Genomic DNA, 57,671 nt, shown 5'->3' on the forward strand with positions numbered 1-57,671 from the left:
TCATACTATGAAAAAAACAGCACTATTTTTCCTTCTGATCTCAGCATTTACCTTTGCTCAGACCTCTTTATTAGAACAAAAAATAAATTCAATTCTTAAGAACAAGAAAGCGACAGTGAGCGTTTCGGTCTTAGGTTTTGAAAATGGCTTTAAATATGATAAAAATGCAGATAAAAAGCTTCCTATGCAAAGTGTATTCAAGTTTCACATTGCCGCAGCGGTTCTGAATTTTGTAGATCAGGGAAAACTTTCTCTGGATCAGAAAGTTGTACTGGACAAATCCAATTTATTAGAAAATACATGGTCGCCGCTTCGTGATCAATATCCTGGAGGAAATGTTGAAATTCCTTTAAGTGAAGTGATTGAATATACGGTTGCCAAAAGTGATAACAACGGCTGTGATATTCTTCTCAAATTATTGGGAGGAACCCAGACTGTTCAGAAGTTTATGGATTCAAAAGGGGTAAAAGGATTTCAGATCAAATATAACGAAGAAGACATGCATAAAGACTGGAATGTTCAATATGAAAATTACAGCACTACAAAATCAGCAATTGATGTCCTTAAAAAGTTCTATGATGGGAAATTACTATCAAAAAAGTCGACAGATTATCTGATGAAAGTACTATGGTCTACCTCAACGGGAATGAATAAAATAGTGGAACAGCTTCCCAAAAATACGCCTGTGGCAAGAAAAACGGGAGCTTCAGGGAAGAATAATGCGGGTCTAACGGGTGCAGAAAATGAAATAGGAATCATTACTTTACCTAATGGCAAGCACTATGCATTAGCTGTATTTGTCAGTAATTCAACGGAAACGGATGCTGTTAACTGCAGGATGATTTCAGATATTTCCAGAGAGGTTTGGGAATATTTTAATAAGTAAAATTTTAAGCTTATTTTTAAAGCGATTTAACATGAAAAAAATAATAATAACAACGGCTCTATTTGCTTTTACATTCTTTTATTCGCAGAAGAATCAGAATTATTTAGAGATCAGCTACAGAAGTGTATGCTGTGGTCCTGCCTCTGATAAACCTGTGATGAGCTTTCTGAAAGAATTTAAGAACAAAAGCCAGATAAAAAGTATGGAAGTCCTTATCCAGAAAGGGATGGGAAGAGAAGGTGAATTTACGTTATACGTTGGCACAGACTTTCTTACAAAAAATCAGAAAAAACGATTGATAAGAGGATTAACGGCTACTGTTTCCAACCAGAACAATAATAAGAAAAGTCAAAGTACCGGAAATGTTTCCTTTGACTCTACAGCTGTTGTCACACAATCAGATCTTACAGACGTAAAAAATTTAACTATCTATAAAAAATAAAGGAAAAATGATCAAAAACATTGTAGTTATCGGAGCGGGAACCATGGGGAATGGTATTGCACATACTTTCGCACAAAGCGGTTTTAAAGTAAATCTTGTAGATGTATCCCAGGAAGCTTTGGACAGAGGTTTAAAAACCATTACTACCAATCTTGACAGAATCATTGCAAAAGGAAACCTTACAGAGGAGCAAAAGGCTGAAACTTTAGGTAACATCACTACTTTTACAGGATTGAATGATGCAGCAGGTGCAGCAGACCTTATTGTAGAGGCAGCTACCGAAAACCTTGATCTTAAATTAAAGATCTTCGGTCAAATGGATGAACTCGCTCCAGCCAACTGTATCCTTGCAACCAACACTTCTTCTATTTCTATTACAAAAATTGCTGCGGCTACCAAAAGAGCCGACAAAGTAATCGGTATGCACTTCATGAACCCGGTTCCAATTATGAAACTGGTAGAAATCATCAAAGGATATTCTACTTCCAAAGAAACTTTTGATTCAATTTATGAAATGAGTAAAACTTTGGGTAAAGTTCCTGTAGAGGTAAATGATTATCCGGGTTTTGTGGCAAACAGAATTCTAATGCCAATGATTAATGAATCTATCGAAACACTTTATAACGGAGTGGCAGGTGTAGAAGAAATTGATACGGTAATGAAATTGGGAATGGCTCATCCGATGGGTCCACTTCAACTGGCAGACTTTATTGGTCTTGATGTATGCCTTGCCATTCTAAACGTAATGTATGACGGTTTCAAAAATCCTAAGTATGCTCCAAACCCATTGCTTGTAAATATGGTGACAGCCGGAAAACTGGGTGTAAAATCAGGAGAAGGGTTCTACGATTATTCTGAAAGCAAAAAAGCTGAAAAAGTTTCAAAAATGTTTTTGAAGTCATCTTAAATCAATAATTTTAATTATCTTTGAGAAAGTTAAAACATTAAAAAAATGAAATTACCAAAGTTTTTATTAGCAGATAATTCGGAGTTTCCAGAGGATCTATTCGTAGTTCATACAGAATATCCAAGATTTATCCTAAACGTTGAGGAAGAAGAAGTTGAGTGGTTAGATGATCTTGAAGGTGATGATGAAGAAACGATGGCAGACGAGGCTACTAAAGTAGTAGAAGCAGCGTTCAAATGGTGCGACGAAGAGTTGGCTAAGTACGACGAAGAAGAGGAAGATTAATAACACTCTAAACATAAAAAAGGAACTCAATTGAGTTCCTTTTGTTTTTTTATTCTGATTTTGTAAATTTCAATAGCAAAAGATTGTCTTTGTACAATTCTAAAGTATTTCCGGAAACCACATATTTGTTAGCCTTTCCCATCATATCCATAAAGTTCTGCTCTACTCCGATGTTGCTGCACATCATTTTCGTAGATCCCATCTGTCCAGCTGTAAAACTACCTGTAGACGGATCTATTGTAGCCGTTCCGAAATAGTTGTTGCATCCTGCATTTCCAGTGATCTTTTCTCCTTCAATATTCAATGTTGGAACTTTACCTTTTACCGTTTCAGCCAAAGTCCATTTTGTGCTGGCAAGAGCAGGCTGAGCTTTTCCTACTTTAGATGCAGACGGGCTTGTCATGGATCCACATGAAGCCAATACTGCAGCTGTACATATACTTAAAAAAAGATTTTTCATTTTTTTCTTTTTGAATTAACCCAAATTTACGGAAATTATATTATTTAAACGGGTTGCCGTGAATTTTATTATTCTTTAACAGTTGATATTTCGAATATTTTTCCGAATTATTTTTACGCTCTTGATAATCAAAAAAGGGTTGAAGCGTTAAGACATAAGAACTTTATCTGCACTAAAGTTATAGCATTGCCTTTGTCATTCTGAAAAAATCTATATTATACTTAGTATCTGAAAACTTACTGCGCCGAGACTCCTACGGAGTGACAAAGATTGTGGATAGACCACTACCGAATCATAAGAAAATATGCAATAAAACACAATTCAATAGGAACGGGCTTTAGCCCGTTTTTACTTAAAACCAATATTCAATTGGCTTTAGCCGAAACCTACGAACATGAATACACTATTCATATTTTAAAACAAAAAACGGACTTTTAAAAAGTCCGTTTCTATTATATTGAAATAAGTATTTTCAAGTATTAAGATCTCAACTCAGCGTTGAATTCTTTCTGGAAAGCTTTGATCAGAGAATCCATTACTTCGGTAATCTCTTTTTCTTCCAGTGTTTTCTCTTCGTTCAATAGCTCGAAGCTCATTGCATAAGACTTCTTACCTTCCGGAAGATTTTTACCCTCATATACATCGAATAGGTTAATATTCTTAATAAATGGAGATTTGTTCTTTTTAGCTGTCTGATATAAATCCTGATAGTTTACTGTTTTATCAATCAATAAAGCTAAGTCTCTTCTGATTTTGTTGAACTTCGGAATGTCTTTGAATTTCAATTCATTTTTAGAACGTAATTCCTGAGCATATTCCAATTCAATTTCAGCGTAGAAACATTCCTGATCAATATCAAAGTCTTTTAACAAAGCAGGTGCTACTTTTCCTATTCTTACCAAAGTTTTACCTTCTGCCTCGTATGCCAATGCATCAGAGAATCTTTCGTCAGAAAGAGCAACTTCTTTGTAATCTACAGCAAGTCTTTCCAATAAAACTTTTACGTAAGCTTTAAGGTTATAGAAACTTACCACAGATTTTGGCTGAAGCCAGTTTTCTGCAACATCTCTTCCAGAAACCAGTAATGCCAGTTGTTTTCTTTCTTCATATTTATCTTTTTTGTGATAAATTTTTCCTAATTCGAAGAATTTGATATCCTGATTCTTTCTGTTGATGTTATATACTGTATTCTGAAGAAGTCCTTCTAATAAAGACTTTCTCATGAATGCCAGATCACCGCTTAAAGGGTTCAATAGTTTTACAGCATCTGTTTCGTCTTTTACAGAAGTTAATGAGTTGTTCATTACTTCATTGAAACCAAGGCCTTGTAAAGTTCTTGCCCAGTTATTTTCCAGTTCATCCTGATCGTTAGTACTCAGCTTAACCGGCGTAAATGAAAACTTCTGTGGTGCATCAATTTTATTGTATCCGTAGATTCTTAAAATCTCTTCAATCACATCAATTTCTCTTGTCACATCTGCTCTGTAAGCAGGAACAGAGATTTCGAAACCGTTAGGAATTTCATTTAAAACCTGAATTTCCAACGCTTTTAAGATTTCTTTTACTTTTTCTCTGTGAATTTTTGTTCCTAAAATCTGTTCAATTTTAGAAAACCTGATAATCACATAGTTGTCTTCTATTTTCTTAGGATATTCTTCCAGTAACTCTCCTACTAATTTACCTTCAGCAATTTCCTGAATCATTTTAATAGCATGAGTGATGGCTGTTCTTGTAAGGTTCGGGTCTACTCCTCTTTCAAATCTGAAAGAAGCATCGGTATTCAAGCTGTGCGCTTTAGCCCCTTTTCTTACAGCAATCGGATTGAAGTAAGCACTTTCAAGGAATATTGTTTTTGTTGTTTCAGATACTCCTGAGTTCTCACCACCGAATACTCCGGCAATACACATTGGCTTATCTTTACCGTCTTTGATCATGATTTCAGAACCATTCAATGTTCTTTCAACACCATCTAAAGTCGTAAATTTTGTTCCCGGTTTTACTACTCCTACTTTTACTTTCTTATCTGCAATTTTATCTGCATCAAAAGCGTGAAGCGGCTGCCCGTACCCGTGAAGAATATAGTTGGTAATATCTACAACATTATTGATTGGGCTAAGTCCAATTGCTTTCAGTCTGTCTTTCAACCAAGATGGTGATTCTGCAACTTTTACGTTTTCAATAACAGCTCCGATATATCTTGGACACAATTCAGCATCTTCAATTTCCAGTTTGAAATCATGAGTTCCCTCATTATTCAAAACTTCAGAAGCTACTTTATTGAATTGAGATTTCAATTGATTGGTAGAAAGATAGGCATGTAAATCTCTGGCAACACCATAGTGAGACATAGCATCTGTTCTGTTTGGTGTTAATCCGATTTCAAAAACCTCATCATTGGTAAGCTCAAAATAGTCTGCAAAGTTTTTTCCTAATTCATATTTGGTTTCATCCAGCACCATGATTCCTCCATGATCTTCACTAAGACCTAGTTCATCTTCTGCACAGATCATTCCCTGAGAAACCTCTCCTCTGATTTTAGCTTCTTTAATTTCAAAAAAGTTTCCGGTTTTGTCATAGATTTTTGTTCCGACAACGGCTACAGGAACAGTTTGTCCAGCCTCAACATTAGGAGCTCCGCAAACAATGTTCAACACTTTTCCGTTTCCTACATCTACTGTTGTCTTCTTCAGTTTGTCAGCATTAGGATGTTTTTCGCAAGTCAGTACTTTACCTACAACGATTCCTTCCAGGCTGCCTCTTACACTTTCAAATTTATCTATCCCTTCAACCTCAAGACCAATATCTGTAAGGAATTCACCGATTCTTTCAGTTTTTGATTCCGTTTTTACAAAGTCCTTCAGCCAGTTGTTTGATATTTTCATTTGTTAATCTATCTACTTATTTAATTCGTCAGATGAGTTCTAAGATTTCACCTGCTCTATTTTGAAACTTTTATTTGAAATCCCACACCTTTTCCGGTGTGATTTTCGAGCTACAAATGTCGTGTTTTTTTGAGAAATAGAGAAATTTACAAGCGATTTTAAGATAATAAATTTTCGTTAATCCCTCTGTTACGGATTCGGGAATCTATTGATCCAACGGTCTCACCAGCTTCTTAAGGCTATCAGAAAATAATACCAATCCTCCGGCCATCATGATAATATCCTTCAATACAAGACGTCCTGCTCCTGACAAATAGGGAAAACCATACTGAGGCGTCGCATAATCTCCACCCAGATTGGGTACATATACTTCCGGCGTTGTGATCAGAAATGATAGTGTGACGAATGACATTAAAAATGTTAAAACACCTCCAACGGCTCCTATTTTAGGAGACCAGATTCCTAACAGCACCAAAAATCCGATAACAACAATCATTGATCCCAAACCATAGGAAAAGGTATACGTTCTGTTTTCCTTATGCCAGTCAATATTTTTCTGGATCGCTTTCCCTTCAGGATTTTTATACAGAGTATATTCTGCAACAAGCTTTTTATCTTCATTGAAGACTTTATGATCTGCATTTTTGTAAAAGAAACTCATCAAAGGGCTGTTGGCTACGAAAGGTACAATTCCATCCGCTTCATAATGAAAAGCTTTCAAGCTTCCAATCCAGGCCATAACGATGAAAATTGAAATTCTGAGAAAATTGAAAAAGTAATTATCCAATTGTAATAATTGGTGATAAAGTCTGTTGTTTTGCATGTGATTTATTTTTTACCAAAGGTATTCACATGCCTGCAGCACCAACATAGACATTTTAGGACATTACATGGACATTTTCGCCACTACGGATATTCCTACTTTTTCTCTGTAATTTTTAGGGGAGCATCCTACTGATTTTTTGAAATACCTGCTGAAATAAAATTCATCTGCAAATCCTAATTCTGCAGCAATTTCCTTCACAGATCTGTAGGTTAAATGCAGTAGTTTTTTAGATTCCAGAATAATTCTCTCATTGATAAGCTGAGTTGGTCTTTTAGAAAATTCTTTCTTTACTGCTTTACTTAATGTATTATTAGTAATATTGAGTTTATCACTGTAAAATGATAGTTCTTTTTCCGTTTTAAAATAGGATTCCAATAGTTTTTGAAATTCTACTGCGTTTTTATTGTGAAGCTTTTCATGAGAAACCACATTGTTTTCAATACTGCTTTTCTGTTTGCTTCCAATAGCAAGAATAAGCTGAATATAGGTTTTTATAATAGATTCCGAAAATGGATGTTTCTCAGATTCTTCTTTTTTAATATGGTTATAAAGCTCAAGAATATAATGATACCTCTCTTCTGACAGCTCAATGCCCGGATTCAGATAAATATTATTGAAGAGAAGTCCATTACAAGCCACTTCCTCTTTATGATATTCTATACAGTAATAATCGCCATGAAAGAAAAGCATATGAATCGTCTCATTAGATTCCGAAACCAGTTTAACCTTCTGGTAAGGGGAAAGAAATAGAATATTATATCCGCTGTAAGAGTAGTTGATATCATCTACAGAGAAAACACCAGCTCCTTTCCACAGAATGACACTGTAGTTTTCCGTAGTCAATTCTGAGGGAAAATCTGAGGTGTGGTAAGGCTGTACTTTTATTTTCATGATGAGTCCTTTTTAAACACTAATGACACTAATGACTCACAAATAACACAATTCGTATGGTTTTCATTTGTGATTTTTGTGAAAAAATTTGTGTAATTCGTGTTTTAAACAAAAAAACATATTTTCTATTCTTTCAGGAATTACCAATATTCCATAAAAACAAAAGCCGGAAAATTCCGGCTTACTATTATTTGTTATCTTACTATTACAATCCGATTACCGGCATTGATAACATTAAGATATTTTCATTTTCTTCAAGACCGTCAAGAGGTTCAATGATTCCTGGTCTGTTAGGCTGAGACATTTTCATTGTGATATCATCAGATCCTAAGATTGTCAGCATTTCCGTTAAGAATTTTGAGCTGAATCCGATATTGATATCTTCTCCGTTATAGTCGCAAGGAATCTGCATGTCTGCTTTGTTAGCATATTCAGTATCTTCTGCATGAAGGTGAAGAATATTTCCGGAAAGCTTGAATCTTACCTGGTTGGTAGATTTGTTAGACATGATAGATGCTCTTTTGATCGCTCCTAACAACAGGTTTCTGTTGATTGTCAATACATTTGGATTTTCCTTTGGAATTACCGCTGTATAGTTCGGATATTTTCCGTCAATCAGTCTACAGATCCAGATGTGCTTACCAAAAGTAAATTTAGCCATATTCTCATTGAAGTCGATGGTAACGTCTTCATTGGAACTTGCCAGGATATTTTTAAAAATGTTCAGAGGTTTCTTAGGCATGATAAACTCCATCGGCTCAGCATTCATCAGGTCTGCTCTTTTGTACACCACCAATCTGTGGGAGTCTGTAGAAACGAAATTGGTTTCATTTTCTCCAAACTGGAAAAGCACTCCTGTCATTACCGGACGAAGGGAATCGTTACTTGTAGCGAATAGTGTGTTTGTCAAAGCTTCAGACAAAACTCCTGCCGGCATCGTTACACTTTGGGAAGCGTCGAATTCCGGTAATTCAGGATAATCATCAGCATTGTCTAATGCTACTGCGAAATTATCTTTTTCATCTAAAATCTCAAGCTGGCTTCCAGTACCTTCGGCATTGTCTTTTACAACAAATGTCAGAGGCTGTTCACCATATGTCTTGATAAAATCCTGAAAAATTTTAGCAGGAACAGCAAATTTACCTGTATCATCAGACTTTACTTCCAGAGAAGTAACAAGAGTTGTCTCGCCGTCAGATGCTGTAATGGTAACATTATTTCCGTCTAATTCAAAAAGATAGTTTTCTAAAATCGGTCTCGATTGAGAGCTTGATATTACGCCACTTACAGTTTGCAACGCCTTCTGCAGTTCACCACTTGAAATAATAAATTTCATAGATTTATAAAATAAGTTTCTACAAATATAATAAATACATACAACAAAGAAAAGAATAATATGGAGGAGTTTTTAACAAAGATCCTTAATTTGTTTTGAGCCTTGATATTATGCTTAGATTTCAGCGGATATTCATTTTTTTATCAAATACAAAACCTATATTTGTGAAAAAAGTTTGAAAATCATGCAAAAACCTCCTATTTATAAAAGTTTTCTTCATGCTTTCAGAGGTATTTTTATGATGGTAAAAACGGAAAGAAATTTCCAGATTGAGTTCATCGCATTTTTTGTTAATCTCTTTCTTATTTTTTATTTCAAACTGAACAGCACAGACACCGCTTTGGTTATTATCGCCTCATTCGCTGTTTTAAGTGCTGAAATTTTCAATACTGCTATTGAAAAGATCTGTGATATCATTCAACCTGATTTTGACAAAAGAATCGGCTTTATTAAAGATATTGCTGCAGGAGCTGTAGTCCTTACAGCTATTGCAGCGGTGATTGTTGGCGTTTTGGTATACTGGAAATATGTTTTCAATTAAAATTGGGAGATTGTTAACACATGCTGCTAAACCACCCCGTCAAAAATTCTTTGAATTTTTGACACCCCTCCAGAGGAGGGGAATATCACTTCTTCAGTTCAAAAGTTTGTGAAAGCTAGAAATATTTTATTTTTTCATCTTTTATTTCACAGCGATGAAGATATCAACTTGTGCATCGGAAGGATTTTGAGCTTTTTCTCCGTACACTTCAAAATCTGCGGTAAATATCCTTCCTAACTCCATATTCCAGATTTTCATCCATTCATTGATGACTAAATCTTTTGAAAGGTCTCCATTGACTGTAAATTTTAAATATTCTCCACCATCAAATGAATATCCCACCATCCCTTCAGGAATATTATCAAGGTTTTCTACTTGACACCCGAGAACTGTTGTATAAGGCTTTGTGTGGTCTTTTTCGTAATCTGTGTAGATAGAATAGATGGTATTGTCTATTTTATTAGGAATTGAATTGAGAATATCTTCACTGATCATTTTTTCCCATAATACCGGAATATCTTTTCCTGCCTGTCCATTTTCATTAGTTGTTCTTACTGAAATACCAATTACCTTAAAAGGTTCTATTTTTACGTTATTCATTATTAATTCTTTGTTATAGAGCAAAGATAAGGACAGGTTGTGACAAGGGTATGTCAGTAGTTTTTTAAAGTTTTGGCTAAAGCCAATAGAAGTATGTTTTTTAGGATGAGTGGGCTAAAGCCCACCCCTATTGAATTATTTTAGTAGTGAATTTAATCATTGCTTCGCTTTGCCCGCAATGACTATTTCCCTACATAGATAAACCCTTTTTTTCCGGATTTAAAAACGGATTCGATTCTTTTGTAATCATCAACTTCATATTCGTCTGCCTGAAGAATTTCTTCTTCTGTCACCTCAAAAAACACTCCTTCTACCTGATCGTTGTCATTTCCTGAAAACTCCAGAACCGGATGGTATTTCTGACCGCTTTTTCGAAGTACTTCCGGATCTGTAATTTCAAGCATATTTAATCTGTAGCCGGATAAAATATCTTTTTCACCTTGTAAGAGTCTTCCGAAGGTTTCCATTTGAACTTGCTCTTTTTGCAGCGTTCCGTAAGAAAATAAATTGGGCATTATAAATATTTTTCAATGATTGGGATTGCGATTTCGGCCATCATTCCATAACCTTTTTCATTGGGATGTACACCGTCTGCAGAAAGCAGTATCTCTTTATCCGGCAGGAAAGCGGAATAGAAATCAATATAGGTCAGCGAGTCTTCAGTGGCGATATCTTTCAATATCTGATTATAAGCAACGACATCTTCATTGATTCTTTTTTTACCAGAACTCACCACAACTCCATCTATTTTTTGAGAGAAAGGAAGAATGCTTACAAGATAAATTGTATCGGAAAACTGTCTGGCATGTGCGACAGCTTCTTTAATATTATTTTCAAATTTTTCAGGATCTACGATCTGTACTCCATCTTTGACTGCAAGATCGTTGGCTCCGTAACTTAGAAAAACAATATTTCCATCAGCGGAATTTCTTGCGTTTAATTCGTGAGGTATTCTTTTCAGTAATCCTTCTGTGGTTTCTCCTCCTATTCCGAGATTGAAGAGAATCAGTTCATCTCCATTTCCTTCATGAAATTTCTGCAGGGCATATCTTTTCAGAATATCTACCCAACCACCAAAAACTCCGTCATATTCTCCATAGGTAATGCTGTCACCGAAGAACAGCCCGTAAATAATTTTCTTCATTCAACTTTATTGTTTCCTGTTTTGTTGAAGTAAAAGTATTAAGAAAAAACTGTTTAAGGGAAATAATTCTCTTCAATTTGTGTGATTTTTAACGCAAAAGGCGCTAAGTGTTTATATTAATTTTATGTTTTTGTCCACAAGGGCGTTTTACTTAGCTATAGACCGATTTGTACCCTGGTTGAATACACTTATTCGAACCATTAAGATTTTTGAAGAAGTGAAGAATTATTAAGGTAATAGCTGAAGTTATCATTAAAGAGAATACCTTATTCATCATTGATGAATTAACTTTCCTTACAATCTTTATTCTTCTTAACGGTTTAAAAATCCGCACTCATTACTCATTACTCATTACTCATTACTCATTACTCATTACTCATTACTCATTACTCATCATTCTAGGCTCAGCGTAATATTCGTATGTGATTCTATAATTTCAATCAGGATTTCAAAAAGGGTTTGCCCTTTTCCTTCAGTTAATTCGTCTAATTTCTGCTGAATTAATTCTATATTAAATGGTTTTCCCTGTCTGATTTTATTTTCATAGAATTCACAGGTAGCCTTAAAACCTAAGTCTTCTTTTGACTTCTGTGATTCTTTCCAGATGATTTCAATTTCTTCTTTGTTTTCGAATATTCCGAAACCTCCGTAAAGAATATCATCAAATCCGTCTAATGTTCCTACTTTCCAGTCTGTATCTTTCATCAGAACACTGGAAACTTCTTCGTAGAAACCTCCTAAAGACGAAAAATGACCGCCATGGATGACGATCATTTTTCTTGTATTGTTATTTGAAGTATTCAACACCGTTTTTGAATATATTATGATAATTCGCGGTTGGTATATTCTTCATGAGACCTTCAGCAAAACGCTCCGGGTGTCCCATTCTTCCGTAGATCTTTCCACATGGGCTGGTAACTCCTTCAATTCCGAATAATGAGTTATTAGGGTTGAATGGCATTCCGTGGGCAATATTTCCATCAAGATCAATGTATTGAGTAGCAATTTGTCCGTTTTCATACAATTTCTTGATTTCTTCTTCTGAAGCCATGAAACGTCCTTCCCCGTGAGAAATAGGAATAGTGAAAGTTTGTCCTTTCATTCCTTTTAACCAAGGGCTTTCGTCATTCACTACCTGTACTGTTACCATCTGAGAGATGTGTCTTCTGATCGCATTGTGAGCCAATGTCGGAGAGTTCTCATCCAAATCTTTGATTCTTCCGTAAGGCAGCAATCCTGATTTCACCAATGCCTGGAATCCGTTACAGATCCCGATGATCATCCCGTCTCTGTCTAATAATTCGTGTACTGCATTTTTCATTTTCTCGTTTTTCAGAACGTTTACAATGAATTTTGCAGAACCATCCGGCTCGTCACCTGCGGAGAAACCTCCTGAGAATGCCAGAATCTGAGAAGTTCTGATCTCTTCAACCCAAGCATCAATGCTTTCATCCAGTAACTGGTGGTTGATATTGATCAAAGGTAAGCTGCTTACTACGGCACCTTCTTTCTGGAATGCATTCAGCGTATCATACTCACAGTTGGTTCCCGGGAATACCGGAGCAAAAACTTTAGGCTGTGCAATTCCGTGTTTTTTAATGATAATATTTCTTGGGTGGATTGAGTTTGATTTTTCATCAATTTCAACCGTGATCTTTTCTTTTTCTACTGTCGGGAAAAGGTTCTCGAATGTATTGGTATTAGCAGATACAAGATCTACGATATTGGATTCAAGACCGTTTATTTTTACCATACCAGAATCTTTTACTTCTCCGATCAACTGAAGAGCAGTAAAGCTTAATTCTTCTTTTGCTTCAATGATTAAGCTACCGATATTTTTAGCTAATACTATATTTTCATCAGCATTAACCTCAGCACCTAATCTATTTCCGAAGCTCATTTTTGCTAAAGCTACCGCAAGACCTCCTTCTTTCACTGTTTTCACAGAAACGATTTTTCCTGCTTTGATGTTTTCGAAAATGAATTCAAAAACGTCTTTTAAAGCATTATAGTTTGGAAGTCCGTTTTCCTGAGCAATATGATTGAAGAAATACAGTTTGTTTCCTGCATTTTTCAATTCAGGAGAGATGATATTTTCTTTATCTCCGTTGGCACATGCAAAAGAAATCAGGGTTGGAGGAACATTCAGATCCTGATATGTTCCACTCATGGAATCTTTACCTCCAATGGCAGCCAGACCTAAGTTGATCTGAGCATCATAAGCTCCTAAAAGTGAAGCTAAAGGTTTACCCCATTTTTCAGGGTTCTGTCCTAATTTTTCAAAGTATTCCTGGAAGCTTAGTCTGATATTTTTATAATCACCTCCCATGGCAACAATCTTCGCCACACTTTCAACTACGGCATAAGATGATCCTAACAGTGAGTTTTGTTTTGAAATTTCAGCATCGAATCCCCAGCTTGCCAAAGAAACGGTTTTAATATCTTTTGCTCCTAAAATCGGTAGTGTCTGCACACTTCCTTCCATTAAGGTCTGCTGATATTTCCCTCCTAAAGGCATGGCTACTGTAGTCGCTCCAATGGAAGAGTCAAACATTTCCAACAGCCCTTTTTGGGAAGCTACGTTTTTATCTTTTAAGATGTTCAGGAAGTTTTCTGCAGTGAAAGCTTTCGTTTCTTCTTTTACGTCTTCAAGGTGAGTGATTTTCACTTCCTGAGATTTTGAACACCCGTTGGTGTCTAAGAAAGCTCTTGAAAGGTCTACAATTTTGTCTCCTTTCCAGAACATCTGCATTCTTCCGGAATCTGTCACTTTTGCCACTTCTACAGCAACAATGTTTTCAGCTTCACAGAATTTGATGAATTTTTCTTTATCCTGAGGATCTACTACCACAGCCATTCTTTCCTGAGATTCAGAAATAGCCAGTTCGGTACCGTTTAATCCTTCATATTTTAATGGTAATACATCAAGGTTTACCTCTAAAGAGTCTGCAATTTCACCAATTGCTACAGAAACACCTCCAGCTCCGAAGTCATTTGACTTTTTAATCAGCTTCGTTACTTCAGGATTTCTGAATAGTCTCTGAATTTTACGTTCTTCTACAGCATTCCCTTTCTGAACTTCAGAACTCATGGTGTGGATTGAAGTCTCGTCCTGCTCTTTTGAGCTTCCGCTTGCTCCTCCAACTCCGTCACGACCTGTTGCTCCTCCTAAAATAATGATTGAATCACCATTTTCAGGTTTTTCACGTCTTACCCAGTCTACAGGAACAGCTCCGGTAACAAAACCTACTTCCATTCTTTTCGCTTTATAACCTTCGTCATAGATTTCAGAAACCATTGTAGTAGCAAGACCAATCTGGTTACCATAAGATGAATATCCGTTGGCTGCCTGTTTTGTAATTGTTTTCTGAGGTAATTTCCCTGGTAATGTTTTGTCAACAGATTCTAAAACGTCTGCAGCACCCGTTAATCTCATCGCCTGGAAAACGAAAGATCTTCCGGATAATGGATCTCTGATGGCTCCTCCCAAACACGTTGATGCTCCACCAAACGGTTCAATTTCTGTAGGGTGATTGTGTGTTTCGTTTTTGAATAATAAATACCAAGGTTCTTTTTTACCATCGTATTCAGCTTCGATCTGGATGGTACATGCATTGATCTCGTCTGAAATAACAAGATTATCCAGGTTTCCAGTTTTATGGAAATATTTACCGCATACTGTTGCCAGATCCATTAGGGAAATTGGCTTCAGCTCACGGCCTAAGAATTTTCTTTTTTCGATATAGTCATTGAAGATCGTTTCCAATGTGTGTTTGAACTGACCTTCAAACTGAATGTCTGACAATTCTGTTTCAAATGTAGTGTGACGACAGTGGTCGCTCCAATAGGTGTCTAATACTTTTAATTCTGTTTCCGTAGGATTTCTCTCTTCGGTCTTGAAATATTCCTGAATGAATTTCAGGTCATCCAATCCTAATGCAAAACCATGATTGTTATAGAAACTTTCAAGTTCAGCGTCATTGAAATTGATGAAATTTTCGTGGATAATCACTTTTGATGGGGTTTCATCTGCAGGAATATCCAGAATAGATAAGTCTTTTTCCTGAGATTCCACTTTGTTGATCAAAAGGTCTTTGATTTTAACCAGATCAGCTTCAGAAACTCCTTCAAATTCAATTAATTTTCCACTTCTTACTTTTGATTTTTCATTTTCTGTCAGTAAAGCGATACACTGCTGCGCAGAGTCTGCTCTCTGATCATACTGGCCAGGCAAAAATTCCATTCCGAAATGAATTGTTTTTGCAGGGTTTTCTGTATGCAAAATATCAGTAACAGGGTCTACGAAAGTGTTGTTCACCACTTTTTCAAATTCTCCTTCATTCAGATTGAAAATATCATATACATTGTATACTTTCACGCTTTGAACTGCCGGAACAACCGCTTTTACTTCATCAAAAATTTTTGGACTTTCAACATCGAAAATTCCTCTTTTTTCTACGAAAATTCTTTTGTTATTAGACATTAGATGTCAGATTTTTAATATTAGATTTATTTTTCTTTTTACTTTTTCTGAATTTAAAGTTTCCGTCTTTAAATTCATCTGTATTGGAAATTTTGGGAAAGATTTCTCTCTAACCATTATTCCGTACAAATTTAAAGGAATAAGTCGTATTTTCTTTAAATTTGACCTATGGAATTTCCAAATTTATTTTATTTGTTTATAAATTTATTCGGATTGTCCTTATGTTCTTTCTGAAAGTCTTCTGCATTTTTTATTTCTTCTTTCAGCCAGTTTTCAAAAGGAACTTTCTTTTCATTAAAATCCTCAATGGCATAAAATGTTTTACCATCTTCTGAGACCAGGAATTTGAAACGGTAAAGCATATCCAAATCTTTCTTCTTGTGATTATAGGTATTCACCTGATAATAGGGAAAGTTTTCTTTTGGTCTTTCTACAATTTCAAAAAACAGATTCTTTTCCTTTTCAGACAGTTTATTGTAAAAGTTCACATAATAAAGATCTGAAAGCTTTTTCTTCTGTTTTTCAAAGAACTGAAGGATATTCTTCTCTTTTTCATTGTATTGAAACGGATTCGGGTAGTATTTCCCGTCTATTTCAACATCCTGTTCTGTTGGTTTTGCCAATGGCTGAATGGTTTGTCCTTTGACATTCATTACTCCCCATTTTCCACCTACAACAGATCTGTGCTCGTCATTTGTTTTTTCCCAGTCGCAGCCGTCACAAAAGGTGGCGTATCCGTAATTAAAAGAAAATGCAAAGTCATGCTCAGCTTCAATAATTGTCTTTCCGTTACGGTCTGCAAATCCTACTTTTCCATTTTTAACCAATCTTCTCAGTCCTTCAGAGAAGTAATCTGCTCCGTTGTCATAAAGGAATGGCTGATACAGGAATTTCCCTTTTCTGTCGTACACATATCCCCATGCATTTTTTTCTGACTTTTCACCTTCTTTACTACCATCAAAAAGAATAGTTTCTCCTTCGACAGGATCTCCATCTTTAAGAAATGAAAAGATTTTGAACTGTGCAGGAACAATTATTTTTCCAGCTTTATCTTTTACTCCCACTAAAGAATCTTTGGATTTGAAATAATGTAAATCTTCTTTAGTCTGAGAAAAAGAAATGATTGGTGTCAGTATGATGGTTAAAAGTATTTTTTTCATTGAATTGGAAGTGGTTTCAAGGCTTAATTTACTCGTCTTTGGTGAGATCTGTTTTCTTACGCGAATTTACAATAATATAATACTTATTAGCAACATTATAGTCTACAGAATTGTTTAGCTTCCACTTCTGATAACCTTCATAATCAAACTGATGATTTTCTGGTGGACTTAATAAATAGTTATACTGCTCCATTAAATATTCGTCTATAAAGCCATCATTTCGAAGTTTTGTGAAGAACGAAATCAACTTATCTACAGTGAAATTACCTTCCTTAATTGATGTGGAACTTTTTTTCGTCTTATAATCTATAAAACCATTAATTCCCGCAATGTGAAAATCTAAAAGGACTCCAGGGATTCCTGAAGCTCTTTCATATTTATCAATATTCTCATATATCCATTTCATCTTATTTGTAGCACTACTCATGGTGATTCTTAATAATACTGTGTCACGAGCAGCAACAGGTGCATAAATAATGTTCGAATATCTTGTTAAAGGATTATTTTGTACAATTTTTGCTGGTTGTAGATTCTTTAAAAATTCATCATGCATTTTATCCAGAACTAAAGTATCATTCCCTTTCTGGCTTATTTCTGAAATAAAAACCCAAAAACCTGCATCATAAAGCCTTACATTAATCAGTCTGTTAAGATGGTTAAAATAGCTACTGATTCCGTGAAGCTTGAACTTTCCTTCTTTAAAGGTTACCCCTTTATTTACTTTTCCACTTTCTTTAGGAGTATATTTTCTTTCAGTTAAATCTTTATAATAATGATTTAAAAGTCTTTCCTCATCAAGAAAAGCCGGAATAATTTTGAATTTAAATAATGCATCGTTACTCTTATTTTCATATTCTGCAGCAAAAATGCTGTCATTTTTAGAGTTTGTAAACAATGCCGTTCTGGAGAAGTCACCCAAGCTAACAGGAGCGGTCATCCCTGAAACTATATGGCTAAAATCGGCATCGGATCTGATTTTTTTATTCGGTTTTAAATCCTGAGAAAATATCATCACAGGAAATAAAAGCAAAATAAAAAACAGGTAAATCTTCATACGAATTAAATAAAATATGCAGCCCAAAAGACTGCATATTGTTTTATACTTTAAGATCTGCTTCCAATCCTATTAAGTCTTTGTTTTGGTCTATAATCGGCTGTACTTCATTTTTGATGAATTCCTCCGTCTGGATTGGCGCGAAACCAATAAAGTTTTTAGGATCTAAAACCTCTTTCAGTTTTGATTTGTCTAGTTTTAAAGAATCATCGTTTAAGATTCTCTCGATAAGGTCGTTTTCTTTTCCTTCTTCTTTCACTTTCTTGGAAGCTTCCATAGAGTGAACTCTGATTACCTCGTGGATTTCCTGACGGTCACCACCTGCTTTTACTTCTTCCATGATGATGTATTCTGTCGCCATGAAAGGAAGTTCTTCCATAATATGTTTGTTGATTCTGTTTGGATACACAACGATTCCGTTCATGATGTTGTTCCAGATTAATAGAATAGCATCAACAGCTAAAAACGCCTGAGGAATTGTTAATCTCTTGTTTGCAGAGTCATCTAATGTTCTTTCAAACCATTGTGTAGAAGCTACCATTGCAGAACTTGTTGTCAAAGACATTACATATTTTGCCAACGCTCCGATTCTTTCGCTTCTCATTGGGTTACGTTTGTATGCCATTGCCGAAGAACCGATCTGGTTTTTCTCAAATGGTTCTTCAATTTCCTTAAGGTTTTGAAGTAGACGTAAATCGTTTGTGAACTTGTGTGCAGATTGTGCAATATTTCCTAATAAAGCGACAACTTTCGCATCAATTTTTCTATCGTAAGTCTGTCCGGAAACTCCGAAAACTTTTTCGAAACCGAATCTTTTTGAAAGTTCTTTATCTAAGTGTTTTACTTTAGAATAATCACCGTTGAACAATTCAAGGAAGCTGGCAGCAGTTCCTGTAGTTCCTTTTACTCCTCTGAAACGAAGTGTTTCTAGGAAGAAATCTAATTCTTCAATGTCAAGAACCAAACTCTGTAACCAAAGTGTTGCTCTTTTCCCAACTGTTGTCAACTGAGCCGGCTGGAAGTGTGTGAATCCTAAAGTAGGAAGATCTTTATACTGAATCGCAAAATCCGAAAGATTTTTCATCACGTTCACCAACTTTTTCTTTAAGATTAAAAGTCCGTCACGGATTTGAATTAAGTCTGTATTGTCTCCTACAAAAGCTGAAGTTGCTCCAAGGTGGATAATTCCTTTTGCTGAAGGCGCCACATCACCATATGCGTGAACGTGAGCCATTACATCATGACGGAATTTTTTCTCGTACTCTGCTGCTTTTACGTAATCGATATTTTCAGCATTTGCTTTCAATTCTGCAATCTGCTCATCTGTGATATCAAGACCAAGGTCTTTTTCGATTTCAGCAAGAGCTATCCAAAGCTTTCTCCAATTCTGGAATTTGTTATTGTGTGAGAAGTTAAATAACATTTCTTCACTGGAGTAGCGTTCTTCCAATGGATTTTTGTAGGAATTCATTCGTTCTTTTACTTTTTAGATGTACAAAAATACGGTTTTTCGGTGAGAGATGAAAATCCAGATTTGATGATTTTCATTCATGATTTATACTTATACTTTTGTCTTGAAACAAAAGTATGCAAAAGTTCAAGACAGGAATCATCCGCTAAAAATTTAAATGTACTCCTAAAATTTCCAAACTCGCATGGATCATCCGGTTCTGCTTCGGATCTGAGTAAGTCCCATGCTCAGACAGTGAAAATTTTTTAACGGATTACATTGAAATTTTCTTTACGCTCCTGATTCCTAAGCCGGATACTAATCAGTAAGCTACTACTTTTTAATACTAGAAACCAATACGATTAGACTCTAATGTCTTTTGTACTATTTATAGACATGGGCAGGATTAGCTGTCGAATATTTTCTTTTTAATATAACGCAAATAGAAATATAGAACTATAAAAATTAGAATTGCGATTATGATATTAAAATATACGTGATGAGAAATATTATGACTACTGGCTAATACCATCAATAAATAAAAATCACAGATTAAAAAAGAAGTAACACAAATAACTCGTAAAATATTTATTATGATTTTCATTTATACTTTTGTCTTGAAACAAAAGTATTCAAAAGTTCAAGACGGGAATCATCCGCTAAAAATTTGAATGTACTCCTAAAATTTCCAAACTCGCATGGATCATCCGGTTCTGCTTCGGATCTGAGTAAGTCCCATGCTCAGACAGTGGAATTTTTTTAACGGAGTCCATTCAAATTTTCTTTACGCTCCTGATTCCTAAGTCGATTAGTAGGGAGAACACATAAAACAGGCTATCCCATTTCTGAGACAGCCTGTTTTTCCTATTTTTTAATTAGTTAATCGATAATAAGTCCGCATGATGTTCCTACAGGAATACATTTTTTTACAAATGAGCACCAAAAATATCCTGGCATACACATTGGGATACCTCCCTGAACTGTTTTCAATTCTCTTTTTGAAAGTTTTCTTAAGTTTTTCATAGTAACATTTTTTGATTTTTTTCCTACTCTTTATGCTTTTCGGATTACGCTTTAATTTGGTAGATCCAATATACATATTTTTCGGATATGAAAACATAACCTGCTTATTTTATTCAACTTACAACGATAATTTGTTTATTAACTTCGGATGATCATTCTTGTATATCAATATTTTTTTAAACAAGGAAAAAACAAAACCTCCGCTGTTGCAGAGGTTTTGTTTTGTTTGTGGACACGAGCTAGAATATGTTAATACTAGTATTTTATATGATATTATTCTTTAATCTATCAATCTGATAAGTTCTCCTAAATATATTTTTTTATTTTTTAAATTATCATTTTCTGATATATTGACTAAATACTTTGCCTTACTCTTCATCTCGCCTTTTCTTAATATTATAGCTGTCTTCTCAACACCTTCATACTTCTTTATAAAATCAGGAATTGGAAAATTGTCTTTATCAACAATAAATAAAGTATCTTTATTATCATAAATATTCTTTACTATATAAAAATTTGATTGATTTTTATTTTTAGCTGGATAATATGATAATAGTTCTACATATATATTTTCACTAGGTTCGGATAAATTTGAGTATGCTATTTCTTTTTCAATTAAAGTTTTTTTTTCTTTACAAGAAACCGTCAAGATCAATGTACAAATTATAATTCTTTTAATATTTTTCATCTTTGCTCACTTGGTATTATATTCTTATTATTTAACCTTCCTGCTTTATATAGCCTATTCATTCTCTTTATTTGTGAAGGCGTGGGGCCAGTAGGATTTTTTATTGCTCCTCGCATCATAAAATTAGATGAAGAAATATCCCAACCAGTAAAAATGTCAAAAAAACCTCCACTAGACTGTTGATCAGGATGTTGAAATCCTCCGATATGACCTAATTCATGGGGCATCGTCTTGTCATTCTTGCCACTCATTATATCACCTACATATTTCTCATTTACCGATACTTCTTTTCCATTCATTTGCCTAGCCACCACTTCACCTTTTTTATAAACTTTAAAATCCTCAGAATCTGAATTTTTTATTTCAATTAACGTATCTGTATTTTTCAAATCTTTTTCATCTTCTATAGCTCTTATATTTATACTTGATGAAATTGTAACATTCGGATTATTAGACACTTTACTAAACATTGCCTCAGTTTGTGATTGTACTATATTTGCAAATTTTTTCATATCAATTTTCTTGTTTGAGGAGCTATTTAGAACAGCCCCAGTAAATACTAAATGATAATTAGTTGTATTTGTCTTTTTATCATAAGTCTCTGTAATTGTCCAATCTCTTCCATCAGGATCAATCATCATAATTGGATTATTTGCTGCATACATCATAGGGTTTAGTTCATAATGTTTCTCCGCCAACGGATCCACAACACCCCATCTCCCAATATCCGGCATATAGAATCTTGCTCCATAATCATACATACCACTTTCTTGTAGTTCCTTGCCATTGTACTTGTACTTATATGCTGGATTTCCTGTTAATACATTATATCCCTCATGCTTCAATCCAAAAGGATAATAATTACTCTCCTCAATGATCTCTGTTCCTGCTCCATTCTTAGCGTAGCTCAATCTGGTATTTCCAAGATGATCCGTATAATTGTACACATACTTTCCGGTCTCAACATTAAAATACCCTTCTGCTGTTGGGAAGAATTTCAATACTGAATCTGTATACTGGAAACCATCCAGATAATCGGTTGTTTCTGTACCGAAAACCTTTCTTACTTTCACCCCGTCTGCTCTGTAAGTATAATCCGTTACTTTGGAGTTTTGGGTAATCTTGCCGGATAAACTTAAATAATTATAATGGATGAAGGAATCTAATTATTAGAACTTATTTAGACATAAATAAAGGCTGTCCTTTTGGAGACAGCCTCTTTTTTATAAATAGTATATTACATTTAAGAGTCTGGAGAATTTAATTTATCAATAAAATCTTTGTTAAAAAGATTTGTTGACTCATTCCCATAAATAAGGTCTAAATATTTTATTATATCACCATCTACATAATTAAAATTAATCTTAATTAAATGAAATGATGCATTCTTTGGTATTCTTTTTTTATTAAAAATAGTAACTATACTTTCTAAAGTCATATTTTTATCCTTTTTGATTTCTTCTATAATTTCTAAATGTTTCATTATTTAATTTCGAATTTTTTTGAATTTTGAACTCTTCCTGTTGCCTTACCTGTTGCTCTTTGTCCATAATAACTAATTGATTTAAATCCTTTATTTTTAGCCCAGGTTTCAATGCTATTCCTATAATCTTTTATTCCAATTTTACCTGCATATTTGGAATATGCTTCTTCTAATGTAATTTCTCCAGATAACACCTTTGTTGGAATTATATCAACTTTCGCATTTACATGGGTCCCTTGTGGTTCTAAATTTGTGTATATAGTCATATCCGGTGCTTCACCATTTCCTTCAAATGAAAAAATAGCAAAATCCTCTCCTATTTCTTCAATATTGTAACCTAGGATTGTAGGAATATTTGACTCCACTTCTGCTGCGTTTTCTACAACATTTGCCGCTTTGGCTGCTCTGCCATAACCACCAAACATATTATAGCCACCTCCACCAAAATCTAACATTTCCTCCCGTTTGCTATTTCCCATCAGTCGAAAAATCCTATCCATTTTTGTTTCTCCTTGGTTATAAAATGGACTTCCTTGCCAAAGACGATAAGAATTTAATCCTCCATATTTATCTGCATTTGTTTTAGAACTGTACTGATTTACAAAACCTCTTTTAATATCGTTCAAGAGCCTAGTAAAAAAATTACTCGTTTTTCGTCTTACAGTAATTACAACTTCTTGTATATTATACGTTTTTCCGTCTGTTCCATCTCCAGGTCCTCCAAAAGGCGCTCTTCCATCAGGATCAATAAAGCGAATTGGATTATTAAAAACGTAATTATAAGGAGACCAGCTTCTCATTTGGTCCGCTAAAGGATCAACAACTCCCCATCTACCTAAATCCGGCATATACATCCTCGCTCCATAATCATACATTCCACTCTCCTGAAGCTCCTTCCCATTATACTTGTACTGATAAGCATTCTGGGTAGTCGCAGTATAATTATGCATTAACCCAAAAGGATAATAAGTATTGACTTCTACAATTTCTCCCGGTTTCCATTCTCCAAGGCAACCAAATTTAGGCGAACATGTTGATGTATTATATCTCCTTGGCTGGATAATACCATCTCCATTTGTATCGGTATAACTTAATCTTACATTTCCCAAATGATCTGTAAAATTATAGACATACTTGTTGAGAAGTGCATCATAATATCCTTCAGAAGTAGGAATGATTCTCAATTTCAATTCTGGAATCTCATTAGGATCAGGAATGAAAGTTCCTTCACCATCCCAGGATTCTCTTAAAAATGTAATTTTATACTGAAAGCCATCCAGATAATGGGTCTCCAGATCTCCAAAAAGCTTCTTTACTTTTACCCCGTCTGCTCTGTAAAGATAGCTTGTCAATTTTGAGTTTTGGGTAATCTTATCTGGTAAATTTAAATAATTATATTGGATGGAGAAATGTAATTATTAACCAGTTATACATATAAAATAAAAGCCACTACAAGAGCGGTGGCTTTTATTCTTACCTCACACACGAAAGGATTCGTGCGGTAGCAGGGCAGATTTTATTAATCATCTTCTAAGTTTTCATACTTATAATCTGTTAAAACCAGTATCCCAAAATATTTCCATTCAAATTCATCTTGATAATTGATTCTTAAAATCAATGTCTTCTTTGTTTTTTGAAGTATTTCAATAGAATTAATTATTTTATGATGAGAGGGGTATTTTCCATACGGTGAAGAAGCTATAAAACTTTTAGAGTTTTCTTTTACTAAATTAAATTCATCAAATATTCCTAATTTTATTTTTTCCTGAGATTTAAAGTTATCTGATTTCAAACAAATTATTTTTTGAAAACTTTTACTTACACCATCATACTTATATAAACTCTCTTTATCAGAATCATACTTCAAATATTCTGACTTCATCGTTGAAGTCTCTTGTTTAAGATAATCAAACATTCCTAAATTGATCTTTTCATTGTTTAGGATTTCTGATTTGTATGTTATAATAATAGGTCTATAAAATTCTAATACCTGTCCTTTTACTAAATTAATGAAAGATAAAAGTAGTACAGATAAAAACGTTATTTTTTTAATTTCCTTTATCATTTTTTTCTTTTTTTGCGTCTTCTCTAACTTTAACAAGTTGATTAACAATTATATCAGAAGGAGAACCTAGCTCTCGCGGAGCGCTTAGTTTAAAGGATTTAGTTCCATATTTAACATGATCAGTATCTGCATCTGTTCCATCTTCTATATGTGCTTTACCTTCATGGTAGATAGCTTCTGCTAAATCATAATTACTATATCCAATAGTTTTTGAATTACCTTCACCATCTACATGTTTAACACTATATCTTAAGTCATTATTCTTTTCTTTAAAATAGTTTTCGTTTAAAGATATCAAATGGACATTTTTATCTCCAGACTGAGATATATCTAAGTTGTTAAATTCAGACATATTACTATATCCTTCAGGAATTGATACTTTCCCATCTTTTACAAGCCCCATAGATTTAACATCTCTTACAGTTTCTGCTATAGTAGAGGAACCAGAACCAAAGTTTTTAGAGTCTATATAAATATCATCAGTTTTACTTGTTCCATATTTGTCCCATAATCTTTTTCCTTCAGGGGTTTTATACAATACTTCTTTTGAAGCTTTAAATGAACCATTGGTTGTTAAGATAATAATATCTATTCCTTGTCTTCCGTCTGGATCTATAAACATAATCGGATTATCAAACGCATAAGTATAAGGACTCCATCTTCTCATCTTCTCCGCCAGCGGATCTACTACTCCCCATCTTCCAATATCTGGCATATAAAATCTTGCTCCATAATCATACATGCCACTTTCCTGAAGTTCCTTCCCATTGTACTTGTATTGATAAGCATTCTGCGTTGTAGCTGTATAATTATGCAGTAATCCAAAAGGATAATAAGTATTGACTTCTACAATTTCTCCCGGTTTCCATTCTCCAAGGCAACCAAATTTAGGCGAACATGTTGATGTATTATATCTCCTTGGCTGGATAATACCATCTCCATTTGTATCGGTATAACTTAATCTTACATTTCCCAAATGATCTGTAAAATTATAGACATACTTGTTGAGAAGCGCATCATAATATCCTTCAGAAGTAGGAATGATTCTCAATTTCAATTCAGGAATCTCATTAGGATCAGGAATGAAAGTGCCTTCTCCATCCCAGGATTCTCTTAAAAATGTAGTTTTATACTGAAAGCCATCCAGATAATGGGTCTCCAGATCTCCAAAAAGCTTCTTTACTTTTACCCCGTCTGCTCTGTAAAGATAGCTTGTCAATTTTGAGTTTTGGGTAATCTTATCTGGTAAATTTAAATAATTATATTCAATAGAGGAAATCCCTTTATCCAAATGTTTGGTCATGTTTCCATTCCCGCTGAGATTGCCATTATCATACTCAATAGGATTAGGAACTGTAATGGAAGGATAACCAGATGGATTCTGCTGTTCATCGGTTACTTTTATCAGCCTGTTTCCGGAGTAATCATATTTAAGATTATCTATACTCATTGCCACAGTGCTTCCCGGAAGAATACCTTCGGATCTTTTAAGCCGTGTAATATTTCCGTTAAGATCATATTCCAGTTTTTCAAAATACTCTTTAGCTGCTTCTGCTCCGGCTTTCTGGTAGAACCCTGCTGACAATCTGTTTAAACTATCATAAACATATCCATATCTTTTCAACGGCTCATTATCTTCTGTTAAGGTTTTCCATGATACCTCAGCAATATTTCCGTTATATTTTGGTTTTACCTTTAAATCAGAAAAATCTGAGTTAGGCATTTCCAATCCTTCTACCTGATTATAATTGATCTGATAACCAAACAGATCGCTCCCTAAGTTGGCAGGATCATTGATCTTTGTCATCCAACCCCGGATATTGTATTGATAATCTATGGTCTGTAATGGTGATGCGGCAGCTGTTCCTCCTACTTTCTTAGATTCCAGCTGGGAAATTTCATTGTACTTATTCTGGGCCAGATATTCAACAGGGTTGCTGCCCACCTGATGGGTGTGGGTCAGAAGCCTGTTCTGAGGATCATAGGTGAATTTTTCTACAATGAGTTTTTCAGGATCTGAACCCAGTCTTCTATGGTAGGTATTGGTCTGAAGAACAACTCCAGTATAGTCAAGTTTATTATTGACCACAGTATATCCTCCTAAATGGTTGTTGCTTCTTGAACCGATGTTTCTTCCTTTGGTATCATACCAGATAAAGTTCCTTGTCCACTGATCATCTTCTATATTTTTGATATAGGAGGCGGTAAGGAGTCCTTTGGTAGTTTGTTCATTAGCCGGATTGTCCGTAAGAAGAGGCTGGGCAAACACATTGGTAACTGAAGATGAACCCGGAGGATAAGTATCATAATAATTGACATTTAGTATCTGGCTAACACTGGAAGGAATGGAAAGTTTGGTATAATATACAGCCATACCATTTAAGGTAAATCCGGCTGCAGCGGTCCTGGTTTCATATAAAACGGTATTGACATTGGCACTGTTTTGTATCGATGCCCTGCTGGCAGTATTATTGGTGATTCCGGTGTAGATGGTTCTTCCAAACTGGTCATACTTAGTAAAGAGCCATTGTCCTTTTCCTTTAAGCTCGGTATCCTGAGTCAAAATAAGCTGATCAGCTTTATTATAAACCATATATTCCCAGCCTTTTCCAGGAAGCTTTTTTTCTACCAAACGGTTTCTTACATCATATTTATACTGATAGCATAAATCATTCAGTACGGTATTAGGATCTGCTTCTAAAGAGGCTTTGGGAGGAATTACATATGCCAATTGATTATAATCATTGTAAACATAATAGGTGTCTGCACTTTCTGTGGCACTGATTACTTTTCTAACCAAAACAACTTGTCCCTGCCCATTTTTAAATTCTATGGTTGGGTTTTCGTCTTCATCAGTGACTGTATTTTTATACAGCTGACCTATTCCGTAAGAGCCGGATAAGGTGAGTTGGGAAGTAAAAGTGGTATAGTTAAAAGTGGCGGTATATTTTTTAACCTCGCCATCGGCATTGGCATCGTATCCAAATTGTACGGGTTTGTTATCCCAGGCAGTTCCCACTTGTTTTTGTCCTATAATACGGTCTAATGGTGAATTTTCCAGGATCTTTTCTGAATAGATTTTCTCTGTTCCATAAGGGGTACTACTTACATTGGCTAATGGGTCGGTAATAATACCACCGTTTAATGTTGCTCCCTGAGGAACAGGAAGGTAGTCCTGAACCTGTCTTCCAAACTGATCGTATTTAATGGGGACAACTACATCTTTTCCCAATGGAGAGGCTTTGACATTGACAATTTGTTTGGGTCTCCCCAATCCGTCAAAATACTGAACGGTTTCTGAACTTTTAACATTAGCAAGTGTAGGATCTGATAAATATGTCTTTGAATAGACATAATTTTCTGTATTGGTAAGCTGTGCGTGGGTAGTTCCTATTATGAGGATTCCTATGGGAATTAATATCTTTTTCATCAGTTTTAGTTTTTGTAATTGTATTTCATCTCCTTCAACACTTTGCCATTCACATCGATCACTTTCTGAAGCCTGTTTGCAGAATCGTACACATAGCTTTCTCTGATTCCGGATGGTGGAGTGATGCTTCTTACCCCAACTAATGGATCATACGTAAAAGTAGTGATCTGATAAGCGGATAAGGCAGTATTAGCTCTGAAGGTATTCAATGCAGAAAAGAAATTCGTTTCATCATTGTTGGGACCAGCTAAAGCATCTGTATTGGAAGCATTAACAATGGAATCAATTAAAGACTGCTGGATGTTTGTTAATTTGGCTCCCTCTATTTTTGCAATAGGCTGAGTTTGGTAGTAACCCCAAACGATTACGGTTGAAATACCGTCTTTTGTGGTGTATTGCTGCAGATTCCCTTTGGAATCGTATTGATCATAAATAACTTCGGTAGTAGGATTATTCTGAAGATCATACGACAATGCTGAGCTTGGAAGTAAGGTCAATGGATTATCATATTTGGTTTCCGTTTTTGAAACAATTTTTGCATTAGGATCGTTAATGCTCTGCTTTTTTATTTCTGTTACCTCTAAAGGAACTCCAATCATATTGGCTGTAATTAATTTTTGATTGTTTTTCTCATGAGCAAAACCGAACGCAGACTCATTTACCTTATTATCTGAATAAGTGATTCTTTCCTTTATTGGGTTGAGATGTTTATAATTTGGATCGTAAAGGTATTCTTTACGTTCAGAAAGCTCCTGATTATTGAAATAGGTCTTGGATAATATGCTTTTCTGTTTTACCCAAGCGGAAGAAATCTGATACCGTTCAACACTATAAAATGCTCTATAGCTTGCAGGAAAAGGAGAACCAATATTAATAAATAAATGATAACCACTAACTAAAATAGAATAAGGCTTTATTGTTAAATAAGGCTCTGCAGCATTGTAATCATTAGAAAACTTATTAAAATAATAATCATTTTCATATTCAAAATCTGTACTTTTTACTAATTTACCGGCTGAATTAAAATATTCTTTCTTTTTAATTTGACCAAGATTATATTTACCATCAAAATAGGTAAATACAGTTGGATTTAACCCAATTGGGTTCAGCCCTCTGCTATTGGAATAAGTATCTATAACTTTATAATTTTCCTGATTTCCGATATATTTTGTCTGCACCCTGTCATAAACGATAGGTTTTCCATTAATTGTACTTGAATTAAAGCTACCAATATTACCAATTGTCGTTATCTGACATATATTGCTAGAAGGATCAGTCGGTAAAGGAGAGGTATAAATATAATTAACATCATCACCTACATAATTTCCAGTAGATTTTCCTTGATCATCGTTGTAATTATATTCAACACTCTGAGCTACAGCATCATTTTCATCTCTTTTTATGATCTTTTTTACTCTTAATCCTCCTGTTTTATAATTTCCTGTTGTTTGAGATGTTGATATTTCTGTCCAGCTTAGTCCAAGTGTAGCATAATAATCGTCAAGATTAATGTGCGGTGCCTGGCCACGCAAATTAACTTTTCTAATTCTTAATCTGTATGCATCTTTTTTGTCTAAGGTTAAAGGTAAGGAGCCCGTAAAAATGAAATTAGCCAAAACGTTATCATCAGTATCCATAATTTCACCCTCAAAATAAGATTTTACGGGAAGATCAAGTGTTGTATTTTCAGGATTTACAGGGCTTGAAAAGTAGGAAGTAAAAGTAACTTTATCTCCATAAGAATCTACAATATTATGTCCGGCAATGGAAAATTCATAATAAGGGGTAACATCACTATCAATTGTAACATTTTTTTGTTCAAATTTTACCTGTTTTCTTGTTGTATAGTAATCATCACCTTCATACTCAATTTCCATACTTCCCCCTGTTGGATACTGAATTTTTTTCAGACTGCCCGAAACCGCATACTCAAGATGCTGTTCTTTATCAATATTAGATCCATATGTCTTTCCTGCAAATTGTGTGAATGGTATGCCTGTCTCTGAACCCCCTCCGTTAGAAAAACCAAAATGATCTGTAGCATCTGAAAGTCTGTTTGGTAAAACTTTGTCCTCATTATAGAAAAGTTTATATTTTGAACCATCATTTGAATTAACAACTTCTTTTAATTTTAACCTTTTAGCTGTTGTAGCATCACCTGCAATTACCTCATAACTGTTAAAATAATCTTTAACCAAATCATATGCTAATATCGTTTGATTTCCATTTTTAACAGATATTTTATCAAGTGAAAGTCCATTATTCAAATCCTGCCTATTACTAGAATAAATAAATTCCACTTTCTCATTTCCAAACTCTATACTTTTTATTGATTGTTCATCAAAAACTTCTGTTGTACTTAAAAATTCTCTAAACACAGAATTCGTTGTCGAGTATTGACAATCTTTATAAATTTCATATCTTTTTGTATTGTTGCTTATATATTTATAATAATCTGTTTTAAGGTAATTGAATTTAATTTCTTTACCTGATGGAAGTTTAATTTTATCGATCTCATAATCTGTCATTGATAATAAATAATCATCATCTGTAGGTATAGAACCACCAAGGGTTCTGGTTTGGTTGGCGGGAGAAAAATAATAGGTAATCCCCTGATCATCCGTTATTTCAAACAAAGATCCATTTAATACAATTTTAATATTATTGTAAGGAACCTGAATGACTTGGCCTGTACTGCTTAAATAAAATTCCCCTGAAAACTGCCCAATAGAATAAGAAAAGATATCGGGCTGGGTATCATGTTTTTTACCCGGAATATCTGGAGCATTTGCCTGGAATCCTGTTATAATAGCTGCGAGGCCATTATCATTTTCAACTTCGTTAGGTTTAAATGAGACCGGGTTAACATAAGGAATCCAGCCCCTATCATCTGCTCCAAAGATCTGTTTTGATAAAGAAATACCTCCTAGACTTAATGACCAGCCTAAGCCTACTTTAGTTGCCATCTCTCTGACTTTTACACCTGAAGCATGATTTTTCAACTCAATAGGCAATTTATATCCATCTACATTTAGTGTATAAATGGGAATATCAACACCAATAGTCCCTGTAGAAGTCGCAGTAGGGATATCTATAAATTTAGACAGCTGACTAGCATCGGGACTCTTGACTGAAATTGCAAATTTATTTTCAGGTGAGACCCCTGAACTTTGACCAAATGCAAATAGTGCGGATAATGTCCCCAACAGCATAATTGTTTTCTTCATCGTAGTTTATTTCTTAATTAATTTAGCATTCGCCATTTTATTCGTATCAGTTTTTACCGTCACCAGATAAGCTCCCTGCACCAAAGCCTGGGTATTAATCTTAGTCACTCTGTTTTTGGTTTTTATACTTTGAAGTTGTCTTCCGCTCATGTCATACAAAAGAATATCAGCATCTTTGAAGTCGAAACCGACTTCTACGTATGCATAATCAGAAACAGGGTTTGGATAGATCTTGATATCGTATTTTTCAATCAGCTGATCTACCTGTTTGTCTCCCAGTTTCATGATTTTCCAGTTTTCTTTACCCAGTTCTTCTGCGCTAGTTCCGGCCAGAATAATAGAACCGTCTCTGTTCAGTTTTAAATCAGATAGCCTTTCTTCTTTTTGTCTGGATTCTCCCTTTATGTGTTTTCTCCACTGTTCATTTCCATTCTGATCAAGGTAGAGCATCCAGAAAGTCTCATCATCAGTTTGAATTCTTCCTTCAGCCTGAGTGTAACCTCCCAACAGAATGCCTTTAGACTTCTCGCTTCCATCTTCCAGCCTTCCGCTTACCACACTCATGCCCATCAAAATATCTCTGTTTTTGAAATTGTAGGATTTCTGCCACTGTTCTTCACCTCTTTCATTGAGAGCAATCAGCCAAAGATCTATTCCTTCTTCCAATCCAACGGTTTTGTTTCCTGATCTTTCTGATCTTGACTCTCCACCGATGATAAAGCCATTTGAAGTTAAGGCCAGAGTTCTCAAATGATCATCTCCTTTTCCTCCGAAATTCTTTTCCCATTCTACTTTTCCGTTTTTGTCGAGTTTTACAATCCAGTAATCTCCTTCACCGAAGTTTTCAGTTTGTTTCGAGTTTCGGGATACGGGATTCGGGTTTTGAACATTTGATGCAGAACCCGCACCTCGCATCCCGGAATCTTGTTCAGAACCCGAAACACGAACCTCGGAACTCCTGGAATAAATCCCAAGTAGCGCACCTCCATCTCTCGTTGGAATCATCTTTTCCACTTCGTCTAAACCTTTTCCTCCTAAAATTAATTGGGAGAGTTCTTTTCCGTTTTTATCAAGTCTCGTGATCCATACATCTTTGGAACCATAGCCTTTTGCAGAATTCTGTACATTTCCGGCCACAAAAAATCCTAAATCGGTAGTTTGAATAACAGATCTTGCTTCTTCATCGGAAGAACTTCCCAGAGTTTTCTGCCACAATTCATCCCCGAATTCATTGATCCTGATCAGCCAGATATCTGAACCGCCTTTAGAATCCTCTTTTTTATCTAAACCTTTTCCTGAATAAGATGTTCCAGCCAAAAGAAATCCTCCATCCTGTGTTGTGACCGTAGCAGATAAATAATCATGGTTTTGTCCTGAAAAATATTTCTCCCAGACTTCCTGTCCCTGCTGGTTAAGTTTTACCAGATGAAAATCATAACCGTTGTTTTGCTTACTGCCTGAAGCCTGTTGTTTATTGCTTTGAATAGAACTACCTGTGATCAAATACTGCTGATCAATGGTTGTGGTGACCTGGCTCAGAAAATCCTGGGTAGAGGATTGGATATCTTTTTGCCACACCACTTCCTGAGCAGATACGCCCAGAATTGTGCATAAGGTAAATGCACAGAGATAAAGTTTTCTCATTCTCGTGTTGTCGTTTTTTGAGTTAGTAATTAGTTTCTTAAAACTTCGCAAATTTAACATTTTTTAAGATAGAAAGTCTCTTTTATGTGGTACCGTTAATCATGTTATTTATCATTTAATTCTGATATATTTTTCATTCTATTATATTGCAAAAATATCTATCCACAACGACAAAACTTGTCGCATTAAAATCCAAATGAATTCATTGATTTCATACCACAAAAAAACCACTCTCCCGAGTGGCTATATATTTTTTTAAGTTTGATTTTACTGATAGATGACTTCATCATTCTTCTTGATCTGGTAACTTTTTTTGTAAGGGCTTAAAACATAGCTGTCTTTCACATGAGCTCCGCTTTTCCATATCTTTGCCTTTCCCTGCTTATCCAAAATAATACTTTTTGCAACTCCATCCGGAATAAATACTTCAGCTTTGGTCATACTTTTATTGAAAATGACTGCCGTCATTGAAGTATAGCTTTTATCTGATTTTACTTCTTTGAGTTTTATTTTCTGATTGAACGTTTGTATACAATTATTTCTTAATTGTGAATACGTATATCCTGCGGAACCAATACAACCATGAACATCTCTGTCTCCTCCCAGAACCGGAGCACTTTTTTGCGCAAAAACGAATGAACCAAGGAACATGGCACTGAGTAAAATTATTTTTTTCATATGTAAAATTTTTGTTTTCTGATGGATTAAAAATATCCCAAAAATGTGATATTAATTAATTTCTCTAAGGTACAAAAAAAACCACTCTCGCGAGTGGTTTTATTTTTTGAAATCGGATTTTACTGATAGATCACGATATTATCTTTTTTAAGCTGATATCCGTTCTTTTTGTAAGGAACCAATACATAACCATCCTTTTTCCATGCTTTGGCTCTACCTCCTGCTCTGGTAAGGATAATACTTCTGTCACCGGCATCTTTTACAAAAACCTCAGCTTTTTTCATGTCTTTACTGAAAATAACTGCAGCTATCGAAGTATAACTTTCTTTAGGAGCGACTTCTGTTAACTTAATCTTCTGTTCAAAAGTTCTTATACAGTCTTTCTTAATTTGAGAATAAGTATATCCTGCAGAACCAATACATCCGTGCGCATCTTTGTCACCACCTTTTATTACTCCTTTTTGTGCAAATGCTAAAGAACCAAGGAACATTGTGCTTAATAAAATTGTTTTTTTCATGTCGATTTGTATATTAATAATTACCCGTGGTATTATTAAAAATCGTGCCAAAAAAATACCATAACACAATCCGGTGAGTTACTTTTTCAGATATTACTTAGTCCAGTTAATCTTTGAATGCTGAACATTGTCAGAGCTAGTTCCGATCATAATATCAAATTCACCTGATTCCCAGTCATATTTCAAATCTCCGTTATAGAATTTCAGATTTTCAGGAGTGATATCGAAAGTTACTTTTTTCGATTCTCCTTTTTTCAAAAATACTTTCTGGAAGCCTTTCAATTCTTTTACCGGTCTTGTTATACTTCCCACTATGTCTCTGATATACAACTGAACAACCTCAGCACCATCATAGTTTCCTGCATTGGTTACTGTAACAGATGCCTGAACAGTCTGATTTCCTTTCGCTGTAGTATTGGAAACTGTCATATCCGAGTAATTGAATTTCGTGTAGCTTAATCCGTATCCGAAAGCATACAAAGGAGTATTACACTCGTCCATATAGTTTGAACGGAATCTTTCATAAGTACATTTGTCTACTTTATCCTGGCTTAGCGGGCGGCCTGTATTTTTAGCATTATAATAGATTGGCACCTGTCCAAGGCTTCTTGGGAAAGTCATCGGAAGTTTTCCGGATGGGTTTACTTTTCCGAACAGAACATCTGCAATGGCATTACCAGCTTCAGATCCTGCAAACCACGCGTTCAAGATAGAATCCGGAGTATCTTTTACATTGGTTAAAGCTAGTGGGCGGCCTGTGAAAAGAACCATCGCGATTGGTTTTCCGGTTTTCTTTAATTCCTTCAGTAAGTCGACCTGAGACTGAGGAATGGTAATTTCTGTTCTTGAAGAAGATTCTCCACTCATTTCAGCAGATTCTCCGATAGCCAGAACAATGACATCTGCTTTGCTGGCAACATCTACCGCTTCTTTTAATAATTCTTCTTTGGAACGGTTGTCTCTGTCTGTTTTTTTACCGTGAGCTGCATAGATTTCTTCCAACTTCGCATCATAGTCTATATTCGCTCCTTTTGCTGATAAAAACTTAACTTCTTTTCCGTAGTTGGACTGCAATCCCTGCATCAGAGAAACTGAAACAGCGTGTTTTGTAGCAACGCTCCATGTTCCGGCCATATTCATTGAGTTATTCACCAATGGGCCAATGACAGCCACTGTTCCTGATTTTTTTAAAGGCAATACCTGATTATCATTTTTCAACAACACCATGGATTGAGCAGCTGTATTTCTTGCTATATTACGGTTTTCCATATTATAGACTTCTTTTGCCGCTAACTTTGCATCTCCGTGCTTGTATGGATTATCAAATAAACCAAGATCATATTTTGCTTCAAGAATTCTTCTTGCCGCCATATCAATTTCGGCTTGTGTCACTTTTCCTTCTGCCAGAGATTTTTTTAAAGTTGTTAAAAAGCCTTCTCCTACCATATCCATATCAACTCCAGCTTTTAAAGCCAAAGCAGATACCTGCTGAAGATCTCCCATACCATGGTCTACCATTTCATTGATACCCGTATAGTCTGTTACTACGAAGCCTTTGAATTTCCATAGATTTCTTAATACTTCAGTCTGAAGCCATCTGTTTCCTGTAGCAGGCACTCCATCCACTTCATTGAAAGAAGCCATTACCGAAGCAACACCAGCATCCACTGCTGCTTTGTAAGGAGGAAAATATTCATTAAACATTCTTACATGGCTCATGTCAACGGTATTGTAATCTCTCCCGGATTCACCTGCTCCATATAGAGCAAAATGTTTTACGCATGCTAAGATGTTGGTACCGTTAGCAAGGTCTTTCCCCTGATAACCATACACCATGTTTTTAGAAATTTCACTTCCTAAATAAGGATCCTCTCCTGAACCTTCTGATACTCTACCCCATCTTGGTTCGCGGGAAATATCTACCATTGGAGAGAATGTCCAGTTGATTCCGTCAGAAGCGGCTTCTCTGGCAGCTACTTTTGCAGACTGCTGGATAAGGTTCATATCCCATGAAGCAGCCAATCCTAATGGAATCGGGAAAGTAGTTTCATACCCGTGGATCACATCCATCCCAAAAATCATAGGAATTTTCAGACGGCTTTTTTCTACAGCTACTTTCTGAACAGCTTTGATCTTATCTGCTCCTTTTATATTGAATAATCCTCCTACTAGCCCCTGTTCTACCTTCTTTCCAATATCAGAACTCTGTGCCTGTCCGGTAGTGAAATCTCCGGAAGTCGGAAGGTTCATCTGTCCTATCTTTTCATCCAAAGTCATTTTAGACAAGAGATTATCTACAAAAGCTTTCTTTTTAGCCTGATACTGAGCCGTCTGATAAGACTGAACGGGCTTCGTTACCATTTCCTGAGCGGAAAATACAGGAGCCAATGCTAAGGTGGCGATTACAATTAACTTTTTCATAAATCTATCTTCTTAAATTATTGTTTTATTTTTTTGCTTTAATTCGATGAGTTTATCTTTCAATCATTGTGTATTTTGGGGTTATTTTTCTTTCTTTTTAGACAGCATCCATTCATACAAATCTGGGTTTGAATAGGCTGAATCCCATGAATTATGATTGTCGTTCGGGAAGATAACCAATTCTGCTGTTGGGTTTACAGGATGCAGCTTTTGATAAAAATTAAAAGCATTAGCGGGCAATACAATATCATCCATTCCGCCATGAAATATTTTCATATTCAGGTTTTTAAACTGATGAATATTGGCAGTCATTACCTGATCTGTCGGTGCGCAGACTGAAGCTACAGCAGCAAACATTTCCGGATGTTCCATGGCCAGCTTTAAAGTTCCCCAGCCTCCCATGGAAAGTCCTGTGAGATAAATGCGTGAAGCATCAATTTTATATTTCTTCTGAATTTCTTTGATCAGATTATAGACGGTAACGGTATCCCACCATGTTCCTTCCGGACATTGAGGTGCCAGAATGGCTACAGGTTCTTTAATCAGATTTTTATAGGTAAACGGGCTGTGTGCTTTTACTAAATCAAGATTAGTTCCACGCTCTCCGGAGCCGTGTAGAAAAACAATCAAAGGAACATTCCCTTTTGTATTCTTAGGGTAATCCAGAATATAGGAGAGTTTTTCCTGTCTTTTAATTTCTTTATTGAGTTCCGCTTTTATCTCCTGCGCATTCAGTTGCAATGAAAACGGCAATAATAAAAGAGGGATATATTTCAGTTTTAGTTTCATATTGTTATTTAGGTTTTGGCTAAAATACAGGGGATTTGATCTTTTTTATTTAAACGGATTCCCTTCGATTGTGCTCAGGATAATAGCCCGTTCCTATTGAATTTATTTTATTCCATATTTGGTAGATTGGAAGCTTAGTTTTTTTAGTCCCTGCTGAATTTCAGGAGCATTCATAAACAGCTTCCAAAGGAATCCGGATCTGTAATTTTCAATCATGGGTGCTATGGTTCCCTGGTCTATGGCCAGATATCTTGGGGTAAACCAATTGTTATAATTAATGGAAGTGGCATCATAAGGGCCTGCTGATCCTATAAATTCAGGTTTTTGAGTGTATATAAATCTCAGGAAAGCCATTGATTCTTTAGGTGTATAGGGAAAACTGCTCAATGCAGCTGTAGGAGTGATTACTCCATTATCATTGCCTGGCATATGAGCGGTATAGCCGGTACTTCCGTCCTCGTTTCTTGTATAACCGGCTGTAAGTCCCCAATAGTTTGGTCCATAACCTTTCCATTGTTTTGGATTTTCAACGCAATATTTATAGTCGATGAGGGTTTGATTTTTATTGACGTCAAAATAATTTTTGACAAGTTTATCTGATAATCCAGTCGGATCAAGACCGATATATGAATATTGCGCCCAGAATAGCGGTCCGCCATATTCTTCGGCATAGTTGTGTTTTACGTACAGAGGTAATCCGTACTTTGTTTTGTCTGTAAGGTAAGTTCCATTTCTGGTCCAGCCTTTATAATAGGTTTCAGCATCAATGGAATAAGTAGGTGAAGATGCGGCTAAAATATACGTGATCAGACATTCATTATATCCTTCCAGAGGAAAATTCATTTCCCATTGGTAATCCGGTGACCAGTGCCAGTAAAGAACCTTCTGACCTCCTTTGGTATACCAGTTCCATTGAATTCCTTTCCATAACTCATCACATTTTGCTGCCAGGGCTTTTTCTTCTGCATTTCCGTTTTTAAAATACTCCCGGATCATCAGTATTCCTGAGGTAAGGAATGCTGTTTCTACAAGATCTCCTCCATTATCTTTTTTTCCGAAAGGAACTGTTTTTCCTGTTTCCCCGTTGATCCAATGTGACCATGCCCCTTTGTGACGGTCTGCTTTTGCCAGAAAATCCATGATATGAGTAAGTCTTTTCACTGCTTCTTTCCTTGGAACAAATCCTCTTTCTACGCCTACCAGAATAGTTGCCAACCCAAATCCTGAGCCTCCTGTAGTGATCACGTGTTTATCGTTATCCGGATAGATATTGTCTTCATGGTAACGCTCTCTTCCCAGCATTGAGTTGGGTTCTGCGTAATCCCAGAAGTACTTTAAAGCATCTTTCTGTACTCTGTCCATCAGTTGTTCATCTGTGATATTGCTTTTTACCGCTTCAGTTTTTCCAGCTTCCAATTTGGCAACGGGAGCATTTTTACAGGAATACACAAAGAATAAAGAGGTGATAGCCATTGATAATACGTTCCTTTTCATGAGATCTCTTTTTATAGGGTTTTTAACTAAAAGAAGAGGAGAACTTTCATTCTCCTCTAATGTTTATGGTTTATTTTAATAGCCTGGGTTTTGAGCAGATAATCCACCAGCTTCCATGATGAAGTCTTGTGGAAGTGGGAATACTTCATGTTTTCCAACAATGAATTTTTTACCACCATCAGCTGCCATCGCTGCTTGTGCTTGTCCTGTTCTTACAAGATCAAACCATCTGTCATGCTCAAAAGCAAGCTCCAATCTTCTTTGTTTCCAAATATCTAATCTTACATCTGCCTGGGAAGAAGCAGGAGTATTGCCAATGTTAGCTCTGTTTCTTACCTGATTCAGGAAAGGAATAGCCGCAGATGTTTGTCCCAGTTCGTTCATTGCTTCAGCTCTGATTAATAGCACTTCAGCATATCTCAGATAACGAATATTTACATCTGTGGAAGCCTGATCTCTATAATTTGAAGAATAAGCTTTATAGTTATAGAATTTATTTTCTGTATTTGGACCTACGTAATATCCATCATATAAAGTCATATCTCTGTGGATAATCGTAGCATCTCTTCTTGAATCTGTTGCAGAGTATGCATCATACAGACCTTGGGTAGGTGTAGCAAATCCCCAGCCCCATCCTGTAGTACCTCTTGCTCCCTGAACCTGACTGTACTGTTGAATTGCTCTTCCAGCTGTTCCTCCCGTACCGTTGATTTCAAAAACGGATTCAGCATTATTTTCTCCTGAAACCTTATAGATATCCTGGAAAACAGGCGTCAGTGAATAGCCTGTAACCAAATTGGTCTCATCTACAGCCAACTGCCATTTTTTCTGATATAAATACACTTTAGCTAATAAAGCATGAGCTGCACCAACAGATGCTCTCCCTAAGTCACTTGCTCCGTAAGCTGATTTGTTGGGTAGAACGGCAATAGCATCTTTAAGATCCTTTTCAATAAATGCGTAAACTTCTTCTTTGCTTTTTTTGGTAAGTGTCATTTGTTTATCTGCCTCAACTCCTGTTACAGGAACGTGATCTACTAATGGAACACCTCCAAAAGATTTCACTAAAGTAAAATACATGAACGCTCTTAAAAACTTAGCTTCACCTGTTAATCTTGCACGTAGTTGGGGATCAGCTTTATCTAATTGAGGAAGATATTTCAATGCCTGATTACATCTGTTAATCCCTTGATAATTGGAGGCAAACAGCTCTTTGAATGATGGAGTTGCCGCATTAAAATTCAGTGCATCCAGAATATCTTTATCAGAACCTGAATCACTTGGGCTTGAACCTTTATCAGCATCATCTGAAACGATGGATGTTACTCCAATCCATGCAAAAGTACTCATATTCCAGTCTAAAAACTTGGCATAAATAGCAGTTACCAAACTATTGGCTCCTTCATTATTATTATATATTTCACCCAAAGCAGCTTCGGGAATTTTTTCTGTAGGAGATACATCAATAAAGTCATTGCTGCAACTCTGGTTAACAGCTCCTAAAATTAAAAATGCAGCTGCTATGATATATTTCTTATTCATTTTTTTAAAAATTTAGGTTAACACCAAATACAAAAGACCTCAATGTAGGATAAGCATCCAACTCTATCCCAGCACGTTTGTAAGGATCTCCTTCTGCTGTTGGATCTGCAGGATTATATCCTGATAATTCTGACGAATACCCCGAATATTTCTGGAATACAATTGGATTAATTGCGCTCACATAAAGCTTGATAGATTTCATATAATCCGTTACATTTCTAAATGTATATCCTACCGAAATATTATTGATTCTGAAATAATCTCCACTTTCCAAATAGAAATTAGAGGCTACAGGAATACTTGAAGGATTTACAGGGTTTCCAGCATTTGTATTGGATGCTGACCAGAAATTATTGGCTACTGATGCTTCAACATTCTCTCCTCCATTTCTTTGTGCTTTTTTACCATTATAAACTTTAAATCCAAAAGCTCCGTATCCGTTAAGCGCAAAGTCCCAGTTTTTATAAGACATGGAAATGTTTACCCCTAATGTAGATTTCGGTATGTAGGAATCAAAGAAACGTCTGTCTCCTCCATCCATAACACCATTACCGTTCAGATCTTTAAATTTCAGGTTACCATTCGCATCATAACCATCCGTTTCATATAAATAGAAACTTCCTAAAGCATAGCCTATTGCTGAAGCATTAAATAGTTTTGTATCTACTCCGTTCCCCAGGTTTCCTCCAATAATCTGAGAAACCGGTTTTGAGGTATCAATTCTCGCAAGTTTATTTTTATTGTAAGAATAATTAGCTCCAACTGAATAACTGAAATCTTCACTTAATTTATCTGACCAGTTTAAACTCACCTCAGCTCCCTTATTAACGACACTTCCCATATGTGAATAATTCACATCAGAAATACCTGTTGCAAGATAAGGTACTACTCCTAAAATAAGGTTATTGGTTTTTCTGTTATAAACATCAAAGCTACCGGACAACCTCTTATCCAGGATCGCAAAATCCAATCCTAAAGAAGTTTCTTCAGTCACTTCCCATCCTAAATCCGGATCATATCCCTGGTTAACAGTTACTCCATTGCTTACAGGCGATGTTCCAAATCCGTAATTATAAGTTGCTCCAGATGAAAGTGGTAAGTAGTTTAACGGAACTTTCTGATTACCCAGTTTACCCCAGCCTCCTCTTAATTTTAAAAGGTTAAAGAATCCATCCTGCATAAAGCTTTCTTCAGAAATGATCCATCCGGCTCCAAATGATGGAAATGTCCCCCATCTATGCCCCTCAGCAAACTGAGATGACCCGTCTCTTCTGATAGTTCCACTTAATAAATAACGGTTCATGAATTTATACTGAAGTCTTCCGAAATAAGAAAGTGTTGTATTTCTGTTACCTTTTATAGATTCAATAGCTTTGGTTGTATTATCACTAAATAAATTTCCATAGTAATCTACACCATCCAGATTCCAGTAATCTTGTGAAACAGGTACATTCTTTCTGTTGATCACTAAAGTTTCAAGACCATTTGCTACTGAAGTTTCTGTACCGGCTACAATTTCAATATCATGGTCTCCTACTTTTTTGGTATACGTTAAATAGTTATTAAGTACCCAGTTGTAATAGTTCTGGTTTTTATTGGTTAATCTTGTCAGAGGCAGAGAAGCATCATAACCACTTTCAACTCTTGTTGGATCACTATCTAACCAGAATGCTTTAGAGTTTACAAAGTTGTAATATTTATAATTATTGTACTCTCCACTAAACTGAGAAGTAAATTTCAAATCTTTGTAAATATCAATATCTAATTTTAAACCACCCTGCAATAAGAAATTCTTTCCTCTTTGGTTATCATAGGCAAGTTGCATCACCGGGTTTCCAACATTATTAAAACGTCCTCCCACATAACTGATATTCCCATTGGCATCATAAATAGGCTGGCCATATTTGCCATTCGGATAATTTACAGGAACTAGCGGTGACTGCTTGTATGCATTGGTAAAAGCACCAAATGATTTTGGTGTATCATTGGTAAAAGTAGCACTCAAAGTTTGAGCTAATCTGATTCCTTTAGAAATTCTGAACTCGTTATTTGTTCTTACTGTTGTCCTGTTATAATTGGTCCCTTTAAGGATAGATTGCTCTTCATAATTTCCTAAACTCAAGAAATATTTTGCAGCTTCAGAAGATCCTGAAATAGAAACATTATGCTGATTATAAATCCCTGTTCTGGTAATTTCTTTAAACCAATCTGTACTGTAAGGCTGATTAGGATTCAGATAAGTACTTGTTTTGCCCGCATTATTATAATTTGCAAATTCAGATCCATTGGCCATTTTAACCGTTTTTAAAGGACTTCTGAATCCTACTAATCCATCATAAGAAACACTTAATTTTCCTTTACCTGATTTTGTAGTAATAATGATTACTCCGTTAGCTGCTCTGTTACCATAAATGGCTAAGGCTGCCGCATCTTTTAGTACATCATAGGTAAGAATGTCATTGGAATTGATATTATTAATATTATCAGTATATATTCCATCCACCACAAATAAAGGCGTTCGCCCTCCCAATACAGTCCCCAGTCCTCTGATCATTACTGTAGGAGTAGATCCGGGTGCGTCGGATGCAGTTACCTGTACTCCGGCTGCTTTTCCCTGAATAGCCTGTGATGCGTTCAATACTTTGGTTCTGGTTACTTCCTCCGCACTGATAGAACTGATAGCTGTTGTATTATCTACTTTTTTACGGCTACCATATCCAATCATCACGACTTCGTCAATCTTCTGGACTTTAGCAGAATCCTGCGTAACCTGTGCATTCACGTTCATCCCGAAATACAACACGGCAATGAGACATGGATACTTTAAATTACTTTGTTTCATATAGTTTCAATTTTATTCAAATAAATCAAATTCAATTTTGTCTTTAAATAGTGGAGTTATTTAAAATCTCAAAAAAAGACATTAGCCAAAAATATAAAAAATATCGAACAATGTTAAATTATCTTAAATATTTAAACATCGCCCTTTTTTATTAAATCAAAAATGATAAATCTTTAAATTTTATAATTTTATATTCAAAATAATTATCAATTTATCATTATTTTATTAATGTTAAATTAACATTTTCATCCAAAAAATTCACCAAATCCAACACTCAATTTAATATTTTGTTAAATACAGAATAGTAATTACCTTTGGTGCAGTTTTTGAGAAAAGCATTTATAAAGCAAATAATAAAAGATCAATGAAAAAGTATATCATTGCAGCCGCTCTTATCATCGGGACAGGTGCTGTTATTACCACCAGTGTACAATCTTGCACATCATTGGCCACGTCCGACATGGGGCTTTCCATTATCAAAAGGATTCTGCTCAATGGTATTGATAAGGGAATGGGTATCTACGGAAATAAAGAAGCGTTTCTGCAAAATAATATGGTAGACAAAGCGCTTCCAAAAGAGCTGAGAGATATCAATTCTACGCTGGAGAAAATTGCACCTTCACTGGTAGCCAAAGAAAGAGATTATATTGCACAGGCAGCAGCTTATACGGTTAATACCTCAAAGCCTATTTTGCAGGATGCAGTAAACAGCCTGAATGCTCAGGATGTAACCAGAATTATGCAAGGAACTACCGCAACCCAGATTCTGAAGGAAAAAACATCTCAACAGCTTATTGCAGCGATCGCTCCTAAAGTAGATGAAAAACTGAATGAATATGGGATTGTAAAAACCATTAATACAGCGTTATCAGGAAGTAATTTTCTGGGCAGTCTTTTAGGGGGAAATAATAACACTGTCAATTCCGGAGGATTGAGTAAACTGGCTTCTGAACAGCTGGTAAATGGATTATTCAATATCATAGAAGATTATGAACACCAGAACTCCAAGTCTCTGCTGGGGCCATTTGGAAAATAGGAAATTTTTCGTTATATTTATATTATATTAACAATTGCAGATGGATATATTACAAGGAAATCAACACGCAAGTCCTGAAGATTTTTATCAGTCTTTGAAGGAGAAACTGGAAGATCATCATGATTTTCCGGAGGATTATTTATTTAAATTTATTATTCCTACAGACCAGGCAAAACTTACTGAAATTTACAGAGTTTTTGATGGTATTAAATTTACACTGGGAAACCGCGAAAGCAAAAATGGAAAATACACTGCCTGCAATATTAATGCATTTGTTTTGGATGCCAATCAGGTAGTGAATATTTATAAAGAAGTAGCAAAAATAGAAGGCGTTATTCTATTGTAAAAACAAAGGCCGTTTCATCATCATGAAGCGGTTTTTTATTATTTAAAACTTAAAAACAGAACATGATGAACATCCAACTGATCCTATTTAATATTATTTTGGCAACCTCTGCAACAAGCTGTATGCACAAAAATAACACCGAGAATAATACCAGCAATATTTCCTCTGCAGTTCAACAACAAAAGATCGAACAGATCCAATTGATAGAAAGAACAAGAGGATTCAGCAGAAATATAGTCTTCACCCCTTCTTCAAAAGAATCCAATATTAACGAAGAAATTACTACTACTAAAATATCTCCTGCGGAATGGCAGACGGTTTCCAGACTGGCTCAAACCATTGACTTATCCAAGATATCAGATCTTAAAGCTCCTACAGAGGGCAGGCATTCTGACCGGGCAATGATTGCCTCCATTATCATTACCTCTAACGGAAAGGAATATACTTCTTCAGATTTTGATTCCGGACGCCCTCCAAAAGAACTGGAAGCTTTATATAAGATAATCAATGGGCCCAACAAAACTGAAACTCAATAACATAAAAAATCCGCTCTTTAAAAGAACGGATTTTTTTTATTTATTAAGTTGATCTATTTTTCAATAAAGAACTTTACATTTTCAATAGGTCTTCCCAGCATTGCTACTGATCCTTTTACCAGAATCGGCCTTTGTATCAGAGATGGATTTTCAGAAAGAATCTTAATCCACTCTTCTTCTGAATAGTTTTTATCTGCATAGTTTTCAATATACAGCTTATCTGTCTTACGAATGATATGAAAAACACTTTGGTTCAGCTTTTTCAATACTGTTCTTATTTCAAGCGGACTTAACGGATCTTCAACAATATTAATGATTTCAAAAGGTACTCCGTTTTCGTCAAGATACTCTAATACAGCATTTGACTTTGAACAGTTTCCGTTATGTAAAACTTTAACTACCATGATATAATTAATTATTCAAAAAATTAAACTTGACCTAAACAAATTTAAAAAGAATTACCCTGAGTATGTCTTAATTTTCTGATAAAAATATGTTAAAACAAACCGTGAAGTTCGGCTTCAATTTTCTCCAGAATAAATCCGAAATCTTCAGGTTTTTCAACGAAATCAAGATCATCCACTTCTACAATCAAAAGTTTTCCTTCCGTATAATTGGAAATCCATTTTTCATATTTCTGGTTCAGTTTTGAAAGATATTCAATACTGATGGATGCTTCATACTCACGACCTCTTTTGTAGATTTTTTTAACCAGATTAGGAACATCTGATTTTAAATAGATTAAAAGATCCGGAGCTGATACAAAAGACTTCATCAAATCAAAAACTGATGAATAGTTATTAAAATCCCTGTCTGAAAGAAGATTCATATCATTCAGGTTTTCTGCAAAAATATGGGCATCTTCATAGATGGTACGATCCTGAATAATGTTTTTCCCGCTTTCTCTAATCTCTTTCACCTGACGGAATCTGCTTCCCAGGAAATAGACCTGTAATGCAAAACTCCATTTGCTCATATCGGAATAAAAATCCTCCAGATAAGGGTTATGATCTACATCTTCAAATTGTGCATCCCATCCGTAATGCTTGGAAAGCATCGTTGTCAAAGTTGTTTTTCCGGCTCCGATGTTTCCTGTAACTGCAATATGCATAATATTCTTTTTCCTTGTATTACTGATTAGTTGATAAGTTTTTCGATGGCTTCAGTCTGAACTTTAGAAGTGTCTTCAATCAATTTCTGTAAGGTATTGTCTGAAGGTTTCTCTGCTGTATTCTCATCAGGTTTCTCTTCAGTTGTTTCTGCTGGCTTTTCTGTAGATGGCTGTAGAGATTCCGGCTGAGCTTCGAGCTGTTTTTGCTGTTTGGCTTTCTTTACTTTTTCAAGGCTGTAAAGATAGAGTTTGTTCCCTTTGATTGCAAAATAAGAGAGGATGTTTTTATCCACAATTTGCGCTTCCTGATCTTCAAAAATGGTTGTCATCCCTTTTTCAGGGACATATTGTGAAATGAAATTACTGGCCACCACCAGGATCATATCATTCTCTCTTCGAAAACGTTTTCCGTTTTCCAGAGGGGCTTCGAAAAGTTTTTCAAATTTCAGGCTGTAAATCCTGATATGTTTTCTTGTTAAGATATAGACTTTATTTTCATAGACCAGCATATCCATTAAATCTTCAAAACTGATATCAAAAGGATATGAGTTGATGGTGGTATCGTTTCTGAAATTGTACTGTATCAGACGTTTTGTACTGTCATCCAGGAGCCACATCTGTTGTAGGTCTTCCGCATATGTCATTCTTATAAAACCGAATTTCTGTTTAAAATCAAGCTTTTGAATTTCATTCATATTCTGGTCTACAAATTTCATTTCCTGGGCATTTTCAGAAAACAAAGGTACATTCAGAGGATTTTGAACTGTCTGAACTTTGTATGGAACAGTAAGCATCATTTTTCCGATCTGCTTTCCTAAAGAATCATATTTGGTAAAACTGAAATCTTTGTTTTTATAGATATACAGATTTCCATAGTCGTCAGCAAGCATATCTTTGGCCTCCTTTAGTTTCAATGTATCTAAAGGAAGAATATTCTGCGCTGAAACCGTACAGAAAAGGAAAAAAAATATTAAGTTTAAAAGCTTCACTCTGTTTTTTTAATGTCTTGAATTTACTAAAAAATAACGTTACTCAAAAGATGGTTAAGTCTGATAGAATCTTCTTTGAGGTTCATCAAATTTGAGACCATCTTATTGCTGAAAAGGACTGCTCTACAAAAGATATAATGAGTTTATTGAAAAGCGACTTCATAAATTTTCTCCCAGTTTTTACCTGTCACCAGCATATTATCTCCTTTAAAAGCAATTCCGTTTAAAACATGTTCGCTGTCTCCCTTATCATTTTCGTTGGTCAATTGTGTGAAATCAAGTTTACCTACGACTTCTCCGTTTGCAGGATTAATTTTTAGAATGACAGGTTGATGCCAAACATTAGCGTAGATAAATCCCTTGTGATATTCAAGTTCATTGAGTTGATTATAAATGGTAGAATTACCACCAACGGCTAAAGTTTTCACCACTTGTGAAGGATTATTGACATCCAGAAAATAAAGATTCTTTGAACCGTCTGTAGCGATCAGGTTTTTCCCATCATAGGATAATCCCCAACCTTCTCCAATTACACCAGGCAATGGAAATTCAGATATTTTTTTCAAAGTATTTTTATCATAAATAAAACCAATTTTATTCTGATAGGTCAGCTGATATACCTTATCTCCTACAATCGTACAACCTTCAGAGAAAATATCAGCAGGCTGCTTAGCCAGAATTTTGGGAATTGAAGATCCTAAAGTATATTTGATAAGCTGGGAAGATCCCTTCATTCCGTCACTTTCATACACTGTATTTCCTTCTACCACAAAACCTTCAATAAAGTTTTTGGGATCATGAGGATAGTCAGCCACTATTGTATAGGGAATATTCTGCTCAGATGTTTTTGTGAATACATTGATTGTAGCATCCTGATTTAGCACTTCCCCGCTAATGGTCTTAATTACAAAGACCACTTTATTATCTCCTAGTGTGAAAAATTTAGGATCAATCGTTAAGTCTGCTGTTTCTTTATCTCCAAAGCTAATCTTAATGCTTTCTGCATTTTCTGTGACCTCTTTTGGAAGTTCAAGCTTATCTCCGAAATGATATCCTTTTGCTTCTTTTGCATTGTTATAATCCGCCAGAGAATCAAGCATTTTTTCTTTGTTACTGCAAGAAACCAAGAATAGAACTGCTGCAAAACCCAAAGTAATGTTTCGCTTCATAAAGGTATTAATCATTTGCCAAAAATACTAAAATTTAATCCTTAAAACGAAAATAACGCTCCCGAGGGAACGCTATTTTTGTTTTTTATCAATAGAATCAGATTATTTGATCTGAACTTCATAAATCTTTGGCCAGTTCTTTCCAGTTACCAGCATATTCTCTCCTTTGAAAGCGATTCCGTTCAGTACATCATCACTTCCTTTGGTATTCTGTTTTGCGATTTCTGTAAAATCAAAAGTTCCCACTACTTCTCCATTGGCTGGATTGATCTTTAAAATAATCGGCTTCTGCCATACGTTGGCATAGATAAATCCGTTGTGGTATTCCAGCTCGTTCAACTGGTCATAAGCCTGAGAACTTCCTGCAACTGCAATATATTTAATCAGTTTTGAAGGATCGTTTACATCAAGGAAATATAAAAGCTTACTTCCATCAGAAGCAATCAGGCTTTTCCCGTCATATGTTAATCCCCAACCTTCACCTAATACATTTGGATAAGCAAATTCTGAAAGCAACTTTAATGAACTTTTATCATAAACATATCCTTTTTTGCTCTGCCATGTCAACTGGTACACTTTATCACCCACGATGGTACTTCCTTCAGAAAAGTCTTCCTGAGCCTGTTTTGTAGAAGCCAACGGAGTGGTTGTTCCCAGCGTGTATTTTAAAATCTGTGAAGATCCGTTTTGTCCGTCACTTTCATAAATAGTATTTCCTTCGATCTGGAAACCCTGTACAAAGTTTTTAGGATCGTGAGGATATTCGGCTACAATCTGATAAGGAATATTTTTTTCAGGATTTTTTGCAAATACATTGATGGTAGCATCCTGATTAAGGACTTCACCTCCCTTTGTTTTAATGTTGAAGGTAACAGCATTGTCCCCTAATGTAAAAAATTTAGGGTCAATTGTTAAATCTGTTGTTTCTTTATCTCCAAAGCTGATCGTTACGCTTTCTGCATTTTCCGTTACCTCTTTCGGAAGCTCAAGCTTATCTCCGAAATGGTATCCCTTCGCCTCCATTGAAGTATTATAAGTGTTTAATGTATTAAGAATCTCTTTATCCTTATTACAAGACGCCAATAATAAAATCGCTGCGAAACCCGCTATTATACTTTTTTTCATTGAATTTCTAAATATTTCTCCAAAAATAGCAAATTTTATTCCGTATTGCCAATATTATCTACGGGTTCACCAAATTGTAATATGTATCCATTGTTGTCATATATTGCAAATTCTCTCATTCCCCATTCAAAAGTTTCAATTTCATAGCAGACTTTGGCTTTTGTTTTAAGGTCTTCCCAAAGATCATCCACTTGATTTACATTGAAATAAAATGATCCTGAAAACCCTATGGAAGTATTGTTTTCATGCTCGTTAGGTTGAGAAAGCATAATGTATACTTCATCTTTTCGAAGAGAGGCCCATTGCCAGTCGTCATTTCTGCCCATCAGTGTAAATCCGAGAACATTCATATAAAATGCGATGGTTTCATCAAGATTTTCTGTCCAGAAAATAGGGCGAAGTCCTGTAAACTCTGTCATGATTCCTGTAATTCAAAGGTATTTTTATTGATTTTCATATTCAGAGAAACCCATGTTTCCTGATCTATTTTGGCTTCACTCTTAACATAAGGATCAAAAGCAAAACCTACTTTCTTGTAACATTCTATAGCTCCGGTATTCCAATCGTAGACGTTCAGTTCTGCTGTTTCTTTATCAAAATGATTGAACCCATATTTCAAAAGCTCCTGCATAACTTTTTTTCCGTAGCCTTTTCCTCTATTGTTTTCGTCCCAGATCAGAATTCTTCCCAGCAGGAATGTTTTTTCTTTTAAAAAAATCTGAGCATGTCCGATTGTACTTCCGGTCTGATCTGTAATTTTAAAAAGAGTTCTGTTTTCATCAGACAAATCTTTTTCCAACTGTTCTTCTGTAAGAGGGAAACGGTATACAGGTCCGGCAAACTGAAGAAGCATCTTTTCATCTTTTATCTTTGAAATTAATTGTGGAGCATCATCTATCGTAAAAAGGTGTAATGTGATCATTTTTTATTTTTCTAAATATTCTTTTAAACTCTGTCCCAAAATTGTGTTCCACCCTTCTGTAAAGTTTTCTCTTGAAAAACCTTCTCCCAACTCTTTGAAATTTTCAATATCCTCATGAGTTAGTTTTACCACAGTCTGTCCGTTTTCGGGCAACAACTCCCAGGTTACAATGGTTTTCAGTGCCGAAAAATCAGGATAAGACCAGGTGTGTTTTAATTTCTGATTCGGGATTATTTCTAAAATCTCCCCGTGATGATGGTATTTGTTGGCTCCTCCGGGTTCATAGAAATTAAATTCTTGCCTTGCTTCCAATACAAAATCCTGGATATCAAAATACCAGGATTTCATTTCGTTTTTATCAGTTAATGCTTTCCAGACTTTTTCGGCTGGAGCATTTATTGTATACTGAACAGTGATGGGTGTACTCATATTATGAATTTAATATGTTTAAATGTACACATTTTGTCCGTAATACCTAACCACAAAAGTCACAAAAGTTTCATCTCTTAATGGTTTAAAACTTAAGTTTCTACTCATGAAGAACGCACTTAAGTCATTAAAATCTAACGATTTTCATTTTGTGATCTTTTTTCACCATTTGAGCTTCTTCAGTCAATATTCTTTTGTGACTTTTGTGGTTCACTTTTTAATTTATCCATGTGAAAATCCGGTGATCTTTGCTTCATCAAAATCCAACTGCATTTCAATAGTTCTCATCACATGATCATCAAATATCTTTTCTCTTTTCATTCTGTGCAATTCGTTTCTCTGCGCCTGAATGATCTGTCGAAGCACATCTTTATTTTGATTGATAGCGGTTACATAATCTCCTGTGGAAGCCATGCATTGGGCTTTATCTGCCATCAGCATCATTTCATTTTCCAATTTGTGCTTTTGATGACGTACCAGACTGTTGGTTACGGCTAATTCAGAAAAATCATTATCCAGTTTGTGCAATGCGGTTTCTTTCAGTTTTCGCATAAGGATTACTTCCTGTTTTTCTTCCGGCAATTCACTTCCTGCATCCTGAATATTCAATAATTTCAAGATCGGACTCAACAATAAACCTTGTCCTACCAGGGTAATCAATATGATAACGAAAGTGACAAATAAAATAATATTTCTGTGTGGAAACGCTTCTCCGTTAGGTAAAAAAGCAGGAATTGACAAGGCTGCTGCCAGCGAAACCACTCCTCTCATTGCTGCAAAGCTGATGATAAATGGTTCTCTCCAATCCGGTTTGGGAACTTTTAATCTTAATTCTTTAGAGCAGACTCTTGGGAAATACATTAATGCATAACTATACAAAATTCTTGTTCCGATAATCGCTCCACCAATCACTACACTGTAGAAAATACCTTCTGAAATAGTATATTCTTTCATTCCTTCCACTACAATCGGAAGTTCCAGGCCAATCAGGATAAAGATGATGGTATTCATCAGGAATATCAAAACACTCCATACATTTCCGGACTGTATCCTTGAGGTATGGCTCAAATAACAATGCGAATTATAGGACATCAGTAAACCTCCGGCAACCACTGCCAATACTCCAGAAAAATGAAAATGCTCTGCTCCCACATACATAATGTAAGGAACAATAAGGGTAATAATGGTATCAATATTAGAATTGGTAGGAATAATCCTCAATAAAGCTCCAAACAGAAAGCCTACTGCCACTCCTACCGCAATCCCTCCAATGGCCATGGTAAAGAAATCCTGAACGGCATCTCTCCAGATAAACTGTCCTGAAATAACGGCAGCCAGAGCAAATTTAAATACAATTAAACTGGATGCATCGTTGATTAAGCTCTCTCCTTCCAAAATATTGGTGATCTTTTTAGGGATTTTCATATGTTTCAGAACCGAAGTTGCGGCTACTGCATCCGGCGGAGAATTCACACCTCCCAGCAAGAATCCCATAGCTACAGTAAGCCCCGGAATAATGGAAGATGAAAGATAAGCCACGACAATGGATGTTAAAAACACCAGTCCGAAAGCCATGGAAAAAATCTGCTTTCTCCATTTATGAAAATCCTGCCATGAAGTAAACCATGCGGCTTCAAATAAAATAGGCGGCAGAAAAATCAGAAAGACAAGGTCAGGTTCTATTTCAATACGCGGCATTCCCGGCACGAAGCTTATCAGTAATCCTGCAATAACAAGGAAAATAGGATAAGCAACTTTTAATTTCTGGCCGATCATTACCAATATCATCACAGACAGCAGTACTGCAATGGATATTATAACATAGCTGTGAATCATTTTTAAATAAGTTTTTTTTAAGTGTTAAGTATTTTTATTTGGGTTTGATGTCCAAATCTAATTTCCCAAACCTTATAGGTTTAATTTCATCCAAAGTTTAGACTTTTTCTTTACAACCATCTTCATACATTATAAAAACGGAAAGAATTAAAGTACAATATTATTCTTTGGAGTGATGGCTGGCGGAAGATCAGATTCATCCAACATATCTCTCATATCGATTTCAATAGTACGGCTGATCTGAGTAATCGGCACATCATTGGCACTCCCTTCAAACGGATTAACAGAAGCTTCTCCTACGTTGTCTAAGGTATGGAAACACCAGGTCACCAGTAAAGAAAACGGAATATTGAACCATAATGTCCATCCTTCTACCATGGTTCCTTCCCCTAATTTGTCGAACTCTTTCAATAATCCGAAAGGAACGAAAACAATAAAGAGCAGCAAAAGATACGTGGTGATGGAAGAGAAATTTCTTGGATAGGGAAAGTTTTTAATTCTTTCAGCTTTTCCCTGATCGTCGGTAAACTTCACCAATTGCTGATTGATCTGTGTCCATTGAAAGTCATTCAGTTCTCCTTTTTCATAGGCTTCAGACAAAACTTTACTCTGCTTCGCCATCAGTTGGGTAGCCCTGTTCTTTTTGCTTAAAATATACTGAAGTTCAGGTTCGGAAAGGTATTTTTTCAATTCTTCATCCAGTTTGGTCAGTCTCTCCGGAATATCATATTTTTTGGCATATTCATCAAACTGGTCTGTGCCCATATTTTCCCATGCTCTCGGTTCACGAAGCTGAAATCTCAATGCAGTAAGCCATGCATAATGACGAAGAAACATTTCTTTTACTTTACCAGGATCTTTAGAGAGCAGTGCATCTCTCAGGATATATCCAAAACTACGGCTGTCATTGATAATAGATCCATAGATTTGTCTTGCTTCCCAGAGTCTGCTGTAGCTGGCATTATTTTTAAATCCAACAATAAAGGCAACAGCTGTCCCCATGATGGCAATAGGCTGCCATGGAACAGAAAGAAACTTCCAGCCTAAAAAGTACAAGACTGTAGGAATAGCTGATAATACAACCAACGCATAAATGCTCCGTCTTGTCCAGATAATGAACTCCCGGGCTCCGAATCTTTTTCCTGAATGCATAAGTGTTTATTTTATAGTGTTTATTATGATTTATTTTTAAATAATGGTTTTCTTCACAGCATTCAGTAAAAGTTTTATTAGTTTTTAGTAAACGGGATGTTGTTATAAAAACCAATCTGAATCTGCCCTCGGTTTCTGTTCTCCTGAATCTGATTCATATACCCTGCTTCAATCCTCATATTTTTGTTGATGACATATCCTAAAGCACCATACACTCTGTTTCTGTCGAAAACCGGACTGTTGAAATGCAGAAAAATTTCATTATATACCGATGCATAAAGAGTTTTTGGCAGCATTTCTTTTTGAGTAATCGGAATATTCAGTCCCAGCATGTAACGGAATCTTATTCTGAAATCATCCTGCAGAAAACGTTCTTCCAAACGGTAACGATGCTGAAGATAGAAACGCCCGAATTTCTGTTTGGTAATATACTGCTGGAAAATTCGGTGTTCAATATTTTCTTTTTTCTCACCGTTTACATAAGGTTGGCTGAGAATGAAGCCGTATCCTAATAAAACATTGTTATTGTTCTCTGTAAGATCATATCCGATTCCTGTACGGATCAGTAACTGTTCCAGGTCTCCTACAGCATCGAAATTACGGTACTGGATTTCATTGTGCCAGTTCAATTTCTTGCTGATTTTATTGTTTCCAAAATACATATACCATGCTCCCAGATCGTTTTTTTGAGCAAATGTCAAAATGGACCCAAAACCTAATACTGTGAATGCCAACTTCGTAAAAACCTTTCTCATGTTTATCAATTACTATTATCTATCGTTTTTAACAAAATTAATATTTTAAATCAATAATAGCAAACAATATTTTATAAGTTATTATAAACAAGTAAGGATGCAATGATCTGCATCCGTATTTGTGTAAAAGATTATCCTGGAACCTGTTCGGTCAGAACATTCGTTTCATTCTGGTCAAAATAAGTACAGGTCATTGCATGAAGATCCATTATCCAGCCATTGATTCCGTTTTCTGCACAGTCTTTACAGAAAGTAAGGTAATCTGTTCCGCCTTCTTGGTGAAGCTTTAGCCTTATTTTAAAATTTTCAAGATTTAAAGTATCGGAAATGGGAAGAGCATCATATTTGTTACCGGTCTGTACAGATTGATTTTCATTATTAAAGTACTCTGTATTTCCATCAGAGACATATGCTTTGTAATGAGAAACACCTAATGCTTTTATGGCTTGAATATATTGAGGAAAATCGGCTCCGGTTTTTACTTTTTGGTGTTCTGCTTTGATGTTTTCGATCGTAAATTTCATTCTTTTGTATTTTTCTGATTGTTATTATTTAAGAATATAAAAGTATTATTTTTTCATAAACAAATCATGTGTATCTGCTTATAATACAAAAACTAATTTAATCAGAAAATATAAATTTCATTTAATTTTTAATGAAAACAACGGCATGAATATTTATTCAAACCTGTCTTTTAAATAGTTCATATCTGCAATTTTACTTTCTATGGCATATACCACTAAACCTGCCGTATTTTTGGCTCCTGTTTTCAGCAGAAGACTGTTACGGTGGCCTTCAACGGTTCTGGAACTTATAAAAAGCTGATCTGCTATTTCAGAAGTGTTGTATTGTTTGCAGATGAGTTCCAATACTTCTTTTTCTCTTTTGGAAATATGGTTGGCATCAAAAATGCTGGAAACTTTTTTCTTAGGTTCTGTAAGGTTTTGATGTAAAGCTTCCATTACCTCGTTGTTATAAAAGAAACCTTTGCTGTGTACTTCCCGGATTGCCGTGAGCAATTCAGCAGGGCTAGAGTTTTTTTTAAGGAAGGAACAGGCTCCGGACTGTATCATATTGACAATAAACGCTTTTGTATTATAACTGGTCAATGCAACAATCCTGATCTGAGGATATTTGACATGAATTTGTTTGGTAGCTTCTACTCCGTTAATTTCCGGCATATTGAGATCCATCAGGATAATATCAGGCAGTTCTTCCAGGGTTATAAGCTCGTCAAGCAGCTCTTTCCCGTTACTGAAATCACTTACCAGTTCAATATCTTTTTCTCTCTGTATCAACAATGAAATTCCCTGACGAAAGAGTGCTTCATCGTCTACGGTTATTACACGAATTATATCCTTTTCCATTTTATAACGATTTAAAATGTAAATTCTACAGCAATCCCTTTATTTTTTTCACTTTCAATTTTAAGTGTTCCATTGATCAATTCTACCCGGCTTCTGATATTTCTTAAGCCTAATCCACCTTTCAATGTATTTTCATTAAGATCAAATCCTTTCCCGTCATCTTTATAGATACAGGTATTTTTTCCGTCTTTTCCCAAAAATTCTATCTCAATATGTGTACTTTCTCCATGTTTTATGGAATTGTTAATAAGCTCCTGAAGTATTCTAAAGATATGCAAATTTTTTTCTTCTTCTGCTTTTGCAAAGTACAAACTATTGGAATAAGTAACCTGCAGGGTTTTGGACAGGTTAATTTCTGAGCACAATGCATCTATTGCGGCATGGAGTCCAAATTTTTCTAAAATCGGAGGAAGGAGATCATGTGAGATCTGCCTGGCACTTTCTGCTGTTTTGTTGACCAGATGTATTATTTTATTTTTCAGATCATTATATTCTTCTCTGGACAAATTATCAAAATCCAAAAGATGGATATTTAAAGAAACCACACTGAGTTTTGAGCTAATATCATCATGCAGATCCTGGGCAATTCTCAGCCTTTCTTTTTCCTGAGCACTGATAATGGCGTGAGTAAGATCTTTCTCATATCTCACCTCCAGCTCTTTTTTCTGAATAAGGTTTCTTGTTATTTTCTTATTCGAAAAATAATAAAATATAATCAGGGTAATGGCCAGTAAGGTAAAAGCCAGAAAGGTATAAACGATAGTGGAAATAATTGTATTTTCATTCATTTTTTAAAATCATAACAGTAATTACACATTTTTTTTACGGGAAGAAAAATAGTCTATCAGAATAAAGAGCTGGTACACAATGAACATAACAACATTGAATACCCAAATCTCTTTATGCAGTTTTCTGTTCATCACCGTATACAGATTTCCGGACAAAAATATTACGGTACTGCTTATCAGATAAAGTAAAAGTCCCAGACTTATATAATTGTATTTCTTTTTGGTATCCAGTATATTATATAAATGAAATAATGCAAGAATGATAATAGAAAAAGAAGTAACAAAAATTTCAAATAGATTAAAAACATAATACTTTTCAGGGTATATGATATACTGTATAACGAGAACTACAGGAATGATAATTAAAAGTGTACGTGCTGCTTTTTTCTGGTATTTTTCTATTAAAATTTCATGAAAGAACAACCCCAGTAACAAAAACTGACCGATCAGATAATAATGAGAGAAAAACAGATTGTTAATCTTCTGAGAATTCAATACATAGAAAACAATTTCACATATTAATATCCAGGCCAGATAGCTGATGAAGAATGTATAGGCTTTTCCTGCTCTTGAAAAGCCCATACAGTATACTGCCAGATTGATCAGCAGAATGCCTTTTCCAATCAATGACAATATTTCAATCCAATGATCCAATAATCTCTGATTTTCAGATTACAGATTCCACCATTTTTCGGCAGAACATACACTTGGACAAGGTGTTGTCATATCATATACATAATCTCCTTTTTCATAGTTTACAATATCATTATCATATGCATCCACTCCTACCATCAGAAACTTAAATTCGCCTTCATTGGTAATGGCATTATATCCGCGATATTTCTCAAATCCTTTGTCTTTAATGAAAATATCATGGATATCCTTTGCAGGGATAAGGTGGGCCTTTATTGAAATTCCG

Annotated in this window: 53 protein-coding genes (1 of these 53 only partly in view); 8 read left to right on the forward strand and 45 right to left on the reverse strand. The window is 35.3% G+C overall.

Annotated features, from left to right (window positions below; translation table 11 throughout):
• Positions 1 to 7: 7 nt before the first annotated feature.
• The 4 genes from bla-A to BUE84_RS14200 are packed head-to-tail and all read left to right on the forward strand — an operon-like array spanning position 8 to position 2,520.
• A complete protein-coding gene (gene bla-A, locus BUE84_RS14185; RefSeq protein WP_079242197.1) occupies positions 8 to 886 on the forward strand; it encodes a CGA/CIA family class A beta-lactamase in 879 nt (292 codons plus the stop codon).
• Positions 887 to 917: 31 nt separating this feature from the next.
• Positions 918 to 1,328: a hypothetical protein gene (locus BUE84_RS14190; RefSeq protein ID WP_079242198.1), complete on the forward strand. Its 411-nt coding sequence runs from the start codon at positions 918 to 920 to the stop codon at positions 1,326 to 1,328.
• A gap of 10 nt (positions 1,329 to 1,338) precedes the next feature.
• Entirely contained in the window at positions 1,339 to 2,235 is an 897-nt protein-coding gene (locus BUE84_RS14195; RefSeq protein WP_185117028.1) for a 3-hydroxybutyryl-CoA dehydrogenase, read from the forward strand.
• 45 nt (positions 2,236 to 2,280) lie between these two features.
• Positions 2,281 to 2,520, forward strand: a complete 240-nt coding sequence (locus BUE84_RS14200; RefSeq protein WP_002977986.1) for a hypothetical protein — start codon at positions 2,281 to 2,283, stop codon at positions 2,518 to 2,520.
• Between the two features lie 49 nt (positions 2,521 to 2,569).
• Here the strand turns inward: BUE84_RS14200 and BUE84_RS14205 are convergent, their stop codons facing one another.
• From BUE84_RS14205 to dnaN, 5 genes are all read right to left on the reverse strand, one after another.
• On the reverse strand, positions 2,570 to 2,980 hold the full coding sequence (locus BUE84_RS14205) for an META domain-containing protein (protein ID WP_047433591.1): 411 nt from the start codon (positions 2,978 to 2,980) through the stop codon (positions 2,570 to 2,572).
• A gap of 479 nt (positions 2,981 to 3,459) precedes the next feature.
• Positions 3,460 to 5,862, reverse strand: coding sequence for a phenylalanine--tRNA ligase subunit beta (gene pheT, locus BUE84_RS14210; protein ID WP_079242200.1), 2,403 nt, complete (start codon positions 5,860 to 5,862; stop codon positions 3,460 to 3,462).
• Between the two features lie 205 nt (positions 5,863 to 6,067).
• The gene (locus BUE84_RS14215) at positions 6,068 to 6,685 is read right to left on the reverse strand and encodes a DUF417 family protein (RefSeq protein ID WP_079242201.1); all 618 of its coding nucleotides are present in this window, start codon (positions 6,683 to 6,685) and stop codon (positions 6,068 to 6,070) included.
• A 63-nt stretch (positions 6,686 to 6,748) separates the two neighbouring features.
• Positions 6,749 to 7,579, reverse strand: coding sequence for an AraC family transcriptional regulator (locus tag BUE84_RS14220; RefSeq protein ID WP_079242202.1), 831 nt, complete (start codon positions 7,577 to 7,579; stop codon positions 6,749 to 6,751).
• Positions 7,580 to 7,784: 205 nt separating this feature from the next.
• Positions 7,785 to 8,915 carry a DNA polymerase III subunit beta gene (gene dnaN / locus BUE84_RS14225; protein ID WP_034699704.1) on the reverse strand — a complete coding sequence of 377 codons (1,131 nt, stop codon included), beginning with the start codon at positions 8,913 to 8,915 and terminating at the stop codon, positions 7,785 to 7,787.
• Positions 8,916 to 9,099: 184 nt separating this feature from the next.
• Between dnaN and BUE84_RS14230 the strand changes: the two genes are divergently transcribed.
• Positions 9,100 to 9,456 carry a diacylglycerol kinase family protein gene (locus BUE84_RS14230; protein ID WP_079242203.1) on the forward strand — a complete coding sequence of 119 codons (357 nt, stop codon included), beginning with the start codon at positions 9,100 to 9,102 and terminating at the stop codon, positions 9,454 to 9,456.
• Positions 9,457 to 9,597: 141 nt separating this feature from the next.
• On the opposite strand, the gene BUE84_RS14235 is transcribed toward BUE84_RS14230, so the two are convergent.
• From BUE84_RS14235 to BUE84_RS14345, 24 genes are all read right to left on the reverse strand, one after another.
• Positions 9,598 to 10,056, reverse strand: a complete 459-nt coding sequence (locus tag BUE84_RS14235) for a GyrI-like domain-containing protein (protein ID WP_079242204.1) — start codon at positions 10,054 to 10,056, stop codon at positions 9,598 to 9,600.
• 182 nt (positions 10,057 to 10,238) lie between these two features.
• On the reverse strand, positions 10,239 to 10,571 hold the full coding sequence (locus BUE84_RS14240) for a gamma-glutamylcyclotransferase family protein (protein WP_079242205.1): 333 nt from the start codon (positions 10,569 to 10,571) through the stop codon (positions 10,239 to 10,241).
• On the reverse strand, positions 10,571 to 11,200 hold the full coding sequence (locus BUE84_RS14245; RefSeq protein WP_079242206.1) for an SGNH/GDSL hydrolase family protein: 630 nt from the start codon (positions 11,198 to 11,200) through the stop codon (positions 10,571 to 10,573). The genes BUE84_RS14240 and BUE84_RS14245 overlap by 1 nt, the downstream gene beginning before the upstream one ends.
• 393 nt (positions 11,201 to 11,593) lie before the next feature.
• Positions 11,594 to 12,007 (reverse strand): ribonuclease inhibitor, encoded by a 414-nt coding sequence (locus BUE84_RS14250; protein WP_079242207.1) that lies wholly within the window; start codon positions 12,005 to 12,007, stop codon positions 11,594 to 11,596.
• Complete coding sequence (locus tag BUE84_RS14255; protein ID WP_079242208.1) at positions 11,988 to 15,683, reverse strand: phosphoribosylformylglycinamidine synthase; 3,696 nt, start codon at positions 15,681 to 15,683, stop codon at positions 11,988 to 11,990. The genes BUE84_RS14250 and BUE84_RS14255 overlap by 20 nt, the downstream gene beginning before the upstream one ends.
• Positions 15,684 to 15,871: 188 nt before the next feature.
• A complete protein-coding gene (locus BUE84_RS14260; protein ID WP_079242209.1) occupies positions 15,872 to 16,843 on the reverse strand; it encodes a WG repeat-containing protein in 972 nt (323 codons plus the stop codon).
• Positions 16,844 to 16,871: 28 nt separating this feature from the next.
• On the reverse strand, positions 16,872 to 17,897 hold the full coding sequence (locus BUE84_RS14265; protein WP_079242210.1) for a hypothetical protein: 1,026 nt from the start codon (positions 17,895 to 17,897) through the stop codon (positions 16,872 to 16,874).
• A gap of 43 nt (positions 17,898 to 17,940) precedes the next feature.
• Positions 17,941 to 19,368: an adenylosuccinate lyase gene (gene purB / locus BUE84_RS14270; RefSeq protein WP_076597264.1), complete on the reverse strand. Its 1,428-nt coding sequence runs from the start codon at positions 19,366 to 19,368 to the stop codon at positions 17,941 to 17,943.
• An 858-nt stretch (positions 19,369 to 20,226) separates the two neighbouring features.
• Positions 20,227 to 20,370, reverse strand: coding sequence for a bacteriocin-like protein (locus BUE84_RS24420; RefSeq protein ID WP_158521369.1), 144 nt, complete (start codon positions 20,368 to 20,370; stop codon positions 20,227 to 20,229).
• A 280-nt stretch (positions 20,371 to 20,650) separates the two neighbouring features.
• A complete protein-coding gene (locus tag BUE84_RS14275; RefSeq protein ID WP_145953254.1) occupies positions 20,651 to 21,058 on the reverse strand; it encodes a hypothetical protein in 408 nt (135 codons plus the stop codon).
• Positions 21,055 to 22,131 (reverse strand): RHS repeat domain-containing protein, encoded by a 1,077-nt coding sequence (locus tag BUE84_RS25060; RefSeq protein ID WP_409993780.1) that lies wholly within the window; start codon positions 22,129 to 22,131, stop codon positions 21,055 to 21,057. Before BUE84_RS25060 ends, BUE84_RS14275 begins: the two co-directional genes overlap by 4 nt.
• Before the next feature lie 170 nt (positions 22,132 to 22,301).
• A complete protein-coding gene (locus BUE84_RS14285; protein WP_079242213.1) occupies positions 22,302 to 22,541 on the reverse strand; it encodes a hypothetical protein in 240 nt (79 codons plus the stop codon).
• Positions 22,541 to 23,893 (reverse strand): RHS repeat-associated core domain-containing protein, encoded by a 1,353-nt coding sequence (locus tag BUE84_RS25065; RefSeq protein WP_079242214.1) that lies wholly within the window; start codon positions 23,891 to 23,893, stop codon positions 22,541 to 22,543. Before BUE84_RS25065 ends, BUE84_RS14285 begins: the two co-directional genes overlap by 1 nt.
• Positions 23,894 to 24,060: 167 nt before the next feature.
• Positions 24,061 to 24,606, reverse strand: coding sequence for a hypothetical protein (locus BUE84_RS14295; RefSeq protein WP_145953255.1), 546 nt, complete (start codon positions 24,604 to 24,606; stop codon positions 24,061 to 24,063).
• The gene (locus BUE84_RS14300) at positions 24,590 to 28,036 is read right to left on the reverse strand and encodes a DUF6443 domain-containing protein (RefSeq protein WP_079242216.1); all 3,447 of its coding nucleotides are present in this window, start codon (positions 28,034 to 28,036) and stop codon (positions 24,590 to 24,592) included. The genes BUE84_RS14295 and BUE84_RS14300 overlap by 17 nt, the downstream gene beginning before the upstream one ends.
• 5 nt (positions 28,037 to 28,041) lie before the next feature.
• Positions 28,042 to 31,263, reverse strand: coding sequence for a hypothetical protein (locus BUE84_RS14305; protein WP_079242217.1), 3,222 nt, complete (start codon positions 31,261 to 31,263; stop codon positions 28,042 to 28,044).
• 6 nt (positions 31,264 to 31,269) lie between these two features.
• On the reverse strand, positions 31,270 to 32,907 hold the full coding sequence (locus BUE84_RS14310) for a T9SS type A sorting domain-containing protein (RefSeq protein ID WP_079242218.1): 1,638 nt from the start codon (positions 32,905 to 32,907) through the stop codon (positions 31,270 to 31,272).
• A gap of 267 nt (positions 32,908 to 33,174) precedes the next feature.
• Positions 33,175 to 33,585, reverse strand: coding sequence for a hypothetical protein (locus BUE84_RS14315; protein WP_079242219.1), 411 nt, complete (start codon positions 33,583 to 33,585; stop codon positions 33,175 to 33,177).
• Between the two features lie 119 nt (positions 33,586 to 33,704).
• Positions 33,705 to 34,103: a hypothetical protein gene (locus tag BUE84_RS14320; protein ID WP_079242220.1), complete on the reverse strand. Its 399-nt coding sequence runs from the start codon at positions 34,101 to 34,103 to the stop codon at positions 33,705 to 33,707.
• Positions 34,104 to 34,196: 93 nt separating this feature from the next.
• A complete protein-coding gene (gene bglX, locus BUE84_RS14325) occupies positions 34,197 to 36,524 on the reverse strand; it encodes a beta-glucosidase BglX (protein ID WP_079242221.1) in 2,328 nt (775 codons plus the stop codon).
• 81 nt (positions 36,525 to 36,605) lie between these two features.
• A complete protein-coding gene (locus BUE84_RS14330) occupies positions 36,606 to 37,313 on the reverse strand; it encodes a prolyl oligopeptidase family serine peptidase (RefSeq protein WP_079242222.1) in 708 nt (235 codons plus the stop codon).
• 102 nt (positions 37,314 to 37,415) lie between these two features.
• Entirely contained in the window at positions 37,416 to 38,807 is a 1,392-nt protein-coding gene (locus BUE84_RS14335; RefSeq protein ID WP_079242223.1) for a glucoamylase family protein, read from the reverse strand.
• 75 nt (positions 38,808 to 38,882) lie between these two features.
• Complete coding sequence (locus tag BUE84_RS14340; protein ID WP_079242224.1) at positions 38,883 to 40,349, reverse strand: RagB/SusD family nutrient uptake outer membrane protein; 1,467 nt, start codon at positions 40,347 to 40,349, stop codon at positions 38,883 to 38,885.
• Between the two features lie 4 nt (positions 40,350 to 40,353).
• Complete coding sequence (locus BUE84_RS14345) at positions 40,354 to 43,191, reverse strand: SusC/RagA family TonB-linked outer membrane protein (protein ID WP_079242225.1); 2,838 nt, start codon at positions 43,189 to 43,191, stop codon at positions 40,354 to 40,356.
• A 364-nt stretch (positions 43,192 to 43,555) separates the two neighbouring features.
• Between BUE84_RS14345 and BUE84_RS14350 the strand changes: the two genes are divergently transcribed.
• The 3 genes from BUE84_RS14350 to BUE84_RS14360 all read left to right on the forward strand — a co-directional run bounded on the left by BUE84_RS14350 (position 43,556) and on the right by BUE84_RS14360 (position 45,109).
• Positions 43,556 to 44,227, forward strand: coding sequence for a DUF4197 family protein (locus tag BUE84_RS14350; RefSeq protein WP_079242226.1), 672 nt, complete (start codon positions 43,556 to 43,558; stop codon positions 44,225 to 44,227).
• Positions 44,228 to 44,267: 40 nt separating this feature from the next.
• Positions 44,268 to 44,573 (forward strand): DUF493 family protein, encoded by a 306-nt coding sequence (locus tag BUE84_RS14355; RefSeq protein WP_034699649.1) that lies wholly within the window; start codon positions 44,268 to 44,270, stop codon positions 44,571 to 44,573.
• A gap of 62 nt (positions 44,574 to 44,635) precedes the next feature.
• Positions 44,636 to 45,109: a hypothetical protein gene (locus tag BUE84_RS14360; RefSeq protein ID WP_079242227.1), complete on the forward strand. Its 474-nt coding sequence runs from the start codon at positions 44,636 to 44,638 to the stop codon at positions 45,107 to 45,109.
• 53 nt (positions 45,110 to 45,162) lie between these two features.
• Here the strand turns inward: BUE84_RS14360 and BUE84_RS14365 are convergent, their stop codons facing one another.
• From BUE84_RS14365 to BUE84_RS14440, 16 genes are all read right to left on the reverse strand, one after another.
• On the reverse strand, positions 45,163 to 45,513 hold the full coding sequence (locus BUE84_RS14365) for an arsenate reductase family protein (protein ID WP_076597252.1): 351 nt from the start codon (positions 45,511 to 45,513) through the stop codon (positions 45,163 to 45,165).
• Between the two features lie 92 nt (positions 45,514 to 45,605).
• Positions 45,606 to 46,220 carry a deoxynucleoside kinase gene (locus BUE84_RS14370; protein ID WP_002977952.1) on the reverse strand — a complete coding sequence of 205 codons (615 nt, stop codon included), beginning with the start codon at positions 46,218 to 46,220 and terminating at the stop codon, positions 45,606 to 45,608.
• Between the two features lie 26 nt (positions 46,221 to 46,246).
• Positions 46,247 to 47,209 (reverse strand): hypothetical protein, encoded by a 963-nt coding sequence (locus BUE84_RS14375; protein WP_079242228.1) that lies wholly within the window; start codon positions 47,207 to 47,209, stop codon positions 46,247 to 46,249.
• A 143-nt stretch (positions 47,210 to 47,352) separates the two neighbouring features.
• Positions 47,353 to 48,378, reverse strand: coding sequence for a glutaminyl-peptide cyclotransferase (locus BUE84_RS14380; protein WP_079243951.1), 1,026 nt, complete (start codon positions 48,376 to 48,378; stop codon positions 47,353 to 47,355).
• A gap of 102 nt (positions 48,379 to 48,480) precedes the next feature.
• Entirely contained in the window at positions 48,481 to 49,503 is a 1,023-nt protein-coding gene (locus BUE84_RS14385) for a glutaminyl-peptide cyclotransferase (protein ID WP_079242229.1), read from the reverse strand.
• 35 nt (positions 49,504 to 49,538) lie between these two features.
• Entirely contained in the window at positions 49,539 to 49,922 is a 384-nt protein-coding gene (locus BUE84_RS14390) for a VOC family protein (protein WP_079242230.1), read from the reverse strand.
• Positions 49,919 to 50,425, reverse strand: a complete 507-nt coding sequence (locus BUE84_RS14395) for a GNAT family N-acetyltransferase (RefSeq protein ID WP_079242231.1) — start codon at positions 50,423 to 50,425, stop codon at positions 49,919 to 49,921. The genes BUE84_RS14390 and BUE84_RS14395 overlap by 4 nt, the downstream gene beginning before the upstream one ends.
• Positions 50,426 to 50,428: 3 nt before the next feature.
• Positions 50,429 to 50,854, reverse strand: coding sequence for an SRPBCC family protein (locus tag BUE84_RS14400; RefSeq protein ID WP_079242232.1), 426 nt, complete (start codon positions 50,852 to 50,854; stop codon positions 50,429 to 50,431).
• Positions 50,855 to 51,076: 222 nt separating this feature from the next.
• Positions 51,077 to 52,690 (reverse strand): Na+/H+ antiporter, encoded by a 1,614-nt coding sequence (locus BUE84_RS14405; RefSeq protein ID WP_079242233.1) that lies wholly within the window; start codon positions 52,688 to 52,690, stop codon positions 51,077 to 51,079.
• Positions 52,691 to 52,837: 147 nt separating this feature from the next.
• Entirely contained in the window at positions 52,838 to 53,842 is a 1,005-nt protein-coding gene (locus BUE84_RS14410) for a bestrophin family protein (RefSeq protein ID WP_079242234.1), read from the reverse strand.
• Between the two features lie 77 nt (positions 53,843 to 53,919).
• Positions 53,920 to 54,597, reverse strand: a complete 678-nt coding sequence (locus tag BUE84_RS14415) for a DUF2490 domain-containing protein (protein ID WP_079242235.1) — start codon at positions 54,595 to 54,597, stop codon at positions 53,920 to 53,922.
• 131 nt (positions 54,598 to 54,728) lie between these two features.
• On the reverse strand, positions 54,729 to 55,121 hold the full coding sequence (locus tag BUE84_RS14420) for a DUF1398 domain-containing protein (protein WP_079242236.1): 393 nt from the start codon (positions 55,119 to 55,121) through the stop codon (positions 54,729 to 54,731).
• A gap of 153 nt (positions 55,122 to 55,274) precedes the next feature.
• Positions 55,275 to 55,964: a response regulator transcription factor gene (locus tag BUE84_RS14425; protein WP_079242237.1), complete on the reverse strand. Its 690-nt coding sequence runs from the start codon at positions 55,962 to 55,964 to the stop codon at positions 55,275 to 55,277.
• Positions 55,965 to 55,975: 11 nt separating this feature from the next.
• Positions 55,976 to 56,752 carry a sensor histidine kinase gene (locus BUE84_RS14430; RefSeq protein WP_079242238.1) on the reverse strand — a complete coding sequence of 259 codons (777 nt, stop codon included), beginning with the start codon at positions 56,750 to 56,752 and terminating at the stop codon, positions 55,976 to 55,978.
• A gap of 21 nt (positions 56,753 to 56,773) precedes the next feature.
• Positions 56,774 to 57,406, reverse strand: a complete 633-nt coding sequence (locus BUE84_RS14435) for a hypothetical protein (RefSeq protein WP_079242239.1) — start codon at positions 57,404 to 57,406, stop codon at positions 56,774 to 56,776.
• A gap of 18 nt (positions 57,407 to 57,424) precedes the next feature.
• Positions 57,425 to 57,671 carry the 3' portion of a hypothetical protein gene (locus BUE84_RS14440; protein WP_079242240.1) on the reverse strand. The gene runs 80 nt beyond the window's last position, so 247 of the gene's 327 nt are visible here — the last part of the coding sequence; the start codon falls outside the window, past its right edge; the stop codon is at positions 57,425 to 57,427.

Origin of the sequence: Chryseobacterium indologenes (assembly GCF_002025665.1) — a bacterium.
Taxonomy (GTDB): domain Bacteria; phylum Bacteroidota; class Bacteroidia; order Flavobacteriales; family Weeksellaceae; genus Chryseobacterium; species Chryseobacterium metallicongregator.

Bases quoted from the DNA above. Each gene is read 5' to 3' on its own strand.
- BUE84_RS14425 (WP_079242237.1), bottom strand. From the start codon at position 55,964: ATGGAAAAGGATATAATTCGTGTAATAACCGTAGACGATGAAGCACTC.
- BUE84_RS14430 (WP_079242238.1), bottom strand. From the start codon at position 56,752: ATGAATGAAAATACAATTATTTCCACTATCGTTTATACCTTTCTGGCT.
- BUE84_RS14235 (WP_079242204.1), bottom strand. From the start codon at position 10,056: ATGAATAACGTAAAAATAGAACCTTTTAAGGTAATTGGTATTTCAGTA.
- BUE84_RS14390 (WP_079242230.1), bottom strand. From the start codon at position 49,922: ATGACAGAGTTTACAGGACTTCGCCCTATTTTCTGGACAGAAAATCTT.
- BUE84_RS14335 (WP_079242223.1), bottom strand. From the start codon at position 38,807: ATGAAAAGGAACGTATTATCAATGGCTATCACCTCTTTATTCTTTGTG.
- BUE84_RS14245 (WP_079242206.1), bottom strand. From the start codon at position 11,200: ATGAAGAAAATTATTTACGGGCTGTTCTTCGGTGACAGCATTACCTAT.
- BUE84_RS14265 (WP_079242210.1), bottom strand. From the start codon at position 17,897: ATGAAGATTTACCTGTTTTTTATTTTGCTTTTATTTCCTGTGATGATA.
- BUE84_RS14370 (WP_002977952.1), bottom strand. From the start codon at position 46,220: ATGCATATTGCAGTTACAGGAAACATCGGAGCCGGAAAAACAACTTTG.
- BUE84_RS14385 (WP_079242229.1), bottom strand. From the start codon at position 49,503: ATGAAAAAAAGTATAATAGCGGGTTTCGCAGCGATTTTATTATTGGCG.
- BUE84_RS14320 (WP_079242220.1), bottom strand. From the start codon at position 34,103: ATGAAAAAAACAATTTTATTAAGCACAATGTTCCTTGGTTCTTTAGCA.
- BUE84_RS14420 (WP_079242236.1), bottom strand. From the start codon at position 55,121: ATGAAATTTACGATCGAAAACATCAAAGCAGAACACCAAAAAGTAAAA.
- bglX (WP_079242221.1), bottom strand. From the start codon at position 36,524: ATGAAAAAGTTAATTGTAATCGCCACCTTAGCATTGGCTCCTGTATTT.
- BUE84_RS14220 (WP_079242202.1), bottom strand. From the start codon at position 7,579: ATGAAAATAAAAGTACAGCCTTACCACACCTCAGATTTTCCCTCAGAA.
- BUE84_RS14285 (WP_079242213.1), bottom strand. From the start codon at position 22,541: ATGAAACATTTAGAAATTATAGAAGAAATCAAAAAGGATAAAAATATG.
- BUE84_RS14415 (WP_079242235.1), bottom strand. From the start codon at position 54,597: ATGAGAAAGGTTTTTACGAAGTTGGCATTCACAGTATTAGGTTTTGGG.
- BUE84_RS14305 (WP_079242217.1), bottom strand. From the start codon at position 31,263: ATGAAGAAAACAATTATGCTGTTGGGGACATTATCCGCACTATTTGCA.
- BUE84_RS14380 (WP_079243951.1), bottom strand. From the start codon at position 48,378: ATGAAGCGAAACATTACTTTGGGTTTTGCAGCAGTTCTATTCTTGGTT.
- BUE84_RS14345 (WP_079242225.1), bottom strand. From the start codon at position 43,191: ATGAAACAAAGTAATTTAAAGTATCCATGTCTCATTGCCGTGTTGTAT.
- BUE84_RS24420 (WP_158521369.1), bottom strand. From the start codon at position 20,370: ATGAAAAACTTAAGAAAACTTTCAAAAAGAGAATTGAAAACAGTTCAG.
- BUE84_RS14275 (WP_145953254.1), bottom strand. From the start codon at position 21,058: ATGAAAAATATTAAAAGAATTATAATTTGTACATTGATCTTGACGGTT.
- BUE84_RS14260 (WP_079242209.1), bottom strand. From the start codon at position 16,843: ATGAAAAAAATACTTTTAACCATCATACTGACACCAATCATTTCTTTT.
- BUE84_RS14400 (WP_079242232.1), bottom strand. From the start codon at position 50,854: ATGAGTACACCCATCACTGTTCAGTATACAATAAATGCTCCAGCCGAA.
- BUE84_RS14340 (WP_079242224.1), bottom strand. From the start codon at position 40,349: ATGAATAAGAAATATATCATAGCAGCTGCATTTTTAATTTTAGGAGCT.
- BUE84_RS14200 (WP_002977986.1), top strand. From the start codon at position 2,281: ATGAAATTACCAAAGTTTTTATTAGCAGATAATTCGGAGTTTCCAGAG.
- bla-A (WP_079242197.1), top strand. From the start codon at position 8: ATGAAAAAAACAGCACTATTTTTCCTTCTGATCTCAGCATTTACCTTT.
- BUE84_RS14410 (WP_079242234.1), bottom strand. From the start codon at position 53,842: ATGCATTCAGGAAAAAGATTCGGAGCCCGGGAGTTCATTATCTGGACA.
- BUE84_RS14360 (WP_079242227.1), top strand. From the start codon at position 44,636: ATGATGAACATCCAACTGATCCTATTTAATATTATTTTGGCAACCTCT.
- BUE84_RS14350 (WP_079242226.1), top strand. From the start codon at position 43,556: ATGAAAAAGTATATCATTGCAGCCGCTCTTATCATCGGGACAGGTGCT.
- pheT (WP_079242200.1), bottom strand. From the start codon at position 5,862: ATGAAAATATCAAACAACTGGCTGAAGGACTTTGTAAAAACGGAATCA.
- BUE84_RS14215 (WP_079242201.1), bottom strand. From the start codon at position 6,685: ATGCAAAACAACAGACTTTATCACCAATTATTACAATTGGATAATTAC.
- BUE84_RS14330 (WP_079242222.1), bottom strand. From the start codon at position 37,313: ATGAAACTAAAACTGAAATATATCCCTCTTTTATTATTGCCGTTTTCA.
- BUE84_RS14315 (WP_079242219.1), bottom strand. From the start codon at position 33,585: ATGAAAAAAATAATTTTACTCAGTGCCATGTTCCTTGGTTCATTCGTT.
- BUE84_RS14230 (WP_079242203.1), top strand. From the start codon at position 9,100: ATGCAAAAACCTCCTATTTATAAAAGTTTTCTTCATGCTTTCAGAGGT.
- BUE84_RS14295 (WP_145953255.1), bottom strand. From the start codon at position 24,606: ATGATAAAGGAAATTAAAAAAATAACGTTTTTATCTGTACTACTTTTA.
- BUE84_RS14300 (WP_079242216.1), bottom strand. From the start codon at position 28,036: ATGAAAAAGATATTAATTCCCATAGGAATCCTCATAATAGGAACTACC.
- dnaN (WP_034699704.1), bottom strand. From the start codon at position 8,915: ATGAAATTTATTATTTCAAGTGGTGAACTGCAGAAGGCGTTGCAAACT.
- BUE84_RS14310 (WP_079242218.1), bottom strand. From the start codon at position 32,907: ATGAGAAAACTTTATCTCTGTGCATTTACCTTATGCACAATTCTGGGC.
- BUE84_RS14190 (WP_079242198.1), top strand. From the start codon at position 918: ATGAAAAAAATAATAATAACAACGGCTCTATTTGCTTTTACATTCTTT.
- BUE84_RS14205 (WP_047433591.1), bottom strand. From the start codon at position 2,980: ATGAAAAATCTTTTTTTAAGTATATGTACAGCTGCAGTATTGGCTTCA.
- BUE84_RS14405 (WP_079242233.1), bottom strand. From the start codon at position 52,690: ATGATTCACAGCTATGTTATAATATCCATTGCAGTACTGCTGTCTGTG.
- BUE84_RS14355 (WP_034699649.1), top strand. From the start codon at position 44,268: ATGGATATATTACAAGGAAATCAACACGCAAGTCCTGAAGATTTTTAT.
- BUE84_RS14365 (WP_076597252.1), bottom strand. From the start codon at position 45,513: ATGGTAGTTAAAGTTTTACATAACGGAAACTGTTCAAAGTCAAATGCT.
- purB (WP_076597264.1), bottom strand. From the start codon at position 19,368: ATGAATTCCTACAAAAATCCATTGGAAGAACGCTACTCCAGTGAAGAA.
- BUE84_RS14395 (WP_079242231.1), bottom strand. From the start codon at position 50,425: ATGATCACATTACACCTTTTTACGATAGATGATGCTCCACAATTAATT.
- BUE84_RS14255 (WP_079242208.1), bottom strand. From the start codon at position 15,683: ATGTCTAATAACAAAAGAATTTTCGTAGAAAAAAGAGGAATTTTCGAT.
- BUE84_RS14240 (WP_079242205.1), bottom strand. From the start codon at position 10,571: ATGCCCAATTTATTTTCTTACGGAACGCTGCAAAAAGAGCAAGTTCAA.